The organism is Arthrobacter sp. 05T444, assembly GCF_056395905.1.
In genome coordinates this window covers 284,064-340,787 of sequence record NZ_JBFTKK010000001.1, presented here as the reverse complement: position 1 = coordinate 340,787, position 56,724 = coordinate 284,064, and the positions used below count along the sequence as shown (strand labels likewise).

The following is a 56,724-nucleotide window of genomic DNA, read 5'->3' as shown; positions in this document are numbered from 1 at the left end:
CTGGAAGGCCTGGGCCAGCTGGGGAAAGGCATCGATGTCTGCAGCGCCGAGCACGAGCCGGCCTGCGTAGCTCTCAACAATCCGTTCCAGATCCTCAAGCACCCCGGCTGATTCCGGCGAATACGCTGCCCAGAGGGCGAACACCACGGGCACCTGGGCCGACAGCTCAACGAGGTCCTGAAAGTTTCCTTCGGTGACCGTGACCCGGAGCGCGGGCGCCTCGGGGCCGGCGTCGGGGCCTGCAGCGACTCCGGCTGGTGGGGCGCCTGCCGGGCCGTTCCCGGCGGTAGGGCCTCCCGCCGGCGGGGCTGGCGGCACCTGGCGCTGCTTGAGGGCGGAAAGATCGACGGCGCCGCGTAGGTTGAGCTGGCTGGCGGCGGCTGGAGGGACAGGGCGGGATGCTGGCGAACTCATAGCTCCCACTCTAGCCACTCCGCCGCCGCGGGAGGCAACGTTGCCGCAGGCCGCGGCAACCAGTGTGCCGCGGCCGGCGGAACACTGGTTGCCGCGGCCTGCGGCCAACGCGCCTACTTGAAGCTGGCTCCCACGAGCCCGCGCGTGGCGGCCACAAGCTTCATCGGGTCCTTCGAGCCTGTCGGCGGCACATAGACGGCCATGGATTCCGCAAAGTTCAGCACCATGCCGGTGGTGGTCTCTTTGCCGCCGGCGAGGACGGCCGCGTCATTGCCGATGGACAGCTTGTCGCCTTCGGCCTTGGGCGTGCCGTCGAAGTTGAACGTGAGGCGGCCGAGAACGAGTGCACCGCCGTCCGAGGTGCGGAACACCACGGTGCTGCCGGGAACGACCTTGTGGGTGAAGGCGAATTTGCCGTTCACGCCCGACTTCACGACATCCGCCTGATAGGACAGCGTGTCCCCGATGTACGGCGAAGACTCCCCTTCGACGAGCTTGTCCTTGAAGGTGGAATTCGACTTGGACAGGCGGTCAGCAAGGCCGGCCAGGGCCTCTTGGCCGCTGTAGAGCAGCCCCGACTTATCGCCCGGTGCCAGCGTCTCGGTGCCGTTGCGGGCAATCGAAGGGAAGGTCGTGCCGGGCTGGAGCGGGCTGGTGCCCACGAGTTTGTAGTTCTCGCGCGGGGACTTCTGCACCAGGGTCAGCAGCTGCGGCACCACATTGCCCTCGCCCTGGGTGACGGCGAGAACCGAACGAGGCCAGGCGCGCTTGCTCGTGACGACGGTGGTCAGGAGTTTCGTGGCGCGGACGGGCATACGCGCATCGTAGGACGCCACTCGGGAACGGATTTTGTAGTTCTTTGTCCGCACCTCGAGCTCGGTCCCGGACACCCGGGTGGCGAGTTTCTTGGCGTCCTTGGCGGCATCGCCGGCATCCGTGGCACTGGCCACCTGCTCCAGGATGCGGCGGAACTGGGCGTCGAGGAGCACCGGGGCGTCGCCGGCGGCGGTGTTCGCGGAGGCCGAAGCCGTGGAGGATGCCTCCGGGGTGGCGGCAGGCTCAGGCGTCTTGCTGGCCTGTGCGGCCGCGCCGGTACCGGCGATGAGTGCCGCGGTCGACGCTGCGACGACAATGCTGAGCCGCGCCGAGGAACCGGTTCCGGTCTTTGTCCCTGCCTTGGCCTTGGTGCGCCTGGGGAAGAGGCTGCCCACGCCGGCGGCGGAACCGCCCTGCCCCGGAGCCGTGCCCTTGGGCTTGAGCACCAGCAGCGCAACGCCGCCGAGCATGAGGAGTACCCCGATCACCATGAGCGGAACTGCCCACGGAGTGGAGGTGTCATTGGGAAAGGTCATCGAAATCGACGACGGCGCGGGCTTCGTGCCGTCGCTGGCCAGCAGAAGGGACCAGTCGCCGTCGGCCGGTGCCGACCAGGTGTAGTCCAGCTCGCCGCTCGCGTTTTCGGTCGAAACCCACAGATCCGATCCGGCAGGCGACGGCGCGGTAGCCTCCCCGTCAGTGCGTTCCACCTGGAGCGACTTCTTGTCGTCGGACAGACCGGTGACCGTGTTGTGTGCCGTCTTGCCTACCCAGGCATCCACGTCATCGGGCCGGCCCGCGGCCAGGAGGAAATTGCCCTCGCCCTTGACCTTGATGGTCACCGTTCCCCCTTCGAGGGTTCGGAGCTTCTGGTCTATAACGGTCAGCGGCGCGGCTTTCGCATCCGAGGGAACGGTGGCCGTCACGGTCTCGGCGGGGGCCCACACCGTCTTCTGCCCGATTCCGGCCAGCAGTGTCAGGAGGCCGAGCAGCACGAGTGCGACTGCAGTCTTGAAACGCAAAGGAATACCTATCATCAGCGGGGGTTTACTTTCAATAGTAACCGTTTTGTTACCAATCAGTCAGTTCAGGCCTCCGAAGACGCCTCCTGCGATCCCATGCAACAGTGCCCATCCGGGTATTCGCAAGGCTGCTGATAGTGTTTGCGATGATCATCACACCCGGCCCGCAGCCGCGGCGCCACAGACGGAAAAGGCATTAAAAGCAGTGACTGAACACACGGATCCGTCCATGCGCGGCCCGGAAGACCTGCCCAACGCCGACTCCCCCCAGGGCGCTCCCGGCGCGCCGGCCGAGCCCCAGAAGGCACACCGGACAAGGGCCCGCCCGGCCGCTCTTGGAGCGGTGCTGAAACGGCTGCGCCAGCCCATTCCGGGCGCGCAGCCAAGACTCCGGTTCGAAATGCCTCCGGAGCACCTGGACAGCATCGAGGCTGAGACGCCCGGCGCCGGGGACACCGCCCGATTCGGCGCTCCCGGTCCCCGGATCTCGGCACAGCACCCCCTGTACATGGGGTTCATGGGCACCGTGGGCGTCGGGCTTGCCCTCCTGGTGTACTGGATCGGTTCGAACACCACCCAGCTCCTGCTCTGGATCGTGGCAGCCCTCTTTATAGCATTAGGACTTGATCCGGTGGTGCGCTGGCTGGAGACGCACAAAATCCCCCGGCCCGCAGGCATCGTGCTGGCAGTCTCTGTCCTGGTTCTGGCGGTCGTAGGGTTCTTTGCCACCCTCATCCCCACCATCGTCGAGCAGGTGACAGAGCTCGTTAAGCAGGCGCCAGTCTGGGTCCGGGACTTCGTCGATTCCGACTTCTTCCGCACCGTCGACAACCAGTTCGGAGTGCGCGACCGCATCAACGAGGAGCTGGATAAGTTCGTCAAGAATCCTGAGGCCATGGGCGGCATTTTCGGCGGCGTTGTGGGTTTCGGCTCCACCGTGGCGAATGGCCTCTTCGGGACGCTGATCGTGCTGGTGCTTAGCCTGTACTTCCTCGCCGCCCTGCCTGCAATGAAGAAGTGGGGGTACCGGCTCGCTCCGCGGTCCCGTCGGGCCAGGGTTGAGGCCCTGTCGGAAGAGATCACCCGTTCCGTGGGTAACTACGTGATCGGCCAGGCCGTGGTTGCCCTCCTGAACGCCACGTTCGCCTTCATCGTGATGTCCATCATCGGCGTTCCATTCGCCGTGCTGCTCGCATTCGTGGTGGCGCTGCTGGCATTCATCCCGCTGGTGGGCGGAATGATCGCGGGCGTAGTGGTCACACTGATTACCCTCACCCTGGGCTGGCAGTCTGCGGTCGCGTACGCCATCTGCTACTTCGCCTACCTGCAGTTTGAGGCCTACTTCATATCGCCCCGCATCATGCAGAAAGCCGTCGCCGTGCCCGGTGCGGTGGCCGTGATCTCCGTGATTGCCGGCGGCAGCATCCTCGGCGTGCTGGGGGCGCTGATCGCCATCCCGACGGCGGCCGCCATCCTTCTCCTCCTCAAAGAGATCTACATCGTCCGCCAGGACAAGCACTAGCCGGATAAGCCTCAGGCTGTCAGCCCGGCGTCACCGCCTAAGCGGTCGCCGTCGCCACCGGTCCGTTCCATTCCTGGGGAAGTCCGGCGGCGCCGGAACCGTCGTGCGTCACGTCGTCAACGATCTCATTCAGCACCCGCGCGGCATGCTTCTCCCCCACCCAAAGGTGCTTGGCGCCGTCGACCCCCACTACCCGCGCCTGGGGCACAACGCCGAACCGCTCAGCGGCGGCGGCCGGCCGGAGGTAGTCGTCGTGCTCGGGCACGAGTACGGTGAGTGGCTTGCCCGAAGCCGCCCACTGCTTCAGGTGCACGTCAGTGGCCCGGTGCAGCGGGGGCGACAGGAGCACTGCACCTTCCACCTGCGAGGCCACCGGCTCAACGGCGCCGTACATGAGCGCAAGTTCGGTTCCGAACGACCAACCCACGAGCCAGCGGTTTGGGAGTCCCCTCTCGACGGCGAACCGTACCGCCGCCTCCACGTCATAGCGTTCCCCGATGCCTTCTTCGAACGCGCCCTCGCTGGTGCCCCGCGGCGACGACGTCCCCCGGGTGTTGAAGCGCAGCACTGCTACGCCGGCCAGCGCAGGCAGCCGGTACGAGGCCTTCCGGTAGACGTGGGAGTCCATGAAACCGCCATGCGTGGGCAAAGGATGCAGCGTGATCAGGGTCGCTGTGATCTCCCCCGACTCCGGCACCGCAAGCTCGCCCACGAGCGTCCGGCCGTCCTCGGTATGGATTTCGATGTTTTCGCGGCGGGCGGGCAGCACCGTTGAGGCGCGGATCGCCGCCGCTTCCGACGGCTGGCTGAAAACGTACGACGACGGGTCAAAAGTCATGCGTATCAGCTTAGCTTCCGCCGGGGGCCACTATGCCCCTGCCGGCTCCCCGGCCGCAGCCTGCTGCCGCTTCCGGCCGCTGCCGTCCGGTCAGCGGTAACGGAAGTTGCGCGACGTCCAGCAGTTGGTGTGCCAGTGACGGCGCTCGGACAGGCCCGCCTCGGCACCGAACAGGTGGTCGTCGGCCCACACCACCAGATGGGCCACCCCCGCCTGCACGGCGGTGGAGCAGCCCGGGCAGATGTAGGCTTTCTCGGCATTGCGGGCCGTCATCGTGCGGACGACCCACTCGCCGTCCGGGGCGCTTTCCCGCCGGGCAATGCCTGCCCTGGCCCGCTCGAGGTCAAGCTCGGGGACTGGCCCCGAACCGCGTTTGCCTCCCGCTGCGGGCTTTCCGGACGAGGAACGCCCTGCTGAGGTACGGCGGGGTCGGTTCGAACGCGGCATGCTTCCATTCTGCCCCAGGCGCCGCTACTCCCTTGCCCCGGAACCGCCCGCCCGCGGTGCCCGGTGGTCCTGCCAACGCGGTAGTGTGTACGGCGTGCGTCTTGTCATAGCCCGTTGTTCTGTTGATTATGTTGGCCGGCTCAAAGCCCATCTGCCCCTCGCCACGAGGCTCCTCCTGGTGAAGGCCGACGGCTCTGTGCTGGTCCATTCCGACGGCGGCTCCTACAAGCCGCTGAACTGGATGAGCCCTCCCGCCACGCTGCGCGTCTCGTCACCCGACGAAACAGACGTCGAGGTGGGGGTCGTTGAACAGTGGACCGTCCAGTCCGCCAAGACGGACGACAGGCTGATCATCAACATCCATGAACAGCTCCACGACACGTCCCATGAGCTGGGCCAGGACCCCGGGCTCATCAAGGACGGGGTCGAGGCAGACCTGCAGCGGCTGCTGGCCGAGCAGATCGAAACACTCGGCACGGGTTTCTCGCTCATCCGCCGGGAGTACTTCACGGCAATCGGTCCGGTGGACATCCTGGCACGGGACTCAGACGGTGCCACAGTGGCCATCGAGCTCAAGCGCCGCGGCGACATCGATGGCGTCGAGCAGCTGACCCGGTACCTTGAACTGCTGAACCGTGACCCGCTGCTGGCACCTGTCCGGGGGATTTTCGCCGCGCAGCAGATCAAGCCGCAGGCCCGGGTGCTAGCGAAGGACCGCGGCATCGACTGCATCACGCTGGATTACGACGCCATGCGCGGCGTGGATGACATCGAATCCCGGCTCTTCTGAGGTCCGCCGGACAGGTGTCGCCTCGGTGATCAGGCGTTTACTTGGGATTTGCCCAAATTTTGTCCGATTCTGCGTTTTTCCCGTTGACCAGACCGTACTGTCATGAAATTCTTAGATCAGTCTTTGTGTAGGTGTTTTTTCATGCTCGCAAGACATGTTGCGAGCGCGAAGCTCCTGCAACGCATTTCCGGTCTGACCGGGGCTGCTGCCAGGATTCTTCTCGCGGAGTGACCAAGACCAGTACGAAGTGTGCTGGCCTTAAATTAGTTCCACAATGAGGAGAAATAAATGGCACAGGGAACCGTCAAGTGGTTCAACGCTGAAAAGGGCTTCGGCTTCATCACCCCGGACGACTCCGATGGCGATGTCTTCGTTCACTACTCTGAGATCCAGACGGGTGGCTTCAAGACCCTCGACGAGAACCAGCGCGTTCAGTTCGAGATCGGTCAGGGCGCCAAGGGCCCCCAGGCTACCGGTGTAACACTGGTCTAATCGAGGTTTCTATTCCCTGCGGGGAATCGCCTTGAAAAGAATGATCCTCGGCATTCGTGCCGGGGATCATTTTTTGTGTCACAAATATTTCAGGATCTGAAAGATTCGGAGGGCAGCAGTCAGCGCCACGTTCCAACGCCAATGACCGGGCCGGCTTCAAGCCAGGAAGAAAGGCCGGTATAGGCGTCAAACTTCATGGCCAGGAAAACATCGTGCCCCTCGTACTTCAGCTCCACGATCACGACGTCGGGCGGCACCTTGACCAGCTCGGCCTCGGTGGGCTGGCGCCGCCCCAGCAGTTCCAGGGAACTGCGGGTGAAGCGGTGACGGGGACGGACGCTCAGCGAGAGCAGCTTGAACCACTCCAGCTCATTGTCCTGATAACGACAAACCCCCATCTGCCAGCTCTTTCCAGCCGTGCAAATGGAGGCGTCAACCGTGCCCAGGGCGCGCCGCAGGTTGAAGCGGCGCACCCCGAAAAGGCACAGCGTGAAAATCAGCAACGCAAAGGCGGTTGCTAAGGCGATGAACGGAAAACCAGTAACGTCCATCAAGGTCGTGCTAGCGGATCCCCGCAGTGGCCGCGTCACCCAGCTGGGCGTTGTCAGCAACAATAACCACGCGGTTGTTGTCGACGGAGAAGAATCCGCCGTCAACAACTACAGCGATGCGGTCACCGGAAACCGGCTCAATAGCCATTTCACCTTCGGCCAGAATCGCCAGCAGGGGCGAGTGGCCGGGCAGGATTCCGATTTCACCATCGCTGGTGCGGGCCTTGACCATCTTGGCCGCTCCGGACCACACGAAGTGGTCCGCTGCGACAATCTCAACCTCAAGCTCAGCCATATTACTTGGTCTGTTCCTGGATCTTGGCCCACTGGCGCTCAACGTCATCCAGGCCGCCGACGTTGAAGAACGCCTGCTCTGCGATGTGGTCGAGTTCGCCGTCGCAGATGGCGGTGAAGCCCTCAACGGTGTCCTTGATGGAAACGGTGGAACCTTCGACGCCGGTGAACTGCTTGGCGGTGTAGGTGTTCTGCGACAGGAACTGCTGGATGCGGCGTGCACGCGACACGACGATCTTGTCTTCCTCAGAGAGTTCGTCAACGCCGAGAATGGCGATGATGTCCTGGAGTTCCTTGTTCTTCTGCAGGATCTGCTTCACGCGGACAGCCGTGTTGTAGTGATCCTTGCCGATGTACTGGGGGTCCAGGATTCGGGAGGTCGACGTCAGCGGATCCACTGCCGGGTACAGACCACGGGAGGCGATTTCACGGGAAAGTTCCGTGGTCGCGTCGAGGTGTGCGAAGGTGGTGGCCGGCGCCGGGTCGGTGTAGTCATCTGCGGGAACGTAGATGGCCTGCATCGAGGTGATGGAGTGGCCCTTGGTGGACGTGATGCGCTCCTGGAGGAGACCCATCTCGTCGGCCAGGTTCGGCTGGTAACCCACAGCGGAAGGCATGCGGCCGAGGAGGGTGGAGACCTCGGAACCTGCCTGAGTGAAGCGGAAGATGTTGTCGATGAAGAGCAGCACGTCCTGGTTCTGCACATCGCGGAAGTACTCCGCCATGGTCAGTGCGGACAGCGCCACGCGAAGACGCGTTCCCGGCGGCTCGTCCATCTGGCCGAAGACAAGGGCGGTGTCCTTCAGAACGCCGGCCTCTTCCATTTCAACCCAGAGGTCGTTACCTTCACGCGTACGCTCGCCGACGCCGGCGAAGACCGAGGTGCCACCGAAGTTGCGGGCAACACGGGTGATCATTTCCTGGATCAGCACGGTCTTGCCAACACCGGCGCCACCGAACAGGCCGATCTTTCCACCCTTGATGTACGGGGTGAGGAGGTCGATCACCTTGATGCCGGTTTCCAGCATCTCGGTGGAGCCTTCAAGGGTTGCGAAGGCCGGGGCCTTGCGGTGGATGGCCCAGTGGTCCGAAGCCTGGATCTCGGACTCGTCAACATCCAGCGGCTTGCCGAGGACGTTGAAGATGTGGCCCTTCACGCCGTCGCCGACGGGCACGGTGATGGGCGAGCCGGTGTCCACTACGTTGGTGCCGCGGACGAGTCCGTCGGTAGCCTGCAGGGAGATGGCGCGAATGAGGTTGTCGCCCAGGTGCAGGGCGACCTCGAACGTGATGGTCTTGGTCTCACCGTTGAGAGTAATCTCCGTGGTGAGTGCGTTGTAAATCGAGGGGATTGCGTCAGCCGGGAATTCGACGTCGACAACCGGGCCAATAACACGGGCAATACGGCCGGTGGCACCGGACGTTGCGGCTACGTGTTCGGTAGCGGTGGCAGTCATCTCTCTCACTTCACTCAGTAGATGGCGTGGGGGTTAAGTTTATCTTTGGTGCAGGTATACAGCTGGATCCGGAACCGTACTGGCTAGGACGCATTCAAGGCGTCGGCGCCAGCCACAATTTCGGAAAGCTCCTGCGTAATTTCGGCCTGGCGGGCGGTGTTGCGCAGACGCGTGTACTTCTTGATGAGGTCCGTGGCGTTGTCACCGGCAGACTTCATCGCCCGCTGACGGGCTGCGAGCTCGGAAGCTGCTGCCTGCAACATGGCCGCAAAAATCCGTGATTCGATGTACCTCGGCAGCAGAGCATTGAGGACCTGCTCCGACTCCGGCTCGAACTCATACAAGGGCAGCAGCTCCGATTCGGAGACAGGATGCTCTTCGACGACTTCGAGCGGAAGAAGACGAATGACCGTCGGCTCCTGGGTGACCATGGACTTGAACCGGGTGTAGACAACGTGGATCTCGTCCACGCCGCCCTCTTCGAAGTCGGTCGCGAAATCCTCCAGCAGCGCCGTACCGATTTCCCGGGCGGTCTCAAACTCTGGAGCATCAGTGCCACCGGTCCAGACCCGTCCATAGGGGCGGCCCCGGAAGTCGAAGTACGCCTGTGCCTTGCGGCCGACCAGGTAGGTCGTGACTTCCTTGCCGTCGGCGCGGAGCAGCTCGTTCAGGCCTTCGGCCTGCTTGAGTACGCTCGCCGAATACGAACCTGCCAGTCCACGGTCCGAAGTGATGACCAGGACTGCGGCCCGGCGGATGTTCTCCGGCTCGGTGGTCAGAGGGTGATCGATTTCGCTCTGGCTTGCAACGGCAGAAACGGCGCGGGTGATCGCGTTCGCGTAAGGCAGTGAAGCTGCTACGCGTGCGCGGGCCTTGCCGATGCGCGAGGTAGCGATCAGTTCCATCGCCTTGAAGATCTTGCGCATCGACGTCGTCGAGGCAATCTTCTGGCGGTAGACCCGAATCTGGGCTCCCATACTTATCCTTTCCTAAGATCCCGATGGCCGGGACTGCCGGAACCTTGAAGGGTTCCGGCAGTCCCTGCCAGCGAAACTAGCGCTTCTGCCTGACGATTTTTTCCTGGTCGACCTGGCCCTCGGAGATGGCTTCATGCTCCTCGTGGCCAGCGCCTACCAGATGGTTGTCGCCTTCGCCGAAGAAGCCCTTCTTGAAGTCGACGATCGCGTTCTTCAGCGCCGCGGCGGTGTCATCATCCAGAACGTTGGTCTGAGCCAGCGTGGTGAGGATGGAGGACTTGTGCTTCAGGTGCTCCAGGAACTCGGACTCGAAGCGGCTGATGTCCTCAACCGGAACGTCGTCCAGGTGGCCCTGGGTTCCCGCCCAGATGGACACGACCTGGTCCTCAACCGGGAACGGCGAGTACTGGCCCTGCTTGAGCAGTTCCATCAGGCGCGCACCGCGGGTCAGCTGCTGGCGGGATGCGGCGTCGAGGTCGGACGCAAACATCGCGAACGCCTGCATGTCGCGGTACTGGGCCAGGTCCAGCTTCAAAGTACCGGAGACCTTCTTCATGGACTTGACCTGTGCGGCACCGCCAACGCGTGACACCGAGACACCAACGTCAACAGCAGGACGCTGGTTGGCGTTGAAGAGGTCCGACTGCAGGAAGATCTGGCCATCGGTAATGGAGATCACGTTGGTCGGGATGTACGCCGAGACGTCGTTCGCTTTGGTTTCGATGAGCGGCAGGCCGGTCATCGAGCCGGCGCCGAGCTCGTCGGAGAGCTTGGCACAACGCTCCAGGAGGCGGGAGTGCAAGTAGAAAACGTCGCCCGGGTAGGCTTCGCGTCCCGGCGGGCGACGGAGCAGCAGCGATACTGCACGGTAGGCCTCAGCCTGCTTGGAGAGATCATCGAACACGATGAGGACGTGCTTGCCGCCGTACATCCAGTGCTGGCCGATGGCCGAACCGGCGTAGGGAGCCAGGTACTTGAAGCCGGCCGGGTCGGACGCCGGGGAGGCAACGATCGTGGTGTATTCCAGCGCGCCGTTGTCCTCGAGCGTCTGGCGGATGGCCGCGATGGTGGAAGCCTTCTGGCCGATTGCCACGTATACGCAGCGAACCTGCTTCTTCACGTCACCGGAAGCCCAGTTGGCCTTCTGGTTAATGATGGTGTCGATGGCAATGGCGGACTTGCCGGTCTGGCGGTCACCGATGATCAGCTGGCGCTGGCCACGGCCGATCGGGATCATGGCGTCGATGGCCTTCAGGCCGGTCTGCATCGGCTCGTGCACAGACTTGCGCTGGGTCACGCCGGGTGCCTGGAGTTCCAGGGCACGGGTAGTCTCGGCCCTGATCTCGCCGAGGTCGTCGATGGGAACGCCCAGCGGGTCGACAACGCGGCCAAGGAAGGCGTCGCCAACCGGCACGGACAGAACCTGTCCGGTGCGGTGGACTTCCTGGCCTTCTTCGATCCCGGTGAAGTCACCGAGGATAATGACGCCGATCTCGCGGACGTCGAGGTTCTGGGCGAGGCCCAGGGTGCCGTCTTCGAAGCGAAGCAGCTCGTTCGCCATGACCGAGGGAAGGCCCTCAACACGGGCGATGCCGTCACCTGCGGTTGTTACACGGCCGACCTCTACGCGCTCTGCGTTTCCGGGTTCGTAGGACGCCGCGAACTCGTTCAACGCATTACGGACGTCGTCGGCGTTGATGGTCAATTCGGCCATCTGCAGTCCCTGCTCTCCTGTTTTCGTGATCATCGTTGCTCACGATGACCGGGGTTTCTATCAGTTAAGTTGTGCTTGTCCGGCTAGCCGGCCAGTTGGCGGTGCAGCTCGCCCAGGCGGGTGAGAACAGAAGCGTCGAGCACTTCATCGCCCACCTGTACGCGGATCCCGCCGATCAGCGAAGGATCAACCTTCGTGTTGATCTGGAGCTCGCGCCCGTAAAGGGAGTTCAGCCCAGCATGCAGGCGGCTGGTCTGCGTCTCCGAAAGGGGACGCGAGACGCTGACCGTTGCAATCCAGCGCTGCTGGCGCTTGGCTGCAAGCTCGGCGAAACGGCCGACGAGCCTGGTTGCCTTGATGCCGCGGGGCTGCGACACTGCCTGGCCGATGAGGACCTTTGCTTCCTCGCTTGCGCCAGGAACCACTCTCTGGGCCAGTGCGATCTTTGCTGCGGCGCTGGCCTGCGGTTCAGACAGAGCACGTTGCACCTCGTGGCTGGAAGCCACGGCCTGGTTGAATGAGAAAAGGTCATTCTCAAGTTCTTCCAGCCCGGTGATGCCGGAGGCAGAAACGGCCGACTTGTTTTCTGCAACGGCGATGACCACCGTTGCGGCAAGCGTCTCGAGTGCATCGCCGATGTCTCGCGCCGATGCCCAGCGTGAGCTGGCCAGTCCGGCCGCGATCTCCACAGCTTCAGCGGAGACTTTGCCCCTGAACAGTTGCCTGATCAGCGCCGGCTTTTCCTCACCGCTGCGGGACGGGTCAGTCAGGGCGCGGCGCAAGCCAGCCGAGCTGTCCACCGTTCCCAGGATTCCGAAGAGTTCCTTTGCCAACTGCAGCGATGCAAACGGAAGCTTGGCTTCCAGTTCGGTCAGCGCCTTGGTCAGCGATTCGCTCGATACACCTGCCATTACTTTGCTACACCTGCGTTCTGGTTCTCCAGATCAGCCAGGAAGCGGTCAACGACACGTGCCGCGCGCTCGTCGTCGCTAAGGGACTCGCCAACGATGCGGCCAGCCAGCGTGGTGGCAAGGGTGCCCACCTCTGAGCGCAACGACACAACGGCCGCCTGACGCTCGGATTCGATCTGTACGTGTGCCTGCGCAGTGATACGCGCCGACTCAGCCGCAGCCTTCTCCTTCAGCTCCGCAAGGATCAGGGCGCCTTCGGCACGGGCTTCCTCGCGAATGCGGTTGGCCTCTGCACGTGCGTCGGTGAGCTGCTGCTTGTACTCTTCGAGTGCTGCGGAAGCCTCGGCCTGGGCCTTTTCAGCCTTGGCGATGCCGCCCTCGATGGCCTCGGCACGCTCTGCGAACGTCTTCTCGAACATCGGGACAACAAACTTGACCACGATGAAAAAGAGGACAGCAAAGCCGGCGAGGACGACGCCCATTTCCCAGACATTGGGAACGAGCGGGTTAGCCGCCTCGGCGGTGGCGGCTGAGATGATCAGCTGATTCATTTTTCACCCGTCCTTATCTACTCGGTTCTGAATGTTCGCTTGGTTCTGAAGGTTTACTTGAGAACGAAAGCGAAGACCAGGCCCAGGATGGCGAGGGCTTCAGTCAGCGCAAGGCCGAGGAATGCGATCGGCTGCAGAACGCGCTGTGCTTCCGGCTGACGTGCCACACCGTTGATGTAAGCAGCGAACACGAGACCCACACCGATACCACCGCCGATGGCGGAGAGGCCGTAGCCGATGAGGTTGAGGGAGCCGTTGATGGAGCCTTCCATTTTTCTTCCTTTCAAGATGCCATCTCTGTGGCAGGTTGTTTGGGTTGCTTCATCCCCGTGAGGGGAAGTTTATGGGTGCCTAGTGGCTGTCGGCGTGGAGTGCGCCTTCAATGTAGATCGCCGTCAGCAAGGTGAAGACATAGGCCTGCAGCGCCATTATGAGCGCTTCGAGCATGTACATGGCGATCGCGCCGGCAAGGACGAGAACAGAGGTGCCCTTGAGCAGAACGTTCTCCTGCATGACGAGGTATTCGATTCCTGAACCGGCGATCATGACGATCAGGTGGCCGGCCAGCATGGTGGCAAACAGACGGAGGCTGTGCGTAACCGGACGGACCAGGAAGTTGGAGATGATCTCGATCGGGATAACGATCGGAAGGATGTACACCGGCACTCCGGACGGCACGGTGGCGAGCTTGAAGTACCTCAGGCCGTTCTTCTTGACACCGATGGCGATCCAGGTGATGTACACGATGACGGCCAGCACGTACGCGCCGCCAACATGGGAGAAGCTCGGGAGCTGGATCACGGGGATCGCGCCGTAGATGTTGTTCACCAGGATGAAGAAGAAGAGGCTGAACAGCAGCGGGACGTACTTCATGAAGTCTTTGCCGCCGATGATGTCCTTGGCGATGCTGTTGCGGACGAAGCCATAGGCCATCTCACCCGCGAACTGCAGCTTGCCAGGAACCAGCTGCTGCTTCCGCGCAGCTAGCAGAAAGAATGTAGCGATAATGACGACGGACAGGATTACCAGCAGCATCTGCTTGGAGAATCCGTCTGCCGCACCCCACGGCAGGATTGCCGGCAGGTGCATTTCTTCAATTCCGGGAGGAGTGAACTCTCCTGAATTTTGGGCCGGGAGCGCAAGCGCGATCAACGCGTTTCCTCTCTGCAGTGTCCATCGTTGGGCGTTGGTCGGGTTCCGGCGTGATTCATGTTCGCCCTCCCCCTCGTGAAATTATTTGGCATTACTGTTCCCATCCTCAGACGGGCCGCTGGCTGCACCGCTCCCACCAGCTGGATTTCTCGAACTGGTGAGGCCATGCATATGGGACAGATAGAACCCTCCCGCAGCTCCAAGCAGAGCGCCTACGAGCACAATCCAGCGGGTTCCCCACAGATAATCCAGACCCCACCCTATCAAACTCCAGACGATGATTCCGCCAACAATGTAGCTAAATACGGCGATTCCAGCGTTGTAACCACCGTCACCATTTTCGGCTGACACGCCAGGAGCTCCGGTCCTTTTGCGAGGGTCACCGGACGCATTTTTGTCGGTGTGGTTTCGCCTAGACATCAGGAGTGCCCCTATCGGGCTGGGGGTCGTTATAGATCTGCAGCCGGGCCCTGCTGAAACCATAGATTTCGGCGGCTTGCCACACGACCACGGCGACGACTGCCCCGATGAGGAACCAGCGTCCGTGAAGCCATTCGGGCGCGCCGAGAGCGAAAAGAACCACCGCAAAGCCAATGACTTTGACGAAATACGTCGCTACGAACAGGCCTATGGCACCTGAGGGGTTATTCCTGCCCACAAAGTGCCCGATCAGCAGGCTGATGGCAAAAAATGCCATCACCAGCAGACCGCCGAAGGAACTCGAAAATACGCCGACCCAGCCGTTGAAAATGAGGGCCACAATGCCCGTCAGGATCAGGGATGCTCCGGCAGCGGCCGAGCTGAGTGCCAGCAGGCCGAGCCAGAGGGACCGTGTGGGGCCGGAGACACCAACGGTTCCGTTGCCGGACGGAGGTCCGGACTCGGCGTCGGAGGTCATTCGATCCCAATCGTCAGGCCCAAGGGGTGGATTCTGTGCAGGGAAGACCTGCCCCTGAATTCTACACGAGATAGAAATATTCGGAAAAGCAGCGGTCTACCCCTGGGCATTGGTGCCACGGCGGCTCAAATACGGCCATGCCGTGATGAGCCCCATGGCCAAGGTCGCTACCAGGTCCACGGCAAGGACAATCTGCCAGGGGTAAACGGCGAAGGCAAGGCCGCCGAAGGACAGAACGGCGGTCCACATGTACATCAGCATCACCGCGGTGCGGTGCGAGTATCCGATATCCATCAATTTGTGGTGCAGGTGTCCGCGGTCGGCGGACCAGGGCGAGCGCCCCACGGCCGTGCGCCGCACCACGGCAAGGCAAAGATCCAGCAGGGGAAGGAAAAGCACTGCGAAAGGCAGCAGGATCGGGATGATTGTGGGAATACCGTTCACACGGTCATAAAGCCCGGACGTGATCTGGCCAGTGGAGACGACACCTGCCGAGGCCATGAGCAGGCCAATCAGCATGGCTCCCGAGTCACCCATGAAGATCTTCGACGGGAACCAGTTGTGTGGCAGGAAGCCTGCGCAACTGCCCACAAGGATCGCCGTCAGCAGAGTGGCGAGGTCGGAGAAGTCCGTCAGCGGAGCGTTGCGGTGGACCCAGTAGGCGGTGAGGAAGAAGGCAGCCCCGCCGATGATCGCCACGCCGGCGGCCAGGCCGTCCAGGCCGTCAATGAAGTTGAAGGCGTTCATCGTGGTAACGATGAGACCCGCTGTGAGGAGCACGTTGATGAGGTCCGAGTCGAAGCGTATGGGTTCCGGGACAAACGGAATGATGGTCATCCGGACACCCCAGATGGCCACCACCAGGGCGGCTATGCTCTGCCCGATCAGCTTGATCCACCAGCGCAGGTCGAGGAGGTCGTCGGCCATGCCGACAAGCACGATGACGGCAGCACCGGCGAGGACACCCCACGGCGCCCCGTTGTGGCGAAAGATGTCCTTGACGAAGAACGACTGGCTGGCGACTACGAGTGCGACGAGCACTCCCGCGAAGATCCCCAGTCCGCCGAGCCGCGACACCGGGCTGGAATGCATGTCCCGGCTGCGGATGGGCGTGAACAGTTCAAGCCGGTTGCCGATGAGGCGGGCACCCCAGGTGGCTCCGTAAGAAACCATCGCCGCAGTCAGCATCATGAGCAGGTACATGATCATGGCGTGGCCCCCTCCCCGCGAACGCAGTGCGAAAAGCGTCGGGGTGACCAACCGGCGCCCGGGCAGTCACCGGCCCGCGCATCATGCCGGCGCAGATCGGGGGTTCGGTTCGGGGGACCATGGGGGTTCGTTAGCTGTGGATCTGACGTGCAATAAATGAAACTTCTCCGTCGCGCCATGCGCACAGACAGGCAGTGCATAGTGCCTGACAGGGCTGTATTACAGTGGACTCTAGTCAAGATACTAACGCCAACGGGTACATGGCTTCGCGTCACACGGCCTATCGCCGGCGGGGAACTTGCCGACGGCAGTGCTGAAAGGAACCCGCAATGTCAGTGTCGGTCGCAGTTGCCGCCGTGACGTTTGACCGTCCCCGCGAGCTGGCCGTCTTGTTGAAGGCCATCAACAGCCAGACGGCTGCCGTAGCCTCCATTTGCCTGGTTGACAGCGGTACTGTGCCGGCCCGGGATGTGGCTGAGCAGCACGGCAACGTGGACTATGTCCGTTCGGAAGCCAATCTTGGCGGGGCCGGCGGGTTCTCCCTGGCCGTCCTCAAGGCCGTGGCCAGCGGTGCGGACTGGGTCTGGATGATGGACGATGACGCCGAGCCGGCGGACGCCGAATGCCTCGCCACGCTGATCCGCGAGGCCGAGTCCCGGGAGCTTGACGCGGTGGTCCCGCTCGTGGTGGCGCCCGGCCACCCTGACCGGCTGTCCTTCTTCTTCCGGCTGGACGGCAAAGTTACCCACGACCGCGCCGCGTTGGAGAAAGTGGGGTTCCTGCCACAGGACGGGCACTTCTTCAACGGCGCCCTGATCCGCTCGGATGTTTTCTTCAAGGTGGGTCTGCCGGACATGCGCCTCTTCATCCGGGGCGACGAGGTGGACTTCACCATTCGGCTGCGCAAGGCCGGCATCCGTTTCGGCACCGTGACGACGGCGGCCATCACCCACCCCCACGCGTTCTCCGAAACCAAGCACGTTTTCGGCGCCCGGTGGCACGTGATTGTTCCGGACTCGGCGTTCAAGCGCTACTACTACTACCGCAACCGCGGCTATCTGATCCGTCGCTACTTCCGCATCAAGTCCCTGACTGCCGACGTTGGCGGATACCTGGGCTATTTCCTGCGCCGCGGTGACTTCCGTGGACTGGCCGACTGGTTCCGGGCGTTTTCGACGGGCCTGCGGGGCAAAGGGTTCGCCCCGCTCAAGGACCAGAAGTTCTAGCCGTGCTGACGGTTTAGCCGTCCTGGGCCGGCCGGCGTTGCAGGCGGCGCCGGACCAACAGCCCCAGCAGCACCCACGGCTCGCCGAAAACGCGGTAGGCGACACGCCGGGGGTGCAGCAGAAGACGCCACGCCCACTCCAGGCCAAGCCGGCCGAGCCAGCGCGGCGCCAGCTTCTGGATTCCTGCGATCTGCTCGATGGCACCGCCCACGGCGCAGTAGACCGCGGGCGGCAGCGAGCCGAGGCGGCGCCGCAGCACCCTTTCCTGGAGTGGCATGCCCAGGCCAATAAGCACGAGCTGCGGGCGCTGTTCCGCCAGCCAGGCTGAGGCAGTTTCCTCAACGTCGTCGTTCCAGCCTTCGCCGGGCATGCCGGAGACGCTTGCCCCGGGGACGATGCTTTGCAGCTTCGCCACCGCGCGGGCGTTGGCAACGGGGCCCGCCCCGATGACTGCGATGCGTTCCAGCCCGCTGACCTGTCCAAGGGCCGGAATCCAGTCAGTTGACCCGAGCCGGTAGTCCATGACGGGTCCGGAGGGTTTCCTGCCTCTCCCCCACAGCCACAGGACGGGAGCGCCGTCGATGAGAACGACGTCGCTGTTCTCATAAAACTTCCGGAATTCGGGTTCGGCATGGAACAGCGTCACGCTGTGAAGGTTATGCCCGACGACGGTCCGCGTGGTCCCGTCCGCCACGAACCTGTTGAGCACTCCGGTAAGTCCGGCGACGTCCAGCGGTGTGGCGTCCACCCCGAGAACTGGAATGGTCTGCCGTTGCAGGGTCATTCGGCGTCGGGCGCTTTTTCGCCCGCTGGCCCGCTGGGTGTCTTTTCGCCGGGCTCTTGTTCTCCGGATTCCGAAAGCTCATCCGCAGCCGCGTCAGGGACGCCAGCAGCCTCCGGCTCCGGAAGCTTCTCCGGCTCCGTGGTGGCCGCAGGTTCAGCAGATTCCTCCGGCTCCCCGGCGTTGCCGTCAATGTCCAGCAAGACGGGAACCACCTCCCGCAGCCGCTCCAGGCTCACCGCTCCCTCGCGGACCACGCGCAGCGGCAGCGACGTGGCGTCCACGATGGTGGACGGCATGGCGTCAGTTCCCTCGACGGGGCGGAAGCCGCCTTCCAGGTAGACCTCCACCGATTCAGCGAGCTGGGAACGGGCTTCGAAAGCGGTCTGTGCCGGCGCCTGCCCCGTCCTGTTGGCGGACGAGACGGCCAGCGGACCGGTCAAGGTCAGCAGTTCCTGTGCCACTTCATCGGCCGGGATCCGGAGGGCGACAGTTCCTTTTGTGTCCCCCAGGTCCCAGTCGAGCGAGGGCTGGGCGTGCAGGATCAGGGTCAGTCCCCCAGGCCAGAACGCCTCGGCAAGCTGCCGTGCCTCCGGAAAAACGTCCGTGGCCAAACCGTCCAGGGCATTCAGCCGCGGAATGAGCACAGGAGGAGGCATGCTCCGGCCGCGGCCCTTCGAAACCAGCAGCATGGTGACAGCCTGCGGCGAAAAAGCATCCGCGGCGATCCCGTAGACCGTGTCCGTAGGGAGGACCACGCATTTCTTCTCGAGGATGGCACGCCGTGCGTGTGCCAGTCCTGCGGTGCGCTCATCATCGGCCATGCAGTTATACGTAGTGGTCACTGCCCTATTCTTTCATTACTCGGAGTGGGGCTGTTTACTGTGCACGCGGCGCGGCAAGAAGGGCGCTGGTTGCCCGCTCCTTGCCGTTGAGGTCCAGATGCGTGGTGACGTCCGTCCACCTGCCCGCTCTGTTCAGCATCGCCACGATCCAGGCGGCCTGCACCTCGGCGTGTTCCATCACGAAGAAGCCCCCGGGGACCAGCAGCCGGGCAGCGGAAGCTGCTGCCGCCGTCGGAAGTTCCATGCCGTCCGCTCCTCCGCCGTAAAGGGCTTCGGGCGGGTCGTGCAGCGCCACCTCGGGTTCGTTGGGGATTGCCTCTGCGGGGATGTACGGCGGATTGGACACCACGACGTCGAACGTTCCGTTGAGTTCCGGCAGCGCGTCCCGCAGGTCGCCCCGAACGAGGCGGACACCAAGGGGCTGGAGGTTCTTCTGCGCCCAGGCATGCGCGAATTCGCTGTACTCGACCGCATGGACCTCGGCCTCCGGCACCTCATGCGCCACGGACCCCGCGATGGCCCCGGAGCCGGTGCCCAGATCCACCACTTTAGGGCGGAACACGCCTGCCCGTTCCAGCGCCCGGAGCCGGTCGATCACCAACTGGACCACGGACTCTGTTTCCGGGCGGGGAATGAAGACGCCGGGGCCCACCGCGAGTTGAAGGTAGCGGAAATGCGCCACACCGGTGATGTGCTGCAGCGGAATGCGGCGGGCCCGTTCGGCAACCAATTCCGCATAGCCCGCCGGCGCCGGGGCATCGCCCAGCATCATGGCCCGCAGCCGGCCCAGGCCGACGCCGAGCAGATGGTCCGCCAGCAGTTCGGCGTCGACCCGCGGGCTGGGCACTCCCGCATCGGCAAGCAGCGCCGTGGCCTCGCGGACGGCATCGGCAAGGGATTGGACCGTTTTGGCCGTCTGGTGCTCGGACGTCATGTGGTTCAGTGGTTCCGGCTAGTCGCCGATGGCGTCCAGGCGTGCCTGCTCGTCCATCTCGATGGCCGACTGGATGACCGGTTCGAGGTCGCCGTTCATGACCTGGTCCAGGTTGTACGCCTTGTAGCCGGTGCGGTGGTCCGCGATCCGGTTTTCCGGGTAGTTGTAGGTCCGGATCCGCTCGGAACGGTCCATGGTGCGGATCTGCGACTTCCGCTGGGCCGAGTTCTCGGCGTCGATCTGCTCCTGCTGGTGCGCGAGGATACGGGCGCGGAGTACCCGCATGCCGGCTTCGCGGTTCTGCAGCTGCGACTTCTCGTTCTGCATGGCCACCACGATTCCGGTGGGAAGGTGCGTGATGCGGACCGCGGAGTCGGTGGTGTTGACGGACTGGCCGCCGGGACCGGAGGACCGGTAGACGTCGATCTTGAGGTCATTCTGGTTGATTTCGAGCTCTTCCGGCTCGTCCACCTCGGGAAGCACCAGCACACCCGCGGCCGAAGTGTGGATACGGCCCTGCGACTCAGTCACGGGGACGCGCTGCACACGGTGCACGCCGCCCTCGAACTTCAGCCGCGCATAAACGCCTTCGGCGGGATCGTTCGAGCTGCCCTTGACGGCCATCTGGACGTCCTTGTAGCCGCCGAGGTCGGATTCCGTGGCAGAAATGAGTTCAGTCTTCCAGCCGCGCGATTCCGCGTAGCGGGTGTACATACGCAGGAGGTCACCGGCGAACAGTGCGGCTTCGTCGCCGCCTTCACCGCCCTTGACCTCAAGGATCACGTTGCGGGCATCGTCCGGGTCGCGGGGAATGAGCAGCCGGCGAAGATTCGCGGCCGCCTTCTCCAGTCCGGCCTCCAGTTCGGGAACCTCAGCAGCAAACTCGGGATCCTCCGAAGCCATTTCCTTCGCAGCAGCGAGATCATCCTGAATCGCATGCCACTTGTGGTACGCCTCCACAATGCCGTTCAGCTGCGCAGACCGCCGCCCCAACTTGCGAGCCAGCCGCTGGTCAGCATAGACAGCAGGATCCCCCAGCTGCGCCTGGATAGCATCATGCTCATCAAGCAGGCCCTGTACGGACTCAAACATTTTCAAAACCTCTTTCGACTCTTACAAGTCTAGTAACTGCAAGGCGGGGTCACTTACCGCCCATTTCAACGGCCTTATTGGGCTCGATGTGACCCCGCGTTGCTTTTGAAGCGGAGGAACCGGTTAACGCAACAACCGCCCGGGAAATTGGCGGCCCGGGAAGGGCCGCCAATTTTCGGGCGGTTACGCGCAGCTACTTGTCGTTATCCGACTTTGCACCAAGGGTCGTCTTCTGAACCTGCATGAGGAACTCGACGTTGCTCTGGGTCTCCCGGATCTTGTTGGTCAGCAGCTCAAGGCTCTGCTGCGTTTCGAGTCCGGAAAGGACGCGGCGCAGCTTCCACATGATCTTGACTTCCTCGGGAGAAAGGAGGTTCTCTTCGCGGCGGGTACCGGACGCGTTGACGTCCACGGCCGGGAAGATGCGCTTGTCCGCCAGTTGGCGGGACAGGCGCAGTTCCATGTTGCCGGTGCCCTTGAACTCTTCGAAGATGACCTCGTCCATCTTGGAGCCGGTCTCGACGAGCGCGGTAGCCAGGATGGTCAGCGAGCCGCCGTTTTCGATGTTGCGGGCTGCACCGAAGAAACGCTTCGGCGGGTACAGCGCTGCGGAGTCGACACCACCGGACAGGATACGGCCGGAAGCCGGTGCTGCCAGGTTGTAGGCGCGGCCCAGACGGGTCATGGAGTCGAGGAGCACCACAACGTCCATGCCCATTTCCACGAGGCGCTTGGCGCGTTCGATGGAAAGCTCGGCAACAGTCGTGTGGTCATCCGCGGGGCGGTCGAAGGTGGAGGCGATGACCTCACCCTTGACGGTGCGCTGCATGTCCGTGACTTCTTCGGGACGTTCGTCAACGAGCACCATCATGAGGTGGACCTCAGGATTGTTGGTGGTGATGGCGTTGGCGATGGACTGCAGGATGAGCGTCTTGCCGGCCTTCGGCGGCGAGACGATCAGGCCGCGCTGGCCCTTGCCGATCGGGGCAACCAGGTCGATGACGCGGGGCCCGATCTTCTTGGGGTCCGTCTCGAGGCGCAGTCGCTCGGAGGGGTACAGCGGAACCAGCTTGGCGAACTCGACGCGGTCCTTGAGTTCCTCGGAAGTCTTGCCGTTGACCGACGTGACGCGGACCAGGGCGTTGAACTTCTGGCGGGCGGACTGCTGGCTGCGGTCCTCACCATCGCGGGGTGCACGGATGGCACCGACGACGGCGTCGCCCTTGCGCAGGTTGTACTTCTTGACCTGTGCGAGGGATACGTAGACATCGTTCGGGCCCGGCAGGTAACCGGAGGTGCGGATGAAGGCGTAGTTCTCGAGGACATCCAGGATGCCGGCTACCGGCAGCAGGACATCGTCGTCGGTGACCTCGACGTCGTCGACGTCCGGACCCTGGGCGCGTCCTCGACGGCGGTCGTTGCGGTCGCGGAAGCGGTCGTTACGGGAGTTGCTGTCCCTGCTGTCGCGGCTGTCTGACCGTTCGGTGCGGTCATTGCGGTCGCGGCGGTTACGGCGGTTGCGCCGGCTGCCACCATCGGCGTCATCACCATCGCGGCTGTCGTCACGGCGGTTGTCGTCGCGGCGGGTATCGCGGGCGCCAGCAGTTTCCGCTGAGTCGCGGCCACCGCGGGTGCGGCCTTCCCGGCGGTCAGTGCGCTGCCCACCATCGGCGGTCTCGCTTCCCTGCTCACGGGCCTCGGCACCGCGCGCTTCACCGCCACGGGTTTCAGCAGCACGGGTTTCGGCGACGCGGGTTTCACCGCCACGCGTTTCAGCAGCACGGGTTTCGGCGACGCGGGCCTCAGCACCACGGGCTTCAGGCGCAGCGGCCTCGGACGGTGCCTCGGCGGTGTCGGCTTGCGGCGTCCCCGCGGCTGCCTCGCCGCGGCGGCGGTTGCGGGTACGCGGCTGGCGGCGTTCGCCGACGCCTTCACCGGCGGCCGGCTCGGACGTTTCGGCAACTGCCTGGGCGGCAGGGACCTCGACGGCGGCCGCGGGCTCGGCGGCTGGCTCTGCTGCAGGGGTGGATACCACTCCGTCGCTCACGGCGCGGCGGCTGCGGCCACGGCCGCGGGCACGGGTTCCTTCCTGTGCCGGGGCTTCGGCCGCTTCTGCCGGGGCAGCGGGAGCCGAAGCGCCTGCAACAGCCGCGCTGTTGTCGGTGGCCTTCTCCGCAGCCCGGGCCGGAGCCTTGCTGGCTGAAGAACCCGCACGATGCGCGGAAATGGCCGAGACCAGGTCTCCCTTGCGCATGCGGGAACCGCCTGAAATTCCAAGCTGGCTGGCAAGCGCCTGCAGCTGGGCGAGCTTGAGGCCGGCGAGGCCACTGCTCTTGGCGGGTGCTTCCGTCAACGATCCGGAAGCAGAAGATGTTGTGTCCACAGCTGGCGACAGCTCAGTGGTTTCGGTCACGAAGGATCCTTCCCCCTCGACGGCGTCCAGACTGGGAGCTGGACGCGATGATTTGATCTGGGCTGCAGTTCAGATCTGCAGCCGCGATTTCGGCCTTGCCGGATGGATTTCGGCCAGCAGGGCCGGTTACTGATCGCCTTCAACGCTCCGAAATTAGGCGGGGCGACGGACTGACAGTTCAGGTACAGAAATGATTCTGTAAAGTCCTGGGTCAGGCCAAGGAGACGGCACCGGAAAATACTGCGCATTACGAGATCAGAGCAGCAGCAGATCTGAGCAGGTCCGGACCACGAAAGGCAACTGGGCCAAAATCGGGGTCTTTAGTCTGCACGGTCTATTGGCTGCAGGGCCTCTCGACTACAGAGTCGCTGTCTGACTGCAAAAACTGCGGTGACTGAATGCGGGTTTACCGCCGGTGCACTCCCACTTTAGCACCTTCGACGTCCACTGCCAGCTTCATCACACGCCAGTTGATGTCCGGAGTGTTTGCCGAGGTGAAAGCCCCGATAAAGTCCAGGACTGTTGCCGCCTCCGCTTCGCCGTTTGCCAGCACCAGAACGGTGGGCCCGGCGCCGGACACCACGGCGGCATGCCCCGCGGCGCGCAGCGCTTTGATCAGAGCAGCGCTGGGCCGCATGGCCTCGGCACGGTAGCTCTGGTGGAGGTAGTCCTCGGTGCCCGCAAGCAGGAACTCCGGCTTGTGGGTCAGCGCATGGATCAGGAGGGCGGCCCGGCCGGAGTTCATGGCAGCGGCATGGTGCCCCACCGATGCCGGCAGCAGCGCCCGCGCGGCCTCAGTGGACAGCTCGAAGTCCGGCACAGCCACAATCGGGATGACAGCCGCATCCACGGTGGCGCACGTACTGCTGTACTGGTCACTGTCCTGCCAGGACAGTGCCAGTCCGCCGAATATGGCCGGGGCGACGTTGTCCGGATGCCCTTCGATCTCGCTGGTCAGCTGCAGGATCCAGTCGCGGTCCTGCTGCTCCCCCGCCGGAAGCAAGGCGTTCGCAGCCGTGACTGCGGCCACCACGGCAGAGGCTGAAGAACCCAGGCCGCGGCCGTGGGGGTTCACGTTTTCGGCGACGATCCTGAGGCCGGTGTGCCGGTAGCCACGGCGGCCGAACGCGGCCTCCATGGCCCTGACCACCAAATGGCTGGCATCCCGCGGCAGGGAGTCTGCGCCTTCACCGCTGAGCTCGAAGACCAGTTCCCCGGTATCCAGGCTTTCAACGGTCAAGGTGTCGTGCAGAGTCAGTGCCAGTCCGAGGCTGTCATAGCCGGGCCCGAGGTTGGCGCTCGTGGCGGGCACCCGGACCGTGACCTGCTGCCCGGCCTGGATGGCCGGCAGCTGGGCCGTTTGCGGCAGCATGGTTTCCAAGGCTAGTTGTCTTCCAGTCCCAGTTCGGCGGCGACCGTCACGACGTCGTTGGAAACCTTGACGGGCTGCACGTCGCTGCCGTCTTCGGTCCGCAGGGCCCACTGGGGGTCTTTCAGGCCGTGGCCGGTGACCGTGATCACAATGGTCTTGCCGGAGGGAACCTCGCCGGCAGCGTGCTTCTTGATCAGGCCCGCTACGCCGGCGGCCGAGCCGGGCTCCACGAAGACTCCTTCGCGGGCGGACAGCCAGCGGTGCGCCGCGAGGATCTCTTCGTCGGTCACCGAGTCGATGAAACCGCCGGACTCGTCGCGGGCCGCGATGGCGCCGTCCCACGACGCCGGGTTCCCGATCCGGATGGCCGTGGCGATGGTGTCCGGCTCGGTGATGGGGTGCCCGGCCACGAAGGGCGCGGCACCGGCAGCCTGAAAGCCCCACATCTGCGGGGTCCTGGTGGAAACGGCGGGAAGAGTGCCGGCTGTCTCTGACTCGAACGGCGCGGAGTACTCCTTGTAGCCCTTCCAGTACGCGGTGATGTTGCCGGCGTTGCCGACGGGCAGCACGTGGATGTCCGGGGCATCGCCGAGGGCGTCAACGATTTCGAAGGCACCCGTCTTCTGGCCCTGGATGCGGGCCGGGTTGACGGAGTTCACCAGGAAAACGGGGTAGGACTCACCCAGCTTGCGGGCAATGTCCAGGCAGTTGTCGAAGTTGCCGTCGACCTGCAGCAGGGTGGCGCCGTGGGCGATTGCCTGGCTCAGCTTGCCCATGGAGATCTTGCCTTCGGGAACCAGCACGGCGCATTTCAGGCCGGCGGCCGTGGCGTACGCTGCGGCGGAGGCGGAGGTGTTTCCGGTCGAGGCGCAGACCACGGCTTTGGCACCTGACGCCACGGCGGCAGTCATGGCCATCGTCATGCCGCGGTCCTTGAAGGAACCGGTGGGGTTCATGCCTTCCACCTTGAGGTACACCTCCGAGCCGGTCAGTTCTGACAGCTTCTGGGCGTGGACCAGCGGCGTGCCGCCCTCACCGAGGGTGATGACCTTGGTGGATTCGGTGACGGGCAAACGATCAGCATATTCGCGGATGACACCGCGCCATTGGTGAGCCACTTAGACTCCTTCTACCCGCAGTACGGATGTAACGGAATTGATGACGTCCAGGCCCTTGACGGCCTGGACGGTCGCTGCCAGTGCAGCTTCGGTTGCGCGGTGCGTCACGATCCGCAGTTCCGCGGATTCGACGTTCGAGTCGGCATCGCGGTGAATGGTCTGGCGCATGATTTCGATGGAAACGCCGTGCTCGGCGAACAGCTGGGCAATCTTCGCCAGCACGCCGGGCTGGTCCGCAACGTCCAGGCCGATGTAGTAGCTGGTGTACACGGCGTCAATGGGCAGTGCCGGGACGTGCCCGGTGGTGGACTCGATGCGTCCGGGGCCCCCCAGGACGATGCGGCGCGCTGCCGAGACGAGGTCACCCAGCACGGCAGACGCCGTCGGGGTTCCGCCGGCGCCCTGGCCGTAGAACATCAGTTCCCCGGCATTCTCGGCCTCAATGAAGACGGCGTTAAAGGCTCCGCGGACAGCAGCCAGCGGGTGCTCCCGCGGAAGAAGGGTCGGGTGGACCCGAACGGACACGCCGTCGTTGCCGTCAGTGTCGGTCAGCTTCTCGGCGATGGCCAGCAGCTTGATGACGAATCCGGCCTCTTTGGCCGCGGCGATGTCAGCGGCGCTGACGCGCGTGATTCCCTCGCAGTGGACGTTCGCCAGGTCAAAGCGCGTGTGGAAGGACAGGGACGCCAGGATCGCAGCCTTGGCCGCAGCATCCAGGCCTTCGACGTCGGCCGTCGGGTCCGCCTCGGCGTAACCGAGCCGCTGTGCCTCTGCCAGGGCGTCGGCGAACTGTGCGCCTGTGGAGTCCATCTGGTCGAGGATGAAGTTGGTGGTGCCGTTGACGATTCCCAGGACCCGGGTGATGCGGTCACCGGACAGGCTGTCGCGGATGGGACGCAGGATGGGGATGGCTCCCGCAACCGCCGCTTCGTAGGACAGCTCGACGCCGGCTTTGTCCGCTTCTTCGTAAAGAGTGGGGCCGTCCGCGGCCAGCAGGGCCTTGTTGCCCGTGACCACGCTCGCGCCATTTTGGATGGCCGTGAGGATCAGCGAGCGGGCGGGCTCGAGGCCGCCCATCAGCTCGATCACGAGGTCGGCGTCCTTGACCAGGGTTTCGGCATCCGTGGTGAACAGCTCACGCGGCAGTTCCACATCGCGTTCGGCGTCGAGGTTGCGCACGGCAATGCCGGCCAGCTCCAGGTGTGCACCCGTCCGCGGGGCCAGGGCGCCGGCGTCGTCAATAAGAATCCGCGCGACCTGGGCCCCTACGTTGCCACAGCCCAGCAGGGCCACTTTCAGGGTTCGCAATTCGGTCATTCAGACTCCCATGTCGCGGTTGAGCAGATCTTCTTCGGTTTCCCCGCGGACAATCAGCCGGACAGATCCATCGCGCACAGCGACAACGCCCGGCCGGGCCAGATAGTTGTAGTTGCTTGACAGGGCCCAGCAGTAGGCGCCGGTACCCGGTACAGCGAGCAGATCACCGGCTGCCACGTCCTCGGGCAGATATACATCTCTAACAACTATGTCGCCGCTCTCGCAATGTTTGCCCACCACTCGGGACAGCTGCGCAGCCGCTGCGGAGGTCCGTGAGGCCAGAATCGCTGAATAATCCGCGTCGTAGAGCACCGGACGGGCGTTATCGCTCATGCCGCCGTCCACCGACACATAGCGCCGGGGGTGCGTAACGTCCTTCCCGGCAGATTCGGCGTCATTGGAGGCCGGAGCATCCACGCGGACTGTTTTCCGGGTGCCCACCTCATACAGCGTGAACGTGCTGCTGCCTACGATGGCCCGTCCGGGCTCGATCGAGATACGCGGGGCGGAAATGCCCAGTTCAGCGCACCTTGAACGGACGACGGCGGCCATCGCCTGCGCGATTTCGGCTGCCGGGCGGGGCGTGTCCACCGGCGTGTAGGCGATGCCGTATCCACCGCCAAGATCGAGCTCGGGCAGCCGGATCGAGTACTTCTGCTGCATCTCGGCGAGGAAGCCCAGGAGTTTCTCCGCAGCAAGGGCAAAGCCGTCGGGTTCGAAGATCTGCGATCCGATGTGGCAATGCACACCGAGCAGTTCGATGCTGGGATAGCTCGTGGCAGCGGCCACAGCTTCCTCGGCCGCCGAGAGACCGGCCTGGTCTGTCGAGTCTCCGGCCATGGAGAGTCCGAACTTCTGGTCTTCATGGGCAGTGGCGATGAACTCGTGGGTGTGGGCGTGGACGCCCGGCGTCAGCCGCAGCATAACCTTGGCCGCCTCACCCCGCTCCGAAGCGATTTTTGCCACGCGCTCCAGCTCGTCCAGGCTGTCCACCACGATCCGGCCCAGTTTCATGTCCAGCGCGCGGTTGATCTCGGCGTCGGACTTGTTGTTCCCGTGCAGGCCAAGGTTGGCACCGTCGATGCCGGCGCGGGCGGCTACAGCGAGCTCGCCGCCGGAACAGGTGTCCAGCCGCAGGCCCTCTTCAGCCACCCAGCTTGCCACCGCAGTGCAGAGGAAGGCCTTGCCCGCGTAGTAGACATCCACTCCCCCGCAGATGTCGGCGAAGGCCTCCTCAAAGGCTTCCTTGAAGGCGCGGGCTCTCGCCCGGAAATCGGACTCGCTCATGACGAAAAGCGGCGTGCCGAACTGCTCCTTCAGCCTGCTGACGGGAATGCCGCCGACGGCGATTTCGCCGTCGGCGTTCCGTTCCACTCCGGCAGCCCACATGGACGGGTGCAGGGCGTTGAGGTCCGACGGCACCGCGAGCCAGTCCGGGGCGAGCGGCGAGGACTGGTTCAATGCATGGGCGGTCATTCAGTTCACATCCGTTCCGGCGCGGAAACGCCAAGCAGGTCAAGTCCGTTGGCCAGCACCTGGCTCGTGGCGTCGTTGAGCCACAGGCGCGTGCGGTTGAGATCGGTGACGGCTTCGTCCCCCAGCGGGGCTACGCGGCAGGCGTCGTACCACCGGTGGTAGGCCCCGGCGATGACCTCAAGGTGGCGGGCCACCCGGTGGGGTTCGCGCAGCTCAGCGGCCTTGGCCACGATGGACGGGTAGCTGCCGAGGTAGGACAGCAGCTCATTTTCCGTGGCGTGGTCCAGCAGCGAGGCATCGAAAGCGCTGCGGTCCACGCCGGCGGCCACGGCGTTGCGTGCGGTGCCGCGGGAGCGGGCGTGGGCGTACTGCACGTAGAAGACCGGGTTCTCGTTGCTGTGCTTCTTGAGCAGCTCCGGGTCCAGAGTCAGCGGGGAGTCTGCCGGGAAGCGGGCCAGGGAGTAGCGCACGGCGTCCTTACCGAGCCAGGAGATCAGGTCCTTGAGCTCGATGATGTTACCGGCGCGCTTGGAAAGCTTGGCGCCGTTTACCGAGACGAGCTGGCCGATCAGCACCTCGATGTTAACTTCGGGGTCATCCCCGGCAGCGGCCGCGATGGCCTTGAGCCGGTGGATGTAGCCGTGGTGGTCGGCACCCAGCAGGTAGATCTTTTCGGTGTAGCCCCGGTCCTTCTTGGACAGGTAGTACGCTGCGTCGGCGGCAAAGTACGTCGGCTCGCCGTTGGCGCGGATCATCACGCGGTCCTTGTCGTCGCCAAAGTCCGTGGTGCGCAGCCAGACGGCGCCGCCGTCGTCGAACACGTGGCCCTGCTCGCGAAGGCGGGCAACGGCACTTTCAATGGCCCCGGCGTCGTGGAGTTCCTGTTCGGAGAAGAAAACATCGAAGGAAACGCCGAACTCGGCCAGAGTGTCTTTGATGTCCTTAAGCTGTGCCCGGTACGCCGCCGCCCGGATCACCGGAAGGGCGGCCACATCGGTCAGCTCGCGGATGTCGGGGTGCCGGGTCAGGACCTCATGGCCGAGGTCGCGGATGTACTCGCCCGGATAGCCGCCCTCTGGCACATCCCTGCCGTGGAGGCGTGCCAGCACGGAGTTGGCGAACACGTTCATCTGCGAGCCGGCGTCGTTGATGTAGTACTCGGCGGTGACATCCGCCCCGGAGGCACGCAGCACGCGGGCGATGGAGTCTCCCAGGGCCGCCCAGCGGGTGTGGCCGATATGCAGTGGCCCGGTGGGGTTTGCCGAGACGAACTCCATGTTGACGGTGTGGCCTGCGAGCGCCGAGTTGGTCCCGTACTCAGGTCCGGCTTCGACGATGGCCTTGGCCAGCGCACCGGCGGCGGCCGCGTCGACGGTGATGTTCAGGAAGCCAGGGCCGGCAATCTCCACTGCGGACACGCCGTGGATCGCTTCCAGGCGGGCGCTGAGGATGGTGGCGAAGTCCCGCGGCCTGGTACCGGCCTGCTTGGCCAACTGCAGGGCAATATTCGTTGCCCAGTCGCCGTGCTCCCGGTTCTTCGGCCGTTCCACGAGGACGGCGTCGGGGACGGCCGCTTCGGAAAGTGCGACCTCACCGGCGGCAACGGCATCTTTCAGGCAGGCGGATATGGCGAGGGAGAGTTCTTCGGGAGTCACAACCCTAGCCTACCGGGGGGCCCGCCCTGCGGCGGAATTCCGGCGTCGCTGATGGCGCTGTCACGCACAGCAACCGCCTAGCAGATTCACAGATTGAACCCGTACCCTGATTTGAGCGTCGTTCACCCGGCAAGTGCCCGTACAAACGAAACGAGACACCGTGAAGCCTTCCGTCCGAAAAAGCGTCTTCGCCGGCATGGCTGGCCTTTCCCTGGCCGGAACGGTGGCTGGCTGCGCGCCTTCCGCCCAGCAGCCCGCCGCCCAGGAAACGCAGCCCGCCAAGCCCGCCACGACGTCGGCGAGCGCAGCGCCCGGATCGTCGTCCAGCGCATTGGCGGAGTCCGGCGGAGGCTACAAAGACGGCACCTACAGCGCCGACGGAAGCTACAGGTCACCGAACGGCACGGAGACCGTGGGCGTCCAGCTGACGCTGGCCAACGGCACGGTGTCCGCTGTCGAGATCACCGAGCACCCCTCCAATCCGAACACCCGCAAGTTCCAGGGTCAGTTCGCCAGCGGAATCGCGGAGCAGGTGGTGGGCAAGAGCCTCGACGAGATCAAAGTGTCCAAGGTGGCGGGTTCGTCACTGACCAGCGGTGGCTTCAACCAGGCAGTCGAAGAGATCAAGGCCCAGGCCCTGTAGGCGGCTGCTCGGCTTGGACGCAGGACATGGACCGCACGTTGAGGAGAGCCCATGCCGCACCCGGGCTGGCAGAATTTCCGCTTTGAAGGAATAGGCACCAGCTGGGAGATTTCCACGCCCGCACCACTGGGCCCCGGGTTTCGCAGCCGCCTGCTCGCCGAGGTGGAGCGCTACGACTCCACGTGGTCCCGGTTCCGCGACGATTCCCAGGTAGCCCGAATGTCCGCCGGGCCGGGAAGCTACGCATTTCCGGCTGAAGCCACGGGCCTGGCGTCGCTGTACCGGATCCTCTATGCACTGAGCAACGGTGCCATGACGCCGCTCATCGGGGGCAGCTTGGAACAGTTGGGCTACGGCCCCGGCTATTCCCTCCGGCCACGCGGCGCCCCAACACCCCCGCCCGCCTGGGACGACGTACTGGAATGGCGCGGAACGTCAATGACCACCAAGGCGCCCGTCGTGCTGGACATCGGTGCGGCCGGAAAAGGCCAGCTGGTGGACCTCCTGGCTGAAGTGCTGCAAAGCCAGGGTGTCCGCGAGTTCTTCGTCGATGCGGGCGGCGACCTCCTGAACGGTGGAAACGCACCGGTGACAGTGGCACTGGAGCATCCGTACGACTCCAGCAAGGCGATCGGCACAGTTCCCCTCGCGAAGGGAGCTCTGTGCGCCTCGGCCTCAAACCGCAGGGCCTGGGGCGACGGCCTTCACCACGTACTGGACGGAACCACCGGAACCCCGGTTCGCACGGTCGTGGCCACGTGGGCCGTGGCACGAACCGCGATGGAGGCCGATGCCCTGGCCACCGCCCTGTTCTTTGTTCCCGGTGAGGTACTGGAGCGCCATTTCCGGGTTTCCTGGCTTAAGGTTTTTTCCAACGGCAGTGCGGAGTATTCCGCGGAATTCGAAGGAGCACTGTTCACATGAGCCAGACAACCTTCCGGCCGCGGATGTCGGCGGCCACCGCGCTGGACGCCATGCTGGGCCGCCTGACCATGTACCGGCTGGTGCTGCTGGTTCTCGCTGTGCTCGCCGCGTACAGCCTCCTCCTCGACGCCCTTGGCTGGCTGACATTCGGCATACCCCAACTGTTGGCCCACCTGGCGTTGTGTGTGGGGCTGACCTACGCGTCCAACCGGGCACTGGCTGCCCTGTTCCGCGTCCAGCCACACTCGGAGTCTTCACTGATCACCGGGCTGCTGCTCTATTTCCTGTTCTGGCCTGCGCAGTTCGGGCAGGCGTTCGCCGGCGTCGAACTGGCCGGCATCGAACTGGCCGGAGTGGCCCTGGCCTGCGTGCTGGCGTCCGCGTCAAAGTATGCGCTCGCCTGGCGCGGGCGCCATGTCTTCAACCCCGCGGCGGCCGGCGCCTTCATCACTGGCCTGACGGGGTTGAATATCGCCACGTGGTGGGCAGGTACCCCGGCAATGCTGTGGTTGCTGGTTCCCGCGGTCCTGCTGGTGCTCTACCGCACGCGGAAAATGCTCATGGCCGCGGTTTTCACCGTGGTCGCCACGTCCATTGTGGCGGCTGGGCTGTTGCAATCGGGGGTGGACCCGGGAGGGGCACTGTGGCAACCACTGGCCCAAAGCCCCATCATCTTCTTTGTCGGGTTCATGCTGACGGAACCGCTGACCTTGCCTCCTCGGCGGTGGCAGCAGCTGGCCCTGGCCGCCGTCGTGGGTCTGCTGTTTGCAAGCCCTTTCAACCTCGGCTTCGTGGCGAACTCCCCTGAGCTGGCCCTCCTGGTCGGGAATTTGGTGGCTTTCCTGGCCGGTCAGCGCGGAAGCGTCAGGTTGTTGTTCAGGCACTCGCGCCGGCTCACCCCGACGACGACTGAATTTGTCTTCGAGCCGCGGCGCCGCCTCCGCCACGCCCCGGGCCAGTATCTGGAGCTCGACCTCCCGCATGCGAAGCCGGACGGAAAGGGCCGCCGCCGTGTCTTCAGCCTGACAAGTCACCCCGATTCGCGGCACGTCAAGATCGGCGTGGGCACGGCCGAACCCGTCTCAGCCGCCAAGCAGAAGCTCCTGGCGCTCAAGCCGGGGGATGAACTCACGGCCACCACTGTGGGCGGGGACTTCGTTTTGCCGCGGAGATCCAAAAGCCCGGTCCTGCTGATTGCGGCGGGCATTGGCATCACGCCGTACCTGGCGCATCTCTCCGACGGCTCAGCCGGGCCGCGGGACACTGTCCTGCTCTACCTCGCCCGCAACGCCTCCGAACTGGCGTATTCCGACGAACTGAAGCAGTCGGGGGCCCGCGTCATTGCCCGGCTGGCCGACGGCTCGACTCCCCCGGACTTCATCGAGGATGCGGCCGCCGGAGTGGAGAACTCAGGCGCGGCAGGCATCGAAGCGGCAGCAGCGGCGCCGATGGCCAGGCTGGACGGACCTGCGCTGCTGCGTCTTGTTCCGGACATCGCCCGGCGCACGGTTTTCATCTCGGGCTCACCGGCCAGCGTCGGCTCCCTGCGGCGTGCAGCCAGGCAGGCCGGCGCCCGCCGGATCCGCGTGGATTCCTTCGCAGGTTACTGACGCGGGCTGCAGCCGAGGGAGAGGTTTTCCATTCGAGGCCACCTTCCTGCTAAGCTCTAGGACGTCCAGCCGGGAACGGCAGGATCCCTGACTGCCCTCGTAGCTCAGGGGATAGAGCGTCTGCCTCCGGAGCAGAAGGTCGTAGGTTCGAATCCTATCGAGGGCACAGAACAAACCCCGTTACTTCCCGTAAGTAGCGGGGTTTTCTGCATCTCCAGTGCGCCTCCATGGATTGTCGGTGGCCGCTCGTAGGCTGATTCGCATGATCTGTTCAATCATTCCGCCCTACATGCTGCGGCGCCTTGCCGCCCAGGACTCGCCGCGGTACACCGCCGTCGCAAGGGCAGCCAAAGAGGCCCTGCTGCACGTGAAGTCCGTGCAGGCAGCCCGCGCCGCTCCCTCTGCCCCGGTGACTGCCCCTGGCATGAGGCAGCTGCAGCCGGCCCCCGTCAACAGATCCGTCTTCGACGCCAAATCCGGCGAATCGCTCCCCGGCCAGCTCGTCAGGAAGGAAGGCGAAGCGGCCATCGGCGACCCCGCCGCCGATGAAGCCTACGACGGGCTGGGCAGCACCCACAGCCTTTACGCGGAAGTCTTCGGCCGGAATTCCATCGACGGCCGCGGAATGCCGCTCAACGCCACCGTCCACTTCAGCAAGCTCTACGACAACGCGTTTTGGGACGGGCAGCAGATGGTGTTCGGCGACGGCGACGGCGAAATTTTTGAACGGTTCACGCGCTCCCTGAGTGTCATCGGACACGAGCTGGCCCATGGGGTGACCCAGTATTCGGCGGGACTCGCCTACCGGAACCAGGCCGGCGCCATCAACGAATCGCTGTCAGACGTTTTTGGCGCCATGGTGGAGCAGTACTTCCGGAAACAGTCCACGGCCGACGCCAGCTGGCTGATCGGTGAAGGCCTCTTCATGCCGCAGGTTGAGGGTTCGGCGCTGCGCTCCATGAAGGCGCCCGGAACCGCGTATGACGACGACGTCCTGGGCAAGGACCCGCAGCCGGACTCGATGGACTCGTACGTTCGCACCAGCGCGGACAACGGCGGTGTGCACATCAATTCGGGCATCCCCAACCGTGCTTTCTGCCTCGTGGCGCAGGCGCTGGGCGGGAATGCCTGGGAGGCTCCGGGGCAGATCTGGTACGAGACACTGACGGGCGGTTCCCTCCCGCCGACTGCCACGTTCAGCGTCTTCGCCAAGGCAACTGCAGCATCTGCAAGGGAACTGTTCGGTGCGGAGTCAGCGGAGCATGACGCCGTGCGCCTGGCGTGGGAAACTGTGAAGGTAAAGCTCTAACCCAACGCCGGGAATGCGGCCGATCTGCGTTTCCGGCGGCCCCGGAATAACCAGGACCCCGCCATGAAAATCACAGTTGAGCGTAGCGGCGGGATTGCTGCGCTGACCCGCACCTGGACGGTGCAGGCCACCACCTCCAGCGACAAGAACCACTGGCAGCCCATCGTTGAGGCTTGCCCGTGGGATGCCGTGCCCGAATCCCGGCCAATCACCGAAGGGCAGCCTGACCGGTTCATGTATTCCATCCGCGCCGGCGAACACCGCGCCACCCTGCCGGAGAGGGCCGTCACCGGCCCTTGGCGGGTGCTGGTGGAGACAACCAGGGCTGCCGCGGAGGAACTGCGGACCGGCGGCGGCGGGGCCGGTTTCCGGTCCTAGCCCGCCGAAGCCAGCTGGCCGCGGAATGCCCTGCGGTAGGACTGCGGGCTGGTGTCCAGCACCTTGGCGAAGTGGTGCCGGAGCAGCACCGGATGGCCGAAGCCGGATTGCCTCGCCACCTCATCGATGTTCAGTTCAGTGGACTCAAGAAGCTCCTGCGCCCGCAGCACCCGCTGGGAATTCAGCCACGCCGCCGGAGTGGCGCCCGTCTCCGCCCGGAACCGGCGGGCAAAGGTCCGCGGGGACATGTGCACCCGGGCGGCAAGTTCTTGGACGGGGTGCTCCTCGTCCAGGTTCTGCACCATCCACCGCAGCAGTTCCTCCATGGGCTGAGAGCCGCACTCAGGCATGGGCCTGTCGATGAACTGGGCCTGGCCGCCGTCGCGGTGCGGAGGCACCACCATGTCACGGGCTATGGCCGCGGCCACCGCGGCGCCAAACTCAATACGGACCAGATGCAGACAGGCGTCGATGCCCGCCGCCGTTCCCGCACTGGAGATGATCCTGCCGTCCTGGACGTAGAGAACGTTTTCGTCAACGAGGACCTTCGGAAACTGCGCGGCAAGCTCGCCGGAGTAGTGCCAGTGCGTGGTGCACCGGCGCCCGTCCAGCAGCCCTGCCCTTGCCAGGGCAAAGGCCCCTGAGCAGATGGACATGACCCAGGCCCCGCGGTCGTGGGCAGCCCGCAGGGCTTCCAGCACTTCCTCGGAAACATCCTCCTCCCGGCCGTACGGCGTCATGATCACCAGGTCCGCGTCCGCGGCCGCCTCCAGGCCAAGACTGACGTTCATGGTCAGGCCGGTCTTGAGTGGGATGTGGCCGGGCACTGGCGTGCAGACCCGGAAATCAAACTCGGGCACACCGGCTCCGCGGCCGGACCGGTCAATGCCGAACACTTCAAACGCGGTGCCGAACTCAAAGATCGAGAAGTTGGGAACCACGATCACAGCTACTGATTTAAGCATGAATCCAGTATGGCAGAAATTTGCACTTTTTAGGCATTTCTGCCACTTTTTTCCGAGGTCGGCTAAGAGAACCATGGAGGTATGGAAATCGTCGCAATAGCCCTCGTAGTCCTGGTCCTCATCTCAATCGCCGCCACGTTCACCGCCGTCGTGCGGGACGGCCGCGGACACACCCCACCCGAATATTCAATCCGGGACTGGTCCGCGCTGGACCTGCCCAGCAGCAATTACACGATGCGCATCTTCTGATCGCGCACCTGGCTCCCCGCCCATATTCCGCCTCCAACAGAAAGGACCCGGCTCACAGCGAGCCGGGTCCTTTCACGCTATGGGGCCCGTGGGCGCCGGGATTGCCGCTGCACCGCCCTGCTCCGGCGCTTCCGACGGATCGCCGAGCCCCTCCCGGGCCGCAGTAGACTGATACCAGCCATGACTTTTCATATCTCCTACCCCGCCGAGTTGCCGGTCTCCGAGCGCCGCGAGGACCTGATGGCGGCCATTGCCGCCAATCAGGTGACCATCATTGCCGGCGAGACCGGCTCGGGAAAAACCACCCAGATCCCCAAGATGTGCCTGGAACTGGGCCTCGGAGACAACGGGCTGATCGGGCATACGCAGCCGCGGCGGCTCGCTGCCCGCACGGTGGCTGAACGCATTGCCTCCGAACTCGGCGTGGAGATCGGCCAGGAAGTGGGATTCCAGGTCCGGTTTACGGGCGAGGTCAGCCGGTCCACCAAGGTCAAACTCATGACCGACGGCATCCTGCTGGCCGAAATCCAGCGCGACAAACTGCTGCGCAAATACAACGCCATCATCATCGACGAGGCCCATGAGCGCAGCCTCAACATCGACTTCATCCTCGGCTACCTCAAGCGGATCCTGCCGCAGCGCCCGGACCTGAAGGTGATCATCACCTCCGCCACCATCGATCCCGAGCGCTTCGCGAAGCACTTCGGATCAGAGGAGGCACAGGCGCCCATCGTCGAGGTCTCTGGGCGCACGTTTCCCGTGGAGATCCGCTACCGGCCGCTGTCCCAGCCGGCCGGGGGCGGCGCAGACGACGAGAACGCCTCCGACGACGAGCTCGAGGAAGACCGGGACCCTCTCGATGCGGTGTGTGACGCCGTGGATGAGCTCGCCCTGGAGGCACCCGGCGACATCCTCATCTTCTTCTCCGGCGAGCGCGAAATCCGGGATGCCGCGGAAGCCCTGAACGCCAGAATCCAGTCCAACCGGCGCCTCGCCGGCACCGAAGTGCTTCCGCTCTTTGCGCGGCTGAGCCTGGAGGAACAGCACCGCGTGTTCAACCCCGGCAGCAAGCGGCGGATCGTGCTCGCAACGAACGTCGCCGAGACCTCCCTGACAGTGCCGGGCATCAAGTACGTCATCGACACCGGCACCGCCCGCATCTCACGATATTCACACCGCACCAAGGTCCAGCGGCTGCCGATTGAACGCGTTTCGCAGGCTTCGGCCAACCAGCGGTCAGGCCGCTGCGGGCGCGTGTCCGACGGCATCGCCATCCGCCTCTACTCTGAGGAGGACTTCGAATCCAGGCCGCTCTACACGGACCCGGAGATCCTGCGCACCAACCTGGCCGCCGTAATCCTCCAGATGACAGCCATGGGAGTGGCCCGCGGGCCCAAGGACATCGAAAAATTCCCGTTCGTGGAGCCGCCGGACTCCCGCGCAATCAACGACGGCGTCACGCTCCTCCGGGAGCTTGGCGCCTTGAGCACTCCCCAAGCTGCCGATGCCGCAACCTCCGCCGGACGGGGCGGCGGTTCCGGCCGCAACGGCGGCGGGCTTACCGCCGTCGGTCAGCAGCTTGCGCAGCTGCCGGTGGATCCGCGCCTGGGCCGCATGATCGTCGAAGCAGGAAAACGCGGCTGCGTCCGCGAAGTCATGGTCCTGGCGGCCGCGCTGACCATCCAGGACCCGCGCGAGCGCCCCCAGGGGGACGGCTCAGGCAAGCAGCAGCTCGCCGCGGAAAAGCACGCCCGCTTCCGTGATGAGAATTCCGACTTCACCGGCTTCCTGAACCTATGGAACTACATCCAGGAAAAGCAGCAGGAACTGTCCTCCACTCAGTTCCGCCGCCTGTGCCGGAACGAGTTCATCAACTACCTCCGGGTCCGTGAGTGGCAGGATCTGTTCGCCCAGCTCCGGCAGCTTGCCCGCCCCCTGGGCATCAGCCTGGATAACAAGCGGCTGGCAGATCCGGTGGGAAACAACGAGGGCATCCACATCAGTCTCCTCTCCGGCCTGCTCAGCCACATAGGCATCCTGGACGAGCGCAAGCGGGAGTATGCCGGTGCACGCGGCAGCCGCTTCGCGATCTTCCCCGGCTCCGCCCTGTTCAAAAAGTCCCCCACCTTTGTCATGGCCGCGGAGCTCGTGGAAACCAGCAGGCTCTGGGCCAGGGTGGCCGCCAAGTTTGAGCCGTCGTGGGCCGAGCAGGTGGCTCCGGACCTCGTCAAGCGCACCTACAGTGAACCGCACTGGTCCACGAAAATGGGCGCCGTCATGGCCTACGAGAAGGTCACCCTTTATGGCGTGCCCATCATCGCCCAGCGGCGTATCAACTACGGCAAGGTCGATCCCGTCCTCGCCCGCGAGCTGTTCATCCGGCACGCGCTGGTCGAGGGTGACTGGAAGACGCACCACAAGTTCTTCCACCGCAACCGCGCGCTCCTTCAGGAAGTGGAGGAACTCGAAGCGAGGATGCGCCGCCGCGATCTGCTGGTGGACGACGAAACACTCTTCGAGTTCTACGACGCCAGGGTGGGCAAGGACGTTGTCTCGGAGCGGCACTTCGACAAATGGTGGAAGGAGGCCCGGCAGCAGGACGCGGCGCTCCTGGACTTTGACCAGTCGCTGCTCCTCAGCGAGGATGCCGAGGCACTGGATGACTCTGCCTACCCCAAGACATTGCTGCACAAGGGATTCGAGCTGCCCCTGAGCTACGAGTTCCACCCGGTGGCGCCAGGATCGCCGCCCAATCCCTCCGACGGCGTTACCGCGGAAGTTCCGGTCCTTTTCCTGAACCAGCTCGACGACGCCGCCTTCCGCTGGCTGATCCCGGGCCAGCGCGTGGAACTGGTCACTGCACTCATCAAATCGCTGCCCAAGCAGATCCGCAAAAACTTCGTTCCGGCTCCGGACGTTGCCAGGCAGGCAGTTGCTGCGCTGGAGGCCGAATTTGATCCCGCCGGGGACGAACTCGAGTCATCGCTGGAGCTGGTGCTGCGGCGGATCCGCGGGCACATCATTCCGCCCGGGTCCTGGAACTGGGACGCCGTTCCCCAGCACCTTCGCGTGAGCTTCAAGGTGGTGGACAGCCGCGGCAAGGTGCTGGATGAAGGCAAGGATCTTGAAGCACTGCAGGAGCGGCTTGCGCCTGCCACCCGGCGGGCCATCGCGGAATCGCTGGGCGCCACACCGGCCACTGCCGCGCCGCGCGCCGCCAAGAAGGGAGCACCCACTGCCGCCGTGCCGACACATGGAGACCGGCAGCAGGTACACCGGGGATTCGCTGACCAAAATTCGGCTGGCCAGGGCTTCACGGAACAGGCCGGCCTGACCGAGTGGTCCTTCGGCACAATTCAGCGCGAAATCAGCGTTACCGTCAAGGGTCATACTGTGACTGGCTACCCGGGGCTCGTGGATGAAGGGAAGTCCGTGGCGCTGCGCGTCTTCCAGTCGGCCTCGGAGCAGCAGGAGGCCATGCGCGGCGGAGTGATCCGGCTCCTGGCGTTGCGGGTTCCCGCGCCCGACCGTTATGTCCTGGAGCACCTGAACAACACGGAGAAACTGACCTTCAGCCAGAATCCGCACGGGTCTGTCGCGGCCCTGATTGCCGATTGTGCCCTCGCGGCCATAGACAAGCTCACTCCGGCGGGGCTGCCTTGGGACAGGGCCTCATTCGACGTCCTGTTCGAACAGGTCCGCGCGGAATTGATCGACACCGTCTTTAGCGTGACTGCCGTTGTGGAGCGCATTCTTGCCAGCACCCGGCGGATCGAAAAACAGCTCAAAGGCACCACCAGCCTGGCGCTCATCAGCGCGCTCAACGACATCAAGAGCCAGCTGGAGCAGCTGGTTTTCCCCGGGTTCGTCGCCCGGACGGGCTACGCCCAGCTGAGCCAGCTGCCGCGCTACCTCGCTGCCATCGAAAAGCGCGTCGAAAAGCTACCGGGTAACGTGCAGCGCGATGCGCTTAATATGGCCGCTGTGCAGCGGCTGGAGGATGAGTATGACGACGCCGTGTCAGCCCTGTTGCCCGGCCGCCGGGCGGGAGCCGAGCTGACGCAGGTGCGCTGGATGATCGAGGAGCTGAGGGTGAGCCTGTTCGCCGTCGAACTTGGAACCGCCTACTCCGTCTCGGAGAAGCGGATACGGGCAGTGCTCAACAAGGCCCTGGCGGCCTAGTTCTCAGGCGTCGGGAACGAACTCCCCATGGCCGGCGTCGCGGAGCCCGGCGCGGAGCTTTTCCGCGTTGGCGTCCAGCGTGGCAGGGTCCGGGTTATGGTCCGCGGAGGCGAAATCGAAGTCGGCCATGCTGTTGGACGGCCAGACATGGACGTGCAGGTGGTTGATCTCGTAGCCGGCCACGATGAGGCCTGCGCGGGCTGCACCGAAGGTCTCGACCTGGACCGCGCCGATGCGGCGGGCCACCTCCATGACCCTGGCCAGCGTCTCAGGCGAAGCGTCCGTCCAGCGGTCCACTTCCTCGGTGGGAACCACCAGTGTGTGGCCGTCCGCCAGCGGGCCCATGGTCAGGAACGCGGCGACGTCCGGTTCGCGCCAGACAAACCGGCCCGGGATCTCCCCGTTGAGAATTTTGGTGAACAGCGTGCTCATGCGTCTGCCCTTTCCGCCGGTGCCTGCAGGGTGGTTGTGTCCAGAACGAAACGGTACTTGACGTCGCCCGCCACCATCCGGTCGTAGGCGTCGTTCAGCTGGTCCGCCCCGACGATCTCAACGTCGGAAACCACGCCGTGTTCGGCGCAGAAGTCCAGCATCTCCTGGGTTTCCGCGATGCCCCCGATCAGGGATCCGGCGTAGGCGATCCGGCGCCTGATCAGTGCGCCCGGGTTCACGGGCGGCATGGCGTCGGAAGGAAGCCCCAGCTGGAACAGGGCCCCGTCCCGGTGCAGTGTGCGGAAGAACGGGTTCAGGTCGTGCGGTGCTGCCACAGTGTCAATGATGAGGTCGATGCTCCGGTTCGCGGCGGCCATCGCGTCCTCGTCGCGGGAGAGGATGACGGCGTCGGCGCCGAGTTCCAGGGCCGCCGAGACCTTCGATTCGGACGTGGTGAAGACCCTAACCTCTGCACCCATGGCCTTGGCCAGCTTGACCGCCATGTGTCCCAGGCCGCCGAGGCCCACGACGCCCACAACGTCGCCTTCCTCGACGCCGAAGTGGCTCAGCGGCGAGAACGTGGTGATGCCTGCGCACAGGAGCGGCGCCACGGCGGCGGGGTCCAGGTTTTCCGGTACACGCAAGACGTAGCGGCGGTCGACCACCACGGACGACGCGTAGCCGCCCTGGGTGATGGAATCGCCGTTCCGGGCGTCCTTGGCACCGTAGGTTCCGGTCATGCCCCGTTCGCAGTACTGCTCCAGTCCCTCACGGCAGCTTTCACATTCGCGGCAGGAATCCACAATGCAGCCCACGCCCACGAGGTCCCCTGGGGCGAAATCGTCCACGTCCGAACCCACGCGGCTGACCCGGCCCACAATCTCGTGCCCGGGCACCAGCGGATAGTTCTGCGTGCCCCATTCGCCGCGCGTGGCATGCACATCCGAGTGGCACAGCCCGCAAAACTCAATGGCGATTTCGACGTCGTCGGCCTTCGGAGCCCGCCGGGCGACGGTCAACGGAACCAGTCCACCGGTGCTGGACACGGCGCCGCGTGCGGCAGCAAGGCGCCCCTCAAGGGGCGATGCCGTTCCAGCGTCTTCGGCGAGCGGGATCTGCAGGGCAAGCGGCGGTGGTACGGGGCGTCCAGGAGTCATACTGCGACGCTACCCTCCGCGGCCAGAACAATGCCAGCCGACGCACGCCCACCGGACTGTGCCGGACGGAACGTGCCGCCGGATCGTTCCGGTCGGATCGTTCCGGTCGCCAGGCCGGGCACGCAAACTCCTCAGCCTTGCCTGGCATCTCCGGGCTCTGCACCGGTTGCCACGGGCCGTGAGGCATCGTTGGACCATTGGGAGAAGGAGCCGGGGAAAAGCGCCGCGGGAATGCCGGCGATCTCAAGTGCCGCGATCTCATGGGCGGCGGTGACGCCCGAGCCGCAGTAGACCGCAGTCTGCGTTGCTTCGTCCACTCCCAGCCGCGAGAAGCGGAGCCGGAGGTCCTGCGCCGGCAGGAAGCGGCCGTCGTCGCGCAGGTTCCCGGTGGTAGGCGCGCTGACAGCCCCGGGAATGTGGCCGGCGCGCGGGTCCACGGGTTCGATCTCGCCGCGGTACCGCTCCCCGGCACGGGCATCAAGCAGCACGCCGCGCGTTGCCCATTCCGCCGCCTGAGCAGCGTCGATAACGCGCATGCCGCCGTCGGTAAGCGTCACGTCGCCGGAAGCGGTCTCCTCCGGCCCGCCACGAAGCGGCAACCCTGCCCGGCGCCAGGCGGCCAGGCCGCCGTCGAGCAGGTAGACGCTGCCGAAGCCGGCGTTGCGGAGCATCCACCAGAGGCGGGCCGCCGAGGTGTTGCCGGCATCGTCGTAGGCGACCACCACATCGCCCGTGCTGATCCCCCAGCGCCGGGCGGCGTCCTGGAGCTTGTGCAGCGGCGGCAGCGGATGGCGCCCACGGGCAGGCTCCGCAGGCTCCGCCAATTCGGTGGGAAGGTCCACGTAGACGGCACCGGGGATGTGCTCCTTGAGGTAGTGCCCGTGGCCGTGGGGATCACCCAGCGCCCAGCGGATATCCAGCAGCACGGTGCGCTGCCCGGAGGTCATCCTGCTGTTCAGCGCGGACACGTCTATCAGGGTATCCATCGAATCTCCTGTGGCTTGGATGAATTTGGCTTGGATGAACTGCACCCGGACGAACAGTGGCTGGCGGCACCGGGGCCGGCAGCACAACTCTAGCGGTGCCCGCCCGCTTCACCGGTAGGCTGAATCGGTGAGCAGAGCACGCAGCGCGGACCGGGCATGGGCAGACGAGGCCATCCGCAAGATCAACGCGGAAAACAACAGGTCGGCGGACACACACCTGTATTCCGTGCCGCTGCCCGAGCACTGGGGCGTACAGCTCTACCTCAAGGACGAGTCCACGCACCGCTCCGGAAGCTTGAAGCACCGGCTGGCCCGCTCCCTGTTCCTGTTCGGTTTGGTGAACGGCTGGATTAAGGAGGGCACCACCATAGTAGAGGCGTCCAGCGGCAGCACGGCGGTCTCCGAAGCGTACTTTGCGCAGCTGTTGGGGCTGCCGTTCATTGCCGTCATGACCCGCACTACGAGTCCTGAGAAGATCGCCCTGATCGAGCAGTTCGGCGGCGCCTGCCTGCTCGTGGACCACGCTTCGGAGGTCTACGCGGCAGCCGCCGAGGTGGCGGACACCAGCAACGGCCATTACATGGACCAGTTCACCTATGCGGAACGCGCCACAGACTGGCGCGGCAACAACAACATCGCAGAGTCCATCTTCCAGCAGCTCGCCCTGGAGGAGCACTCTGTCCCCCGGTGGATCGTAGTGGGTGCGGGCACGGGCGGGACAAGCGCCACGATCGGCCGGTACCTCCGCTATCACCGGCATGAGACGGAACTGGCTGTGGTTGATCCGGAAAATTCGGCCTTTTATCCGGGCTGGCGCAGCGGTGCCGCTGACTTCAGCACGGGCCTTCCCTCACGGATCGAGGGCATCGGCCGGCCCCGGATGGAGCCAAGCTTCGTCCCTGCCGTCATCGACCGCATGATCCAGGTTCCGGATGCCGCCTCGGTCGCCGCCATGCGGCACCTCCATACCCTGGCGGGACTGCACGCCGGGCCCTCCACCGGCACCAACCTTTGGGGCGTGTGGCAGCTCGTGGCGGAGATGGTCGCCGAGGGGCAGCGGGGCAGCATCGTTTCGCTGATGTGCGACGGCGGTGACCGCTATGCGGGCAACTACTACAACACTGCGTGGCTGGCAGCACAGGGGCTCGAGCCCGAGCCCCATGAAGGCACCCTGAGGGCATTTTTCGATTCCGGCGTCTGGAAGCCGTAGCCGCCCGGCGGCCCGGCGGCCCTTCGACGGACCCAAACGGCAACGAAGTCAGACGTCGACGGATTCGCCGCTGGACAGGTGGGTGTACTCCGTGCCGTACCTGGCGCACAGCCTCTTAACGTGGCCCTCCACCAGCTCCATTCCGGTGCCGTTGAGGAGTGCGTCATGGATGGGAAACGCCCGCGGCGCGCGCACGCCAATCACGAAATCCACCACCTCGCTGACCTTGTTCCACGGCGCGTGAACCGGCACCAGGAGCGTCTGCACGCTGATGCCATCCGGAATGATGAACGAGTCGCCGGGGTGGTAGACGTTTTCATCCACGAGATAGCCGATGTTGGCCACCATGGGAACGTGCGGGTGGATCAGCGCATGCTGCCCTCCGAAGCTCCGAATCCCGAATCCGGCAGCGTCAAAACTTGTTCCGGGGTCCACGGCATGGACGCGGGACGCCGCGCCAGGTGCTTCGCTGCGGAGGTCTTCCGCCACCCCTGCCGGTGCGAAGAGCTGCAGGTCCCCATTGGCCGTGAGGGCAGATTTCACGGCTGCCACATCAATGTGGTCCTTGTGTTCGTGCGTGATGAGGACGGCGTGCGCGCCGTCCAGCGCTTTGGCGGCCTCGGAGAAGGTCCCCGGATCGAGCACCAGCACCTGCCCGTCTTTTTCGAGGCGCACGCACGCGTGGGTGTACTTTGTCAGCTTCATCTGGCCAGCCTAGGGAACCGGCCCCGTCAGTGTCCACGGACGTCCGGCTGGTAATCTAGGACCTTGCCAGTATCCCTTAGCGAAGCGAGTCCATTCATGCCACACGGCGCCAGCGCTGACGGCAGTCCGCTGACCCCTTTGGCGGCAGCCGGCGGAAAAGAGCAGCGCGTCACCAAGCAACGGCTGGCCGTAAGTGCCGCGCTGGACGAGCTTGATGACTTCGTGAGCACACAGGAGCTGTACCGTATCCTCCAGAACCAGGGGGTCTCGGTCTCGCTGGCCACGGCCTACCGAATTTTGCAGTCCCTTGCGGACGACGGACTCGTGGACGTGCTGCGGAACGCCGACGGCGAGGCTGTCTACCGCCGGTGTGCAGTGACCGGGCACCATCACCACCTCCTGTGCCGGAGCTGCGGCAAGGCCGTGGAAGTCGAAGCCCCCGCGGTGGAAACCTGGGCCGCCCGGACGGCCCAGGAGCACGGGTACTCAGAGGTGGCACATACGGTGGAGATCTTTGGGCTCTGCCCCGACTGCACCGCCCGAAAGGCCGGCGCTAAATAGCCTGCACTGGCGGCGCCGCCCAGACGGCATTATGCCGTCCGAACCCTGCCACCGGCGCTACGCAGGCCGGCGCTGCACCGTCCGCATGACGCGTCCGTTGAGGCCGCGCTTGGCCCGGACGCTTCCGATCACCCTGCAGACCACGTAGATCAGGAACGACAGTGTGGTCACGTAGGGGCTGATCGGGATGCGGCCGCCGAGGGCCAGGAGGATGCCGCCCACCGTCGCGGCGACGGCAAACAGCACGCTCAGGAGCACCACCAGGCGCGGAGACGACGTGATCCTCAGCGCGGCCGCGGCCGGGGTGATCAGCAGGGCGAGCACCAGCAGCGCACCCACGATCTGGATGGACAGGGCCACGCTCACGCCCAGCAGCACCATGAAGGCCAGTGCCAGCGTACGCACGGGAACACCGCGGGCTTCGGCGAGTTCGGGATCGACGCTCGCGAAGCTCAACGGACGCCAAATGGCGCACAGTGCAGCCATGACCACCACCGCGGTTCCGGCCAGTACCTGCAGCTGCACGGTGTCCACAGAGACGATCTGTCCGGTCAGGAGCCCGAACTTGTTGGCCGCCCGCCCTTCATAGAGCGACAGGAACAGGATGCCCAGCCCGAGGCCGAACGGCATGATGACGCCGATAATGGAGTTCTTGTCCCGTGCCCGCACTCCCATGAGTCCCAGCAGGAGGGCGGCCGTCACCGAGCCGATCAGTGACCCTAACACAACGTCCGCGCCTATGAGCAGCGCAAAGGCTGCGCCGGCGAACGAGAGTTCGGAGATGCCGTGCACGGCGAAGGCCAGATCGCGCTTCATGACGAAGGTGCCCACGAGGCCGCCCAGGAGGCCGAGGACGGCTCCGGCCCAGAGGGAGTTCTGCACCAGGACCAGCAGCTCACCGTAATTTTCGAAGTTGAAAATCGACTGCAGGATGCCTTCCGGATCCATCAGGCACCCTCCCCCGCAGTTGCGTGCGCATCGTCGTGATGGTGGGTGGTGGCGTCCGGGAGTCCGACGACGACGATTCTTCCGTTCGCGTGGATCACTTCCACGTGGCTGTCGTACAGCTCCGAGAGGACGTCCGTGGTCATGACCTCGTGCGGCGTCCCCACACTGAAGCGCCCGCCGGCTAGGTACAGGATCCGGTCGACATAGTCGATGATCGGATTGATTTCGTGGGTCACAAAGACCACTGCGCTTTCCTGCTCATGGCATTGCTTGTTGATGAGTGCGCTGACTGCCTGCTGGTGGTGCAGGTCGAGTGACAGCAGCGGCTCGTCGCAGAGCAGCACCTTGGGGTCGGAGGCGAGCGCCTGAGCCACGCGCAGCCTTTGCTGTTCGCCGCCCGAGAGCTGCCCCACCGGTACCTTGGCGTAGTCGCTGGCCCCCACCAGATCCAGCAGTTCGTCAATCCTGCGGTTGGCCTTGGCGTTTCCCAGCCGGATGCCCCAGCGGTGGCCGTCAACGCCGAGCCCCACGAGATCACGGGCCCGCATGGGCGTGTCCGGAGGGAACGGCTTTTGCTGCGGGATGTATCCGATCAGCCGGCTCCCGCGTTCAACAGGATGGCCGCCAAGACTGGCCTTGCCCGAATGCAGTTCCTGCAACCCCAGCAGCACCTTAAGGAAGCTGGTCTTTCCGCTGCCGTTGGGGCCGAGGACCGCAAAGAACTCCCCTGGTTTGATATCGAGGTCAAGGTCTTCCCAGAGCGCCCGCTTGCCAAACTTCAGGGATGCCTTGCGCAGGCTAATGACGGGGTTCAACTTTTTCGCTCCAGGGAGTTGCTGATGTTCCCCACATTGTCCGCCATCCACTGCAGGTAGGTCTTGCCCTCGGGCAGTGTCTCGCTGAAGTTCAGCACCGGCTTACCGGCCGCGTTGGCCGCGTTCTTCAGCGCCTCGGTCTGGGGACCCTCCGTCTGCTCGTTGTAGGCGAGGAAACGGATGTCGGACGAGGCAGCGAGTGCGGTGGCGGCCCTCAGGACGGCGGGAGGCACGTCCGTGCCTTCTTCAATCGCGGCCGTGTACTCAGCAGGGGTGCGGTTGACGAGCCCTGCCGATTCCAGGAGGTAGAGGGGTACGGGTTCGGTCACGGCCACCTGCGACCCGCCGTGGGCGGCCTTGACCGTGGCAAGCCTGGTTTCGATTTTGGTGAGCCCTGCCTTGAAGGAAGCGGCGTTTGCACTGAACTCTGCTGCGGACCCGGAGTCGATCGATTCCAGTTTGGCTGCCACTGAGTCCGCGAGGCGGGACATGGCCCGGAGGCTGTACCAGACGTGTTCGTTGAATTCACCGTGGCTATGGGCGTGGCCGCTCTCGGCGTGCGCCGATGCCGTGCTCTCCGCTGCAGGGGCCAGCCCCGATACTGCCACGGCGTTGATGATGTTCTCGTGAGGGATGCCGCTGTCGTCGGCCATGGTGTGGATGAAGTCGTCGTAGCCGCCGCCGTTTTCCAGCACCAGCTTCGCCTTGGAAATCGCCAGCCGGTCCTGGGCGCTGGCCTCGTAGGAGTGCGGGTCCTGGCTGGGACGGGAAATGATGGCCGTGACTTTGACTTTGTCCCCGCCGATCGCCCGGACGATATCCCCGTACACATTGGTCGAGGCGACCACGGCGATGCCGTTGCCGTCCGCCTTGGCGGGGACACCCGCCGTCGGACCGCACGCCGTGAGCAGCAGCCCGAGGCCCGCCACGGCGGCGGTCAGGGACGATCGGACGATTCTGCGCACGGAAAGACCTCGGTTCTGGAAGCGGCATTTTGCGGGATCTGCAACCCTACAAAGTGTAGTCCTAAATGGGAATGATTCCTATTTAGGACTGATCGGGCCGGGATTGGCAAGGGCCGCGGGGTTCGTTTCCCGCGGCCCTTGCTCCACATGCAGTTCTGTTATTCCCCGTCCGGCTGGCCCAGCCGGCGGATCCCCTTCGCCTGGGTCGCATCGCGGATTTCGCCCACGAGCTGCTCGATCACGTCCTCCAGGAACAGCACCCCCTCCGTTCGGCCGTCCGGCCCGATCACGCGTGCCAGGTGCGAGCCAGTGCGCTGCATGACGGACATCGCGTTTTCAATCTCGTCGTCCCGTGAGAGGTTCGCCAGCGATCTGATGCGGCTTTCGGCAATAGGGTGCTGGTACCCGGATTCGGGGATGGAGAGCACATCCTTGATGTGGAGATAACCGGACAGCATGCCGTCGTCGTCGAGCATCGGGAAGCGTGAGAACCCGGTGCGGCTGACGGCTTTTTCGAATTCCAAGGGCGTGGTGGCGGCCTTCATCATGACCAGCTTGTCCAGCGGAACCATGACGTGGGCTGCCGCATGTTCGGAGAATTCGAGGGCGCCCGTGATGAGCCCGGCGTCGTCGTCCACGAGGCCGTGCCGGGTGGATTCCTGCACGATGGACTGGACTTCCTCCAGCGTAAACGACGAGTTGACCTCGTCCTTGGGCTCGATCCGCATCAGCCTCAAAATGTGGTTCGCGGACCAGTTCAGCGCGACGATGGCAGGGTTAACGATCCGTGCGATGAACATGAGCGGCGGAGCCAGCAGCAGGGCCGCCTTGTCCGCAACGGAGACGGAGATGTTCTTCGGCACCATCTCGCCGAACGTCACGTGCAGGAATGTCACCACCATCAGTGCCACGCCGAAGGCCGCGACGTCGGCAATTTCCACCGGCACGCCGAATGCTTCCAGCGGCACAGCCAGCAGGTGGTGGATTGCCGGTTCCGCGACCTGCAAGATGAGCAAGGAGCAGACGGTGATGCCCAGCTGCGCGCAGGCGAGCATCAGGGAGACGTTCTCCATGGCGCGCAGTGTGGTCTGGGCGCGCATGGAACCTGCGTCCGCCAGCGGCTCGATCTGGCTGCGGCGCGCCGACATGACCGCGAACTCGGCCGCCACAAAGAACGCGTTGCCGATGAGGAGCACTACCAGCCAGAGAATTCCGGCCCAGTCACTCATGCCGCACCGCCGTTTCCGGACGTGGCGTTCTGTGAATTCACGTTCTCTGACTTCGCGTTCTCTGACTTCGCATTCTGCGACGTTGTGTTCCCCGAGTTCTCGTCGTGATGCTCGTGGTCGGGCTTGAAACAGATCCGGTCTATGCGGCGACCGTCCATCCGGGTGACGCTCAGTGTTCCGCCGCCGACCTTTACGGTGTCCCCCACCAGGGCTATGCGCCCAAGTTCGCTCATGACGTAGCCGCCTACCGTTTCATAGGCAGCTTCGTCTGGAACGCTGAGCCCGGGAATCTGTTCGGACAGTTCATCCGGCCGCAGCAGGCCGGGGAAATACCAGTCACCCGAGGCGCTTTGCAGCAGGCCCGGCCGCACCTTGTCGTGTTCATCGGCTACTTCGCCCACGATTTCCTCAACGAGGTCCTCCAGCGTGGCGATGCCTGCGGTTCCGCCGTACTCGTCCAGCACCACAGCTAGCTGCAGGTTGCCTTCCCGGAGTTCCGCCAGCAGGGCATCGAGGTGGATGGTCTCCGGTACCCGGAGAACCTCCGTCATGATTGCTCCTGCTTCCAGGTTGGGCCTCCTGTCCGCCGGAACCGCAATCGCCTTCTTGACGTGGACCAGCCCGCGGATATCGTCAGCGGAATCGCCGATCACGGGAAAGCGCGAATATCCGGTGCGGCGGGCGGCGTCAAGAATGTCGGAGACCGGCTGGTCGGCGTCGATGGTTTCCACGCGGATGCGTGGCGTCATGACGTCTGCGGCGGTACGGCCCGAGAAATTCAGGGTCCGAGCGATGAAGTTCGCGGTGCCCGCGTCAAGGGTCCCCATGGCGGCAGACCTGCGCACCAGGGACGCCAGTTCCGCAGGCGTACGCGCCCCGGAGATCTCCTCTTTCGCTTCCAGCCCGAAAGCATTGAGGACCTTGTTCGAGAAGCCGTTAAGCAGAACGATGGCGGGCTTGAAGATTGCCGTGAACATCAGCTGGGGCCGCGCCACCGCCCGTCCGATGCGGAAGGACAGCGCAATCGCCATGTTCTTTGGGACCAGTTCGCCCAGCAGCATCGAGAGAAGGGTAGCCACCGCCATGGCGATCACAAGGGAGACGGATCCGGCAACTGCTTCGGGGGTTCCGAAGGCGGTAAGCGGCCCCTCGACCAGCGCCCCGACCGATGGTTCCATGACGTAGCCGGTGAGCAGGGTCGTCATGGTGATGCCCAGCTGGCAACTGGACAGCTGTGTGGACAGCGACTTAAGGCATCTAAGCAGCGGAATTGCCGCCGTGTCGCCGTTGTCCACCGCGCGCTGCACGGTGGGCTGGTCAAGCGCTATGAGGGCAAATTCGACGGCGACGAAGAAGCCGGTGCCGAGAATAAGCAGAAACCCGGCTGCGAGGAGAAGCCACTCCATCTAGCAGCCTGCCTGGATACGCAGAGCGAAGCTGTCCCTGCAAGCGGGGCAGCTACCAAGCAATGGAGAAGGGCCAGGCGGAGGATGGTCGGCCGAGGCCTGCGCTGCTTCCTGGGAGATTCCAGCAAAGTGGAGCGACGGACGTTGACGGGATCGTGAACGGGGTTTGCCGGCTCTGCGGGTGGGCTGCGCGGCGGTGCTGATTCTGCTCCGCTGACAGCCCCCAGGCCGGCACCTAGATTTACTGTCCATAAGAGTTGCAGTCTACAGGAGCGGGGACGGGACAGACGGTGCGTGCGCCGCAGCTCGAACTCTCCCGGAGGGGGCTCAGGCGTGCGGCCGAAGCACGCTTCCACCCGGTTTTCAGCCAGGCCCGCGCCACAATTCGGCGGCGACATGATTTGAGTCACCCTTATTGGCAGTTAAGCCGGGATCGTAACTAGACTGGCAGAGGTCTGGGTTCATAGGACACAGAAACTGGTTCGATTGTTGTGCCGTGGCACCGTGGCGACCAGAGGAATTCAAACTCATGGAAGAGGCGTATTTCAAGTGCCAGAGCAGCCTAGCCACCGTCTACCAGAGGAATTTGGCGGAAACGAGTGGCTCGTTGACGAACTGTACGAGCGTTATCAGCAGGACAAGAATACGGTCGACGCTAAATGGTGGCCCTTGTTCGAATCTTTTGATAGCGGCAACGGCCCATCTTCCAACGGCGCCCCGGGCGCGGCGTCCGCGCCGGCCCATCCGGCTACCCGCGAAATGCCCGTGGTAGCGCCTCCGGCTCCGGCCAAGGCCCCCGCCGCCGCGGCTCCCGCGCCACAGCCCCCCGCAGCCCCGCCGGCATCGTCGCCGGCACAGGCCGCACCCGTAAAGAAGGCTCCGGCAACAGTCGCCCGCGACGGCGCAAAGAAGACTGAGGCGGGCACCGGCGCCCAGCCCATTCCGGCCCAGCTCCCCAAAAACGTGAAGGCACCCACCGCGCCCGAGGAAGACGTCGTCTCCGTTCTTCGCGGTCCTGCCAAGGCCATCGCCTCCAACATGGTCACAAGCCTCGAAGTGCCCACGGCCACCTCCGTCCGGGCAATTCCGGCCAAGCTTCTGATCGACAACCGCGTTGTCATCAACTCCAACCTTGCCCGAGCACGCGGCGGCAAAGTCTCCTTCACCCACCTGATCGGCTACGCGGTCATCCGGGCGCTCTCGCAGTTCCCCTCCATGAACGTGTACTACGACGAAGTCGACGGCAAGCCCGTCGCCGTCCAGCCGGCCCACGTGAACTTCGGCATCGCCATCGACATGCCGAAGCCTGACGGCACACGCCTGCTCATGGTTCCGAACATCAAGAAGGCTGAGACCCTCAACTTCTCGGAGTTCTGGCACACGTACGAGGACCTCATCAAGAGGGCCCGTTCCGGCAAGCTGACGGCCGACGACCACGCCGGCACCACGGTGTCGCTGACCAACCCCGGCGGCATCGGCACCGTCCACTCCGTGCCCCGCCTCTCCAAGGGCCAGGCTGCCATCATCGGCGTCGGCGCCCTGGATTACCCTGCTGAATTCCAGGGTGCCAGCGAGAAGATCATTGCGCACAACGCCATCAGCAAGGTCCTCACGCTGACGTCCACCTATGATCACCGCGTCATCCAGGGTGCAGGCAGCGGCGAGTTCCTCAAGCTCGTTCACCAGCTCCTGCTCGGCGCCCAGGACTTCTACGACGAAATCTTCGAATCCCTGCGCATCCCCTACGAGCCGGTGCGCTGGAGCCCGGACCTTCAGGTGGATCCCTCCGACCAGATCAACAAGGTCGCCAGGATCCAGCAGCTGATCCACTCCTACCGTGTCCGCGGACACCTCATGGCGGACACCGATCCGCTGGAGTACGTCCAGCGCAAGCACCCCGACCTCGACGTCCTTACCTACGGCCTGACGCTGTGGGACCTGGACCGTGAATGGCCGACTGGCGGCTTCGGCGGCAAACCCATGCTGGCCTTCCGCGACATCCTCGGCGTGCTTCGTGACGCGTACTGCCGCACCACCGGCATCGAGTACATGCACATCCAGGAGCCCGCCGAGCGCAAGTGGTTCCAGGACCAGCTGGAACACCCGTATTCCAAGCCGAGCCGCGAAGAGCAGCTGCGTATCGTCTCCAAGCTCAACGCCGCAGAGGCCTTCGAGACCTTCCTGCAGACCAAGTTCGTCGGCCAGAAGCGCTTCTCCCTTGAGGGTGGCGAGTCCCTGATTCCGCTGCTTGACGCCATCATCTCCGATGCCGCCGACGACGGACTGGACGAAGTGGCCATTGGCATGGCCCACCGCGGACGGCTCAATGTGCTCACCAACATCGCCGGCAAGACCTACGCCCAGGTTTTCCGCGAGTTCGAGGGCACCCAGGATCCCCGCTCCGTGCAGGGCTCCGGCGACGTCAAGTACCACCTGGGCACCGAGGGCACGTTCACATCGGACAGCGGCAACGAGACCAAGGTCTACCTGGCCGCCAACCCCTCGCACCTCGAGGCTGTTGACTCCGTGCTTGAGGGCATCGTCCGCGCCAAGCAGGACCGCCTGGACCAGGGCGAGGCCTTCCCCGTGCTGCCCATCATGGTCCACGGTGACGCAGCCTTCGCCGGCCAGGGTGTGGTTGCTGAGACCCTCAACCTCTCCCAGCTGCGCGGCTACCGCACCGGAGGCACCATCCACGTCGTGGTCAACAACCAGGTCGGCTTCACCACCGCACCGTCCTCTTCGCGTTCCTCCACCTACTCCACGGATGTCGCCAAGATGATCCAGGCACCGGTGTTCCACGTGAACGGCGACGATCCGGAGGCAGTGGTCCGCATCGGCCAGCTCGCCTACGAATTCCGCCAGAAGTTCCACAAGGACGTTGTCATCGACATGGTCTGCTACCGGCGCCGCGGCCACAACGAGGGCGACGACCCCTCGATGACCCAGCCGCTCATGTACAACCTCATCGAGGCCAAGCGCTCGGTCCGCAAGCTCTACACCGAATCACTGATCGGCCGCGGCGACATCACCGAGGACGAAGCCGAGCAGCTGCTGCGCGACTACCAGGAACGCCTTGAGCGCGTGTTCGCCGAAACCCACGCGGCGCAGACCTCGCCGATCCCGATCATCACTGCGGACTCCGCGGCGGTCTCGGACATCGAGCGGCCCCAGGCTCAGCAGTCGGACTTCGGTACCAACGCCCCGGCATCCACCGCAGTCTCGGCAGATACGCTGGCCCGGATCGGCAAGGCCCACGTGGAGATTCCCGAGGGCTTCACCGTCCATGCGAAGCTCAAGCAGCTGCTTGAGAAGCGTGAGCAGATGTCCCGCGAAGGCGGCATCGACTGGGGCTTCGGCGAGATCGCGGCCTTCGGTTCGCTCATCATGGAGGGCGTACCCGTGCGCCTCGCCGGCCAGGACTCCCGCCGCGGCACGTTCGTGCAGCGCCACGCAGTTTTCCACGACCGCGCCAACGGCAACGAGTGGCTGCCCCTGGGCAATCTCTCGGACAACCAGGCCAAGCTGTGGATCTACGACTCCCTGCTGTCCGAATACGCGGCCATGGGCTTCGAATACGGCTACTCGGTGGAGCGTCCGGATGCCCTGGTGCTCTGGGAAGCGCAGTTCGGCGACTTCGTCAACGGTGCGCAGACCATCATCGATGAATTCATCTCCTCCGCCGAACAGAAGTGGGGCCAGCGCTCGTCGCTCGTGCTGATGCTTCCGCACGGCTACGAGGGCCAGGGCCCGGACCACTCCTCCGCCCGCATCGAGCGGTTCCTGCTGATGTGTGCCGAGGAAAACATGATCGTGGCCAATCCCACGACGGCGGCCTCGCACTTCCACCTGCTGCGCCGCCAGGCGTACAGCCGCCCGCGCAAGCCGCTCATCATCTTCACGCCGAAGCAGCTGCTGCGCCTCAAGGCTGCGGCTTCTGCCGTGGAAGACTTCACCACAGGCGGCTTCCGGCCGGTCATTGGTGAGCATGAGCAGCTGCAGGCGGACGCCGTCGAACGCGTTCTCCTCGTCTCCGGCCGCCTCTACTACGATCTGCTGTCCACCCGGCAGAAGACGGGCGACACCTCGACGGCGATCGTCCGTGTGGAGCAGCTCTACCCGCTGCCGCAGGCGGAAATCGAAGCTGAACTGGCCAAGTACCCCAACGCCGAAGTGGTCTGGGCGCAGGACGAACCCGCGAACCAGGGCCCTTGGCCGTTCATGGGCCTGAACCTGCCGCAGGCACTGGACCGCCAGGTTCGCCTGATCTCGCGGCCGGCCTCGGCGTCCACGGCGGCGGGTTCCATGAAGCGCCACGCCGCAGAGCAGGATTCCCTCCTCAAGCAGGCATTCGCCCGTAAGTAGCAGAGCAGCTGCCCGGCCGGACGGTGACATACCGATTCCAGCCGGGCAGTTCTGTTTAATCGGCGTGAGTTAATGGACACAGCCAGTAACGCCGGCACAGTCTCCGGATTGGGCCGCCGTGCAGTACAGTCCAGCACTCAGGGCACGCCCTCAAAATAAGTGAAGAGGTAGTAGTGGAAGACAGGAAGCTGCGTATTGCGGCGGTTGGAGATGAACTGCTGGCCGGGCTCGGAGACCCTCGGGCGCTGGGCTGGCTGGGCCGTGTCCTGGCCCGCACTCCGCAGGACGGCATGACGCTTGAAAGCTACGCCCTTCCCTGCCCCCAGGAGGGCACCGAAGGCCTTGCCGCCCGCTGGCTCGAGGAAGCCGGCCGTCGGTTCAGTGACGGGCACGATAACCGGCTCGTGATCGGCCTCTCGGGTCGTGACGTTGAATTCGGGCTGTCGACCGCCCGGAGCAGGCTCAACCTCGCCAACATTCTTGACTCAGCCACTCAGAAGAGGCTTGAGGTATTTGTCGTGGGACCGCCCCCCACGCTCGACCCGGCGCAGAACGGCCGTCTCGGTGAGCTGAACACCGCGTTTGCCGATGTCACCACGCGTCGCAAGCACCTCTATGTGGACACGTTTTCACCCTTGCTCAACCACGAGCAGTGGCGCCAGGACCTCGCAGCCAATGGGGGCACTCCGGGCCAGGCCGGCTACGGACTGATGGCCTGGCTAGTTCTCCACCGCGGCTGGTTCCAGTGGCTGGGAATGGACGCTCCCGAGTAACCGAAACCACTCGCGATATATCTTGATCTTCCGGCAGTTGCGATATATCGTGATTTTACAGTCACGATATATCGCAACCGGAGGAATCATGACAGAGAAATCGTGGACCGTCACCGGTCCGCAGACCATCGACGTCGACGGCGTCTCATCGCTAAGGCTCGGCATTGTCCGCGGTCGGTTCGACATCGTGACCCACGACGAGGACGTGGCCAGGATCGAGGTCTCGGAGGTCCACGGCGACCCGCTGGCTGTCACGGTGGTAGGCGGACGGCTGGAGGTCAGGCACCAGCTGCACGGCCCCCAGGGCTGGTTCAAGAACCTCATGGGTTCGGTCAACAACAGCAGCAACAACTCGGCGGTGATCAGCATTGCCGTACCGGCCGGCGTCGACGTTGAAGCGGGAACCGTCAGCGGCGACGGACTCGTCTCAGGAATCACCGGGCACACCAGGCTCAACACCGTATCCGGCTCCGTCATGTCGGACAGGACGTCGGGTGATCTCCATGTAAATACCGTCAGCGGCGAGGTCATCGCCAGGAACCACAGTGGCGTACTGACGGCAAAAAGTGTCTCTGGCGAGGTCACGGCGTCGGGCAAATTCAGCAACATCCGCGCCAACACCGTCAGC

General features: G+C 64.6%; 52 protein-coding genes and 1 tRNA gene (2 of these 53 running past the window's edge). 17 read left to right on the top strand and 36 right to left on the bottom strand.

Going from position 1 to position 56,724, the window contains the following annotated elements; translation table 11 throughout:
* On the bottom strand, positions 1 to 414 hold the beginning of the coding sequence (locus AC1DD3_RS01545) for a co-chaperone YbbN (RefSeq protein ID WP_476880810.1). 603 nt of this gene lie to the left of the window's left edge; 414 of the gene's 1,017 nt are visible here — the first part of the coding sequence; it begins with the start codon at positions 412 to 414; its stop codon lies off the left edge, out of view.
* A gap of 113 nt (positions 415 to 527) precedes the next feature.
* On the bottom strand, positions 528 to 2,267 hold the full coding sequence (locus tag AC1DD3_RS01540) for a hypothetical protein (RefSeq protein ID WP_476874699.1): 1,740 nt from the start codon (positions 2,265 to 2,267) through the stop codon (positions 528 to 530).
* Positions 2,268 to 2,457: 190 nt separating this feature from the next.
* On the opposite strand from AC1DD3_RS01540, the gene AC1DD3_RS01535 reads away from it, so the two are divergent.
* Positions 2,458 to 3,774 carry an AI-2E family transporter gene (locus tag AC1DD3_RS01535; RefSeq protein WP_476880809.1) on the top strand — a complete coding sequence of 439 codons (1,317 nt, stop codon included), beginning with the start codon at positions 2,458 to 2,460 and terminating at the stop codon, positions 3,772 to 3,774.
* 37 nt (positions 3,775 to 3,811) lie between these two features.
* Here AC1DD3_RS01535 and AC1DD3_RS01530 read toward each other — a convergent pair whose 3' ends face one another.
* Together AC1DD3_RS01530 and AC1DD3_RS01525 are read right to left on the bottom strand one after the other, a co-directional pair.
* Positions 3,812 to 4,612 (bottom strand): alpha/beta hydrolase, encoded by an 801-nt coding sequence (locus tag AC1DD3_RS01530; RefSeq protein WP_476874697.1) that lies wholly within the window; start codon positions 4,610 to 4,612, stop codon positions 3,812 to 3,814.
* Positions 4,613 to 4,702: 90 nt separating this feature from the next.
* Entirely contained in the window at positions 4,703 to 5,059 is a 357-nt protein-coding gene (locus AC1DD3_RS01525; RefSeq protein ID WP_230116901.1) for an ATP/GTP-binding protein, read from the bottom strand.
* A gap of 94 nt (positions 5,060 to 5,153) precedes the next feature.
* On the opposite strand from AC1DD3_RS01525, the gene nucS reads away from it, so the two are divergent.
* The gene (gene nucS, locus AC1DD3_RS01520) at positions 5,154 to 5,849 is read left to right on the top strand and encodes an endonuclease NucS (RefSeq protein WP_476874696.1); all 696 of its coding nucleotides are present in this window, start codon (positions 5,154 to 5,156) and stop codon (positions 5,847 to 5,849) included.
* A 288-nt stretch (positions 5,850 to 6,137) separates the two neighbouring features.
* Complete coding sequence (locus AC1DD3_RS01515) at positions 6,138 to 6,341, top strand: cold-shock protein (protein ID WP_011692441.1); 204 nt, start codon at positions 6,138 to 6,140, stop codon at positions 6,339 to 6,341.
* A 119-nt stretch (positions 6,342 to 6,460) separates the two neighbouring features.
* Here the strand turns inward: AC1DD3_RS01515 and AC1DD3_RS01510 are convergent, their stop codons facing one another.
* The 12 genes from AC1DD3_RS01510 to AC1DD3_RS01455 form a co-directional block, all read right to left on the bottom strand.
* Entirely contained in the window at positions 6,461 to 6,892 is a 432-nt protein-coding gene (locus tag AC1DD3_RS01510; protein ID WP_230117050.1) for a DUF2550 domain-containing protein, read from the bottom strand.
* 10 nt (positions 6,893 to 6,902) lie between these two features.
* The gene (locus AC1DD3_RS01505; RefSeq protein WP_205653639.1) at positions 6,903 to 7,187 is read right to left on the bottom strand and encodes a F0F1 ATP synthase subunit epsilon; all 285 of its coding nucleotides are present in this window, start codon (positions 7,185 to 7,187) and stop codon (positions 6,903 to 6,905) included.
* A gap of 1 nt (position 7,188) precedes the next feature.
* Positions 7,189 to 8,643, bottom strand: coding sequence for a F0F1 ATP synthase subunit beta (gene atpD, locus AC1DD3_RS01500; protein ID WP_209743680.1), 1,455 nt, complete (start codon positions 8,641 to 8,643; stop codon positions 7,189 to 7,191).
* An 83-nt stretch (positions 8,644 to 8,726) separates the two neighbouring features.
* A complete protein-coding gene (locus AC1DD3_RS01495; protein WP_230116903.1) occupies positions 8,727 to 9,620 on the bottom strand; it encodes a F0F1 ATP synthase subunit gamma in 894 nt (297 codons plus the stop codon).
* Positions 9,621 to 9,696: 76 nt separating this feature from the next.
* Entirely contained in the window at positions 9,697 to 11,334 is a 1,638-nt protein-coding gene (atpA, locus tag AC1DD3_RS01490) for a F0F1 ATP synthase subunit alpha (RefSeq protein WP_476880858.1), read from the bottom strand.
* A gap of 83 nt (positions 11,335 to 11,417) precedes the next feature.
* On the bottom strand, positions 11,418 to 12,245 hold the full coding sequence (locus AC1DD3_RS01485; protein ID WP_230116904.1) for a F0F1 ATP synthase subunit delta: 828 nt from the start codon (positions 12,243 to 12,245) through the stop codon (positions 11,418 to 11,420).
* Positions 12,245 to 12,796, bottom strand: coding sequence for a F0F1 ATP synthase subunit B (locus AC1DD3_RS01480; RefSeq protein WP_230116905.1), 552 nt, complete (start codon positions 12,794 to 12,796; stop codon positions 12,245 to 12,247). Before AC1DD3_RS01480 ends, AC1DD3_RS01485 begins: the two co-directional genes overlap by 1 nt.
* Before the next feature lie 53 nt (positions 12,797 to 12,849).
* A complete protein-coding gene (gene atpE, locus AC1DD3_RS01475; protein WP_003804776.1) occupies positions 12,850 to 13,068 on the bottom strand; it encodes an ATP synthase F0 subunit C in 219 nt (72 codons plus the stop codon).
* 79 nt (positions 13,069 to 13,147) lie between these two features.
* A complete protein-coding gene (gene atpB, locus AC1DD3_RS01470; protein ID WP_230116906.1) occupies positions 13,148 to 13,948 on the bottom strand; it encodes a F0F1 ATP synthase subunit A in 801 nt (266 codons plus the stop codon).
* 81 nt (positions 13,949 to 14,029) lie between these two features.
* On the bottom strand, positions 14,030 to 14,368 hold the full coding sequence (locus AC1DD3_RS01465; RefSeq protein WP_230116907.1) for an AtpZ/AtpI family protein: 339 nt from the start codon (positions 14,366 to 14,368) through the stop codon (positions 14,030 to 14,032).
* Complete coding sequence (locus AC1DD3_RS01460) at positions 14,361 to 14,846, bottom strand: hypothetical protein (protein WP_476874693.1); 486 nt, start codon at positions 14,844 to 14,846, stop codon at positions 14,361 to 14,363. Before AC1DD3_RS01460 ends, AC1DD3_RS01465 begins: the two co-directional genes overlap by 8 nt.
* A gap of 96 nt (positions 14,847 to 14,942) precedes the next feature.
* A complete protein-coding gene (locus tag AC1DD3_RS01455) occupies positions 14,943 to 16,055 on the bottom strand; it encodes an MraY family glycosyltransferase (protein ID WP_476880808.1) in 1,113 nt (370 codons plus the stop codon).
* Between the two features lie 329 nt (positions 16,056 to 16,384).
* Between AC1DD3_RS01455 and AC1DD3_RS01450 the strand changes: the two genes are divergently transcribed.
* A complete protein-coding gene (locus AC1DD3_RS01450) occupies positions 16,385 to 17,281 on the top strand; it encodes a glycosyltransferase (protein ID WP_230116910.1) in 897 nt (298 codons plus the stop codon).
* 13 nt (positions 17,282 to 17,294) lie between these two features.
* Here AC1DD3_RS01450 and AC1DD3_RS01445 read toward each other — a convergent pair whose 3' ends face one another.
* From AC1DD3_RS01445 to argS, 10 genes are all read right to left on the bottom strand, one after another.
* A complete protein-coding gene (locus AC1DD3_RS01445) occupies positions 17,295 to 18,065 on the bottom strand; it encodes a WecB/TagA/CpsF family glycosyltransferase (protein ID WP_230116911.1) in 771 nt (256 codons plus the stop codon).
* Complete coding sequence (locus AC1DD3_RS01440) at positions 18,062 to 18,907, bottom strand: L-threonylcarbamoyladenylate synthase (RefSeq protein WP_230116912.1); 846 nt, start codon at positions 18,905 to 18,907, stop codon at positions 18,062 to 18,064. Before AC1DD3_RS01440 ends, AC1DD3_RS01445 begins: the two co-directional genes overlap by 4 nt.
* Before the next feature lie 34 nt (positions 18,908 to 18,941).
* On the bottom strand, positions 18,942 to 19,841 hold the full coding sequence (gene prmC / locus AC1DD3_RS01435; protein ID WP_230116913.1) for a peptide chain release factor N(5)-glutamine methyltransferase: 900 nt from the start codon (positions 19,839 to 19,841) through the stop codon (positions 18,942 to 18,944).
* Between the two features lie 18 nt (positions 19,842 to 19,859).
* Positions 19,860 to 20,933: a peptide chain release factor 1 gene (prfA, locus tag AC1DD3_RS01430; RefSeq protein WP_230116914.1), complete on the bottom strand. Its 1,074-nt coding sequence runs from the start codon at positions 20,931 to 20,933 to the stop codon at positions 19,860 to 19,862.
* Positions 20,934 to 21,126: 193 nt separating this feature from the next.
* Positions 21,127 to 23,346 (bottom strand): transcription termination factor Rho, encoded by a 2,220-nt coding sequence (rho, locus tag AC1DD3_RS01425; protein ID WP_230116915.1) that lies wholly within the window; start codon positions 23,344 to 23,346, stop codon positions 21,127 to 21,129.
* 406 nt (positions 23,347 to 23,752) lie between these two features.
* On the bottom strand, positions 23,753 to 24,718 hold the full coding sequence (gene thrB, locus AC1DD3_RS01420; RefSeq protein ID WP_230116916.1) for a homoserine kinase: 966 nt from the start codon (positions 24,716 to 24,718) through the stop codon (positions 23,753 to 23,755).
* Between the two features lie 11 nt (positions 24,719 to 24,729).
* A complete protein-coding gene (thrC, locus tag AC1DD3_RS01415; protein WP_230116917.1) occupies positions 24,730 to 25,836 on the bottom strand; it encodes a threonine synthase in 1,107 nt (368 codons plus the stop codon).
* Positions 25,837 to 27,153, bottom strand: coding sequence for a homoserine dehydrogenase (locus tag AC1DD3_RS01410; protein ID WP_230116918.1), 1,317 nt, complete (start codon positions 27,151 to 27,153; stop codon positions 25,837 to 25,839).
* Positions 27,154 to 28,629 (bottom strand): diaminopimelate decarboxylase, encoded by a 1,476-nt coding sequence (lysA, locus tag AC1DD3_RS01405; RefSeq protein WP_230116919.1) that lies wholly within the window; start codon positions 28,627 to 28,629, stop codon positions 27,154 to 27,156.
* A 5-nt stretch (positions 28,630 to 28,634) separates the two neighbouring features.
* Positions 28,635 to 30,284 carry an arginine--tRNA ligase gene (gene argS / locus AC1DD3_RS01400; RefSeq protein ID WP_230116920.1) on the bottom strand — a complete coding sequence of 550 codons (1,650 nt, stop codon included), beginning with the start codon at positions 30,282 to 30,284 and terminating at the stop codon, positions 28,635 to 28,637.
* A gap of 160 nt (positions 30,285 to 30,444) precedes the next feature.
* Here argS and AC1DD3_RS01395 point away from each other — a divergent pair, with 160 nt between their 5' ends.
* The 6 genes from AC1DD3_RS01395 (at position 30,445) to AC1DD3_RS01370 (ending at position 35,148) form a co-directional block, all read left to right on the top strand.
* Complete coding sequence (locus AC1DD3_RS01395) at positions 30,445 to 30,927, top strand: FMN-binding protein (protein ID WP_476880807.1); 483 nt, start codon at positions 30,445 to 30,447, stop codon at positions 30,925 to 30,927.
* A gap of 51 nt (positions 30,928 to 30,978) precedes the next feature.
* Positions 30,979 to 31,851, top strand: coding sequence for an FAD:protein FMN transferase (locus AC1DD3_RS01390; RefSeq protein ID WP_230116922.1), 873 nt, complete (start codon positions 30,979 to 30,981; stop codon positions 31,849 to 31,851).
* Entirely contained in the window at positions 31,848 to 33,461 is a 1,614-nt protein-coding gene (locus AC1DD3_RS01385) for a ferredoxin--NADP reductase (protein ID WP_230116923.1), read from the top strand. Before AC1DD3_RS01390 ends, AC1DD3_RS01385 begins: the two co-directional genes overlap by 4 nt.
* Before the next feature lie 93 nt (positions 33,462 to 33,554).
* Positions 33,555 to 33,627 (top strand) — tRNA-Arg (locus tag AC1DD3_RS01380).
* 96 nt (positions 33,628 to 33,723) lie between these two features.
* Positions 33,724 to 34,770 carry a M4 family metallopeptidase gene (locus tag AC1DD3_RS01375; protein ID WP_230116924.1) on the top strand — a complete coding sequence of 349 codons (1,047 nt, stop codon included), beginning with the start codon at positions 33,724 to 33,726 and terminating at the stop codon, positions 34,768 to 34,770.
* Between the two features lie 63 nt (positions 34,771 to 34,833).
* A complete protein-coding gene (locus AC1DD3_RS01370) occupies positions 34,834 to 35,148 on the top strand; it encodes a protealysin inhibitor emfourin (protein ID WP_230116925.1) in 315 nt (104 codons plus the stop codon).
* On the opposite strand, the gene AC1DD3_RS01365 is transcribed toward AC1DD3_RS01370, so the two are convergent.
* A complete protein-coding gene (locus AC1DD3_RS01365; RefSeq protein WP_230116926.1) occupies positions 35,145 to 36,113 on the bottom strand; it encodes a GlxA family transcriptional regulator in 969 nt (322 codons plus the stop codon). The genes AC1DD3_RS01370 and AC1DD3_RS01365 overlap by 4 nt on opposite strands.
* Before the next feature lie 81 nt (positions 36,114 to 36,194).
* On the opposite strand from AC1DD3_RS01365, the gene AC1DD3_RS01360 reads away from it, so the two are divergent.
* Together AC1DD3_RS01360 and hrpA are read left to right on the top strand one after the other, a co-directional pair.
* The gene (locus tag AC1DD3_RS01360) at positions 36,195 to 36,362 is read left to right on the top strand and encodes a hypothetical protein (protein ID WP_230116927.1); all 168 of its coding nucleotides are present in this window, start codon (positions 36,195 to 36,197) and stop codon (positions 36,360 to 36,362) included.
* Between the two features lie 180 nt (positions 36,363 to 36,542).
* Positions 36,543 to 40,544, top strand: coding sequence for an ATP-dependent RNA helicase HrpA (gene hrpA / locus AC1DD3_RS01355; protein ID WP_476880806.1), 4,002 nt, complete (start codon positions 36,543 to 36,545; stop codon positions 40,542 to 40,544).
* Between the two features lie 3 nt (positions 40,545 to 40,547).
* On the opposite strand, the gene AC1DD3_RS01350 is transcribed toward hrpA, so the two are convergent.
* From AC1DD3_RS01350 to AC1DD3_RS01340, 3 genes are all read right to left on the bottom strand, one after another.
* A complete protein-coding gene (locus tag AC1DD3_RS01350) occupies positions 40,548 to 40,976 on the bottom strand; it encodes an HIT family protein (RefSeq protein ID WP_230116929.1) in 429 nt (142 codons plus the stop codon).
* Positions 40,973 to 42,133, bottom strand: coding sequence for an NAD(P)-dependent alcohol dehydrogenase (locus tag AC1DD3_RS01345; RefSeq protein WP_230116930.1), 1,161 nt, complete (start codon positions 42,131 to 42,133; stop codon positions 40,973 to 40,975). The genes AC1DD3_RS01350 and AC1DD3_RS01345 overlap by 4 nt, the downstream gene beginning before the upstream one ends.
* A gap of 131 nt (positions 42,134 to 42,264) precedes the next feature.
* Positions 42,265 to 43,119 (bottom strand): sulfurtransferase, encoded by an 855-nt coding sequence (locus tag AC1DD3_RS01340; protein WP_476880805.1) that lies wholly within the window; start codon positions 43,117 to 43,119, stop codon positions 42,265 to 42,267.
* A 127-nt stretch (positions 43,120 to 43,246) separates the two neighbouring features.
* On the opposite strand from AC1DD3_RS01340, the gene AC1DD3_RS01335 reads away from it, so the two are divergent.
* Entirely contained in the window at positions 43,247 to 44,329 is a 1,083-nt protein-coding gene (locus tag AC1DD3_RS01335) for a PLP-dependent cysteine synthase family protein (protein ID WP_476880804.1), read from the top strand.
* Between the two features lie 48 nt (positions 44,330 to 44,377).
* Here AC1DD3_RS01335 and AC1DD3_RS01330 read toward each other — a convergent pair whose 3' ends face one another.
* A complete protein-coding gene (locus AC1DD3_RS01330; RefSeq protein ID WP_476880803.1) occupies positions 44,378 to 45,034 on the bottom strand; it encodes an MBL fold metallo-hydrolase in 657 nt (218 codons plus the stop codon).
* Between the two features lie 96 nt (positions 45,035 to 45,130).
* Here AC1DD3_RS01330 and AC1DD3_RS01325 point away from each other — a divergent pair, with 96 nt between their 5' ends.
* Positions 45,131 to 45,595 (top strand): Fur family transcriptional regulator, encoded by a 465-nt coding sequence (locus tag AC1DD3_RS01325; RefSeq protein ID WP_290369697.1) that lies wholly within the window; start codon positions 45,131 to 45,133, stop codon positions 45,593 to 45,595.
* A gap of 57 nt (positions 45,596 to 45,652) precedes the next feature.
* Here the strand turns inward: AC1DD3_RS01325 and AC1DD3_RS01320 are convergent, their stop codons facing one another.
* From AC1DD3_RS01320 to AC1DD3_RS01300, 5 genes are all read right to left on the bottom strand, one after another.
* Positions 45,653 to 46,543: a metal ABC transporter permease gene (locus AC1DD3_RS01320; protein WP_230116934.1), complete on the bottom strand. Its 891-nt coding sequence runs from the start codon at positions 46,541 to 46,543 to the stop codon at positions 45,653 to 45,655.
* The gene (locus tag AC1DD3_RS01315; RefSeq protein ID WP_230116935.1) at positions 46,543 to 47,358 is read right to left on the bottom strand and encodes a metal ABC transporter ATP-binding protein; all 816 of its coding nucleotides are present in this window, start codon (positions 47,356 to 47,358) and stop codon (positions 46,543 to 46,545) included. The genes AC1DD3_RS01320 and AC1DD3_RS01315 overlap by 1 nt, the downstream gene beginning before the upstream one ends.
* The gene (locus tag AC1DD3_RS01310; protein ID WP_476880802.1) at positions 47,355 to 48,323 is read right to left on the bottom strand and encodes a metal ABC transporter solute-binding protein, Zn/Mn family; all 969 of its coding nucleotides are present in this window, start codon (positions 48,321 to 48,323) and stop codon (positions 47,355 to 47,357) included. The genes AC1DD3_RS01315 and AC1DD3_RS01310 overlap by 4 nt, the downstream gene beginning before the upstream one ends.
* A gap of 158 nt (positions 48,324 to 48,481) precedes the next feature.
* Entirely contained in the window at positions 48,482 to 49,552 is a 1,071-nt protein-coding gene (locus AC1DD3_RS01305) for a hemolysin family protein (protein WP_230116937.1), read from the bottom strand.
* Positions 49,549 to 50,958, bottom strand: coding sequence for a hemolysin family protein (locus tag AC1DD3_RS01300; RefSeq protein ID WP_476880801.1), 1,410 nt, complete (start codon positions 50,956 to 50,958; stop codon positions 49,549 to 49,551). The genes AC1DD3_RS01305 and AC1DD3_RS01300 overlap by 4 nt, the downstream gene beginning before the upstream one ends.
* A 549-nt stretch (positions 50,959 to 51,507) precedes the next feature.
* On the opposite strand from AC1DD3_RS01300, the gene AC1DD3_RS01295 reads away from it, so the two are divergent.
* The 3 genes from AC1DD3_RS01295 to AC1DD3_RS01285 all read left to right on the top strand — a co-directional run.
* The gene (locus tag AC1DD3_RS01295) at positions 51,508 to 55,323 is read left to right on the top strand and encodes a multifunctional oxoglutarate decarboxylase/oxoglutarate dehydrogenase thiamine pyrophosphate-binding subunit/dihydrolipoyllysine-residue succinyltransferase subunit (RefSeq protein ID WP_230116939.1); all 3,816 of its coding nucleotides are present in this window, start codon (positions 51,508 to 51,510) and stop codon (positions 55,321 to 55,323) included.
* Positions 55,324 to 55,496: 173 nt separating this feature from the next.
* Positions 55,497 to 56,096 carry a GDSL-type esterase/lipase family protein gene (locus AC1DD3_RS01290; protein WP_230116940.1) on the top strand — a complete coding sequence of 200 codons (600 nt, stop codon included), beginning with the start codon at positions 55,497 to 55,499 and terminating at the stop codon, positions 56,094 to 56,096.
* A gap of 88 nt (positions 56,097 to 56,184) precedes the next feature.
* Positions 56,185 to 56,724, top strand: the 5' portion of a protein-coding gene (locus AC1DD3_RS01285) for a DUF4097 family beta strand repeat-containing protein (protein WP_476880800.1). It continues 288 nt past the right edge of the window; the window shows 540 of its 828 coding nt (coding positions 1-540); the start codon lies at positions 56,185 to 56,187; its stop codon lies beyond the right edge, outside the window.

What these genes read in the sequence shown, in the direction of transcription:
- AC1DD3_RS01540 (WP_476874699.1), bottom strand. Translation starts at nt 2,267, where the DNA reads ATGATAGGTATTCCTTTGCGTTTCAAGACTGCAGTCGCACTCGTGCTG.
- AC1DD3_RS01530 (WP_476874697.1), bottom strand. Translation starts at nt 4,612, where the DNA reads ATGACTTTTGACCCGTCGTCGTACGTTTTCAGCCAGCCGTCGGAAGCG.
- AC1DD3_RS01525 (WP_230116901.1), bottom strand. Translation starts at nt 5,059, where the DNA reads ATGCCGCGTTCGAACCGACCCCGCCGTACCTCAGCAGGGCGTTCCTCG.
- AC1DD3_RS01515 (WP_011692441.1), top strand. Translation starts at nt 6,138, where the DNA reads ATGGCACAGGGAACCGTCAAGTGGTTCAACGCTGAAAAGGGCTTCGGC.
- AC1DD3_RS01510 (WP_230117050.1), bottom strand. Translation starts at nt 6,892, where the DNA reads ATGGACGTTACTGGTTTTCCGTTCATCGCCTTAGCAACCGCCTTTGCG.
- AC1DD3_RS01505 (WP_205653639.1), bottom strand. Translation starts at nt 7,187, where the DNA reads ATGGCTGAGCTTGAGGTTGAGATTGTCGCAGCGGACCACTTCGTGTGG.
- atpD (WP_209743680.1), bottom strand. Translation starts at nt 8,643, where the DNA reads ATGACTGCCACCGCTACCGAACACGTAGCCGCAACGTCCGGTGCCACC.
- AC1DD3_RS01495 (WP_230116903.1), bottom strand. Translation starts at nt 9,620, where the DNA reads ATGGGAGCCCAGATTCGGGTCTACCGCCAGAAGATTGCCTCGACGACG.
- atpA (WP_476880858.1), bottom strand. Translation starts at nt 11,334, where the DNA reads ATGGCCGAATTGACCATCAACGCCGACGACGTCCGTAATGCGTTGAAC.
- AC1DD3_RS01485 (WP_230116904.1), bottom strand. Translation starts at nt 12,245, where the DNA reads ATGGCAGGTGTATCGAGCGAATCGCTGACCAAGGCGCTGACCGAACTG.
- AC1DD3_RS01480 (WP_230116905.1), bottom strand. Translation starts at nt 12,796, where the DNA reads ATGAATCAGCTGATCATCTCAGCCGCCACCGCCGAGGCGGCTAACCCG.
- atpE (WP_003804776.1), bottom strand. Translation starts at nt 13,068, where the DNA reads ATGGAAGGCTCCATCAACGGCTCCCTCAACCTCATCGGCTACGGCCTC.
- AC1DD3_RS01465 (WP_230116907.1), bottom strand. Translation starts at nt 14,368, where the DNA reads ATGTCTAGGCGAAACCACACCGACAAAAATGCGTCCGGTGACCCTCGC.
- AC1DD3_RS01460 (WP_476874693.1), bottom strand. Translation starts at nt 14,846, where the DNA reads ATGACCTCCGACGCCGAGTCCGGACCTCCGTCCGGCAACGGAACCGTT.
- AC1DD3_RS01455 (WP_476880808.1), bottom strand. Translation starts at nt 16,055, where the DNA reads ATGATCATGTACCTGCTCATGATGCTGACTGCGGCGATGGTTTCTTAC.
- AC1DD3_RS01450 (WP_230116910.1), top strand. Translation starts at nt 16,385, where the DNA reads ATGTCAGTGTCGGTCGCAGTTGCCGCCGTGACGTTTGACCGTCCCCGC.
- AC1DD3_RS01445 (WP_230116911.1), bottom strand. Translation starts at nt 18,065, where the DNA reads ATGACCCTGCAACGGCAGACCATTCCAGTTCTCGGGGTGGACGCCACA.
- prmC (WP_230116913.1), bottom strand. Translation starts at nt 19,841, where the DNA reads ATGACGTCCGAGCACCAGACGGCCAAAACGGTCCAATCCCTTGCCGAT.
- prfA (WP_230116914.1), bottom strand. Translation starts at nt 20,933, where the DNA reads ATGTTTGAGTCCGTACAGGGCCTGCTTGATGAGCATGATGCTATCCAG.
- thrB (WP_230116916.1), bottom strand. Translation starts at nt 24,718, where the DNA reads ATGCTGCCGCAAACGGCCCAGCTGCCGGCCATCCAGGCCGGGCAGCAG.
- AC1DD3_RS01410 (WP_230116918.1), bottom strand. Translation starts at nt 27,153, where the DNA reads ATGACCGAATTGCGAACCCTGAAAGTGGCCCTGCTGGGCTGTGGCAAC.
- lysA (WP_230116919.1), bottom strand. Translation starts at nt 28,629, where the DNA reads ATGACCGCCCATGCATTGAACCAGTCCTCGCCGCTCGCCCCGGACTGG.
- AC1DD3_RS01390 (WP_230116922.1), top strand. Translation starts at nt 30,979, where the DNA reads ATGCCGCACCCGGGCTGGCAGAATTTCCGCTTTGAAGGAATAGGCACC.
- AC1DD3_RS01385 (WP_230116923.1), top strand. Translation starts at nt 31,848, where the DNA reads ATGAGCCAGACAACCTTCCGGCCGCGGATGTCGGCGGCCACCGCGCTG.
- AC1DD3_RS01375 (WP_230116924.1), top strand. Translation starts at nt 33,724, where the DNA reads ATGATCTGTTCAATCATTCCGCCCTACATGCTGCGGCGCCTTGCCGCC.
- AC1DD3_RS01370 (WP_230116925.1), top strand. Translation starts at nt 34,834, where the DNA reads ATGAAAATCACAGTTGAGCGTAGCGGCGGGATTGCTGCGCTGACCCGC.
- AC1DD3_RS01365 (WP_230116926.1), bottom strand. Translation starts at nt 36,113, where the DNA reads ATGCTTAAATCAGTAGCTGTGATCGTGGTTCCCAACTTCTCGATCTTT.
- AC1DD3_RS01360 (WP_230116927.1), top strand. Translation starts at nt 36,195, where the DNA reads ATGGAAATCGTCGCAATAGCCCTCGTAGTCCTGGTCCTCATCTCAATC.
- hrpA (WP_476880806.1), top strand. Translation starts at nt 36,543, where the DNA reads ATGACTTTTCATATCTCCTACCCCGCCGAGTTGCCGGTCTCCGAGCGC.
- AC1DD3_RS01350 (WP_230116929.1), bottom strand. Translation starts at nt 40,976, where the DNA reads ATGAGCACGCTGTTCACCAAAATTCTCAACGGGGAGATCCCGGGCCGG.
- AC1DD3_RS01345 (WP_230116930.1), bottom strand. Translation starts at nt 42,133, where the DNA reads ATGACTCCTGGACGCCCCGTACCACCGCCGCTTGCCCTGCAGATCCCG.
- AC1DD3_RS01340 (WP_476880805.1), bottom strand. Translation starts at nt 43,119, where the DNA reads ATGGATACCCTGATAGACGTGTCCGCGCTGAACAGCAGGATGACCTCC.
- AC1DD3_RS01330 (WP_476880803.1), bottom strand. Translation starts at nt 45,034, where the DNA reads ATGAAGCTGACAAAGTACACCCACGCGTGCGTGCGCCTCGAAAAAGAC.
- AC1DD3_RS01325 (WP_290369697.1), top strand. Translation starts at nt 45,131, where the DNA reads ATGCCACACGGCGCCAGCGCTGACGGCAGTCCGCTGACCCCTTTGGCG.
- AC1DD3_RS01320 (WP_230116934.1), bottom strand. Translation starts at nt 46,543, where the DNA reads ATGGATCCGGAAGGCATCCTGCAGTCGATTTTCAACTTCGAAAATTAC.
- AC1DD3_RS01305 (WP_230116937.1), bottom strand. Translation starts at nt 49,552, where the DNA reads ATGAGTGACTGGGCCGGAATTCTCTGGCTGGTAGTGCTCCTCATCGGC.
- AC1DD3_RS01300 (WP_476880801.1), bottom strand. Translation starts at nt 50,958, where the DNA reads ATGGAGTGGCTTCTCCTCGCAGCCGGGTTTCTGCTTATTCTCGGCACC.